Source organism: Pseudomonas sp. 05N431, assembly GCF_056397005.1.
Genome location: NZ_JBFTMN010000024.1, coordinates 1 through 57671, shown reverse-complemented (window position 1 = coordinate 57671; position 57671 = coordinate 1). Strand labels below are relative to the sequence as shown.

General features: G+C 57.5%; 54 protein-coding genes (1 of these 54 running past the window's edge). 12 read left to right on the top strand and 42 right to left on the bottom strand.

Going from position 1 to position 57671, the window contains the following annotated elements:
* The 17 genes from AC1DIG_RS26975 to mtnA form a co-directional block, all read right to left on the bottom strand.
* Positions 1–422, bottom strand: the 5' portion of a protein-coding gene (locus AC1DIG_RS26975) for an O-antigen translocase (protein WP_477769739.1). The gene continues 862 nt to the left of window position 1, outside the view; only the first 422 of its 1284 coding nucleotides appear in the window; the start codon lies at positions 420–422; its stop codon lies beyond the left edge, outside the window.
* A 6-nt stretch (positions 423–428) separates the two neighbouring features.
* On the bottom strand, positions 429–1559 hold the full coding sequence (rffA, locus tag AC1DIG_RS26970) for a dTDP-4-amino-4,6-dideoxygalactose transaminase (RefSeq protein WP_477769738.1): 1131 nt from the start codon (positions 1557–1559) through the stop codon (positions 429–431).
* On the bottom strand, positions 1556–2119 hold the full coding sequence (locus AC1DIG_RS26965; RefSeq protein WP_477769737.1) for an acyltransferase: 564 nt from the start codon (positions 2117–2119) through the stop codon (positions 1556–1558). Before AC1DIG_RS26965 ends, rffA begins: the two co-directional genes overlap by 4 nt.
* A 51-nt stretch (positions 2120–2170) precedes the next feature.
* The gene (gene rfbA / locus AC1DIG_RS26960; protein ID WP_477769736.1) at positions 2171–3052 is read right to left on the bottom strand and encodes a glucose-1-phosphate thymidylyltransferase RfbA; all 882 of its coding nucleotides are present in this window, start codon (positions 3050–3052) and stop codon (positions 2171–2173) included.
* Between the two features lie 390 nt (positions 3053–3442).
* Complete coding sequence (locus tag AC1DIG_RS26955; protein WP_477769735.1) at positions 3443–4588, bottom strand: Wzz/FepE/Etk N-terminal domain-containing protein; 1146 nt, start codon at positions 4586–4588, stop codon at positions 3443–3445.
* A 256-nt stretch (positions 4589–4844) separates the two neighbouring features.
* A complete protein-coding gene (gene rfbB, locus AC1DIG_RS26950) occupies positions 4845–5921 on the bottom strand; it encodes a dTDP-glucose 4,6-dehydratase (protein ID WP_477769734.1) in 1077 nt (358 codons plus the stop codon).
* Positions 5922–6151: 230 nt separating this feature from the next.
* Positions 6152–6391 carry a LapA family protein gene (locus tag AC1DIG_RS26945; protein ID WP_477769733.1) on the bottom strand — a complete coding sequence of 80 codons (240 nt, stop codon included), beginning with the start codon at positions 6389–6391 and terminating at the stop codon, positions 6152–6154.
* A gap of 24 nt (positions 6392–6415) precedes the next feature.
* Positions 6416–6712 (bottom strand): integration host factor subunit beta, encoded by a 297-nt coding sequence (gene ihfB, locus AC1DIG_RS26940; protein WP_003369729.1) that lies wholly within the window; start codon positions 6710–6712, stop codon positions 6416–6418.
* A 173-nt stretch (positions 6713–6885) separates the two neighbouring features.
* Entirely contained in the window at positions 6886–7167 is a 282-nt protein-coding gene (locus AC1DIG_RS26935; protein ID WP_477769732.1) for a hypothetical protein, read from the bottom strand.
* Positions 7168–7364: 197 nt separating this feature from the next.
* Positions 7365–9056 carry a 30S ribosomal protein S1 gene (gene rpsA, locus AC1DIG_RS26930; protein WP_019692981.1) on the bottom strand — a complete coding sequence of 564 codons (1692 nt, stop codon included), beginning with the start codon at positions 9054–9056 and terminating at the stop codon, positions 7365–7367.
* 121 nt (positions 9057–9177) lie between these two features.
* Positions 9178–9867, bottom strand: coding sequence for a (d)CMP kinase (gene cmk, locus AC1DIG_RS26925; RefSeq protein ID WP_019692982.1), 690 nt, complete (start codon positions 9865–9867; stop codon positions 9178–9180).
* Complete coding sequence (locus AC1DIG_RS26920) at positions 9864–12071, bottom strand: bifunctional prephenate dehydrogenase/3-phosphoshikimate 1-carboxyvinyltransferase (RefSeq protein ID WP_477769754.1); 2208 nt, start codon at positions 12069–12071, stop codon at positions 9864–9866. Before AC1DIG_RS26920 ends, cmk begins: the two co-directional genes overlap by 4 nt.
* Before the next feature lie 28 nt (positions 12072–12099).
* Positions 12100–13212: a histidinol-phosphate transaminase gene (hisC, locus tag AC1DIG_RS26915; protein WP_477769731.1), complete on the bottom strand. Its 1113-nt coding sequence runs from the start codon at positions 13210–13212 to the stop codon at positions 12100–12102.
* A gap of 11 nt (positions 13213–13223) precedes the next feature.
* Entirely contained in the window at positions 13224–14318 is a 1095-nt protein-coding gene (gene pheA, locus AC1DIG_RS26910) for a prephenate dehydratase (RefSeq protein ID WP_019692985.1), read from the bottom strand.
* Complete coding sequence (serC, locus tag AC1DIG_RS26905) at positions 14318–15403, bottom strand: 3-phosphoserine/phosphohydroxythreonine transaminase (RefSeq protein ID WP_477769730.1); 1086 nt, start codon at positions 15401–15403, stop codon at positions 14318–14320. Before serC ends, pheA begins: the two co-directional genes overlap by 1 nt.
* Before the next feature lie 64 nt (positions 15404–15467).
* Positions 15468–18137: a DNA gyrase subunit A gene (gene gyrA / locus AC1DIG_RS26900; RefSeq protein WP_477769729.1), complete on the bottom strand. Its 2670-nt coding sequence runs from the start codon at positions 18135–18137 to the stop codon at positions 15468–15470.
* A gap of 422 nt (positions 18138–18559) precedes the next feature.
* Complete coding sequence (gene mtnA, locus AC1DIG_RS26895) at positions 18560–19636, bottom strand: S-methyl-5-thioribose-1-phosphate isomerase (RefSeq protein ID WP_477769728.1); 1077 nt, start codon at positions 19634–19636, stop codon at positions 18560–18562.
* A gap of 108 nt (positions 19637–19744) precedes the next feature.
* On the opposite strand from mtnA, the gene AC1DIG_RS26890 reads away from it, so the two are divergent.
* The 5 genes from AC1DIG_RS26890 (at position 19745) to AC1DIG_RS26870 (ending at position 24605) form a co-directional block, all read left to right on the top strand.
* A complete protein-coding gene (locus AC1DIG_RS26890; RefSeq protein WP_477769727.1) occupies positions 19745–21076 on the top strand; it encodes a TRZ/ATZ family hydrolase in 1332 nt (443 codons plus the stop codon).
* 63 nt (positions 21077–21139) lie between these two features.
* Positions 21140–21838, top strand: coding sequence for a bifunctional 2-polyprenyl-6-hydroxyphenol methylase/3-demethylubiquinol 3-O-methyltransferase UbiG (ubiG, locus tag AC1DIG_RS26885; RefSeq protein ID WP_123426949.1), 699 nt, complete (start codon positions 21140–21142; stop codon positions 21836–21838).
* Between the two features lie 4 nt (positions 21839–21842).
* A complete protein-coding gene (mupP, locus tag AC1DIG_RS26880) occupies positions 21843–22514 on the top strand; it encodes an N-acetylmuramic acid 6-phosphate phosphatase MupP (RefSeq protein WP_477769726.1) in 672 nt (223 codons plus the stop codon).
* 63 nt (positions 22515–22577) lie between these two features.
* On the top strand, positions 22578–23318 hold the full coding sequence (locus tag AC1DIG_RS26875; protein ID WP_054593469.1) for a YciK family oxidoreductase: 741 nt from the start codon (positions 22578–22580) through the stop codon (positions 23316–23318).
* 360 nt (positions 23319–23678) lie between these two features.
* On the top strand, positions 23679–24605 hold the full coding sequence (locus tag AC1DIG_RS26870; protein ID WP_477769725.1) for a GGDEF domain-containing protein: 927 nt from the start codon (positions 23679–23681) through the stop codon (positions 24603–24605).
* A 135-nt stretch (positions 24606–24740) separates the two neighbouring features.
* Here the strand turns inward: AC1DIG_RS26870 and AC1DIG_RS26865 are convergent, their stop codons facing one another.
* The 7 genes from AC1DIG_RS26865 to AC1DIG_RS26835 all read right to left on the bottom strand — a co-directional run bounded on the left by AC1DIG_RS26865 (position 24741) and on the right by AC1DIG_RS26835 (position 32583).
* Positions 24741–25502, bottom strand: a complete 762-nt coding sequence (locus AC1DIG_RS26865) for a TenA family transcriptional regulator (RefSeq protein WP_477769753.1) — start codon at positions 25500–25502, stop codon at positions 24741–24743.
* 78 nt (positions 25503–25580) lie between these two features.
* A complete protein-coding gene (locus tag AC1DIG_RS26860) occupies positions 25581–28040 on the bottom strand; it encodes an EAL domain-containing protein (RefSeq protein WP_477769724.1) in 2460 nt (819 codons plus the stop codon).
* A gap of 212 nt (positions 28041–28252) precedes the next feature.
* Positions 28253–30070, bottom strand: a complete 1818-nt coding sequence (locus tag AC1DIG_RS26855) for an ABC transporter ATP-binding protein (RefSeq protein ID WP_477769723.1) — start codon at positions 30068–30070, stop codon at positions 28253–28255.
* Positions 30063–30665 carry a DsbA family protein gene (locus AC1DIG_RS26850; RefSeq protein ID WP_477769752.1) on the bottom strand — a complete coding sequence of 201 codons (603 nt, stop codon included), beginning with the start codon at positions 30663–30665 and terminating at the stop codon, positions 30063–30065. Before AC1DIG_RS26850 ends, AC1DIG_RS26855 begins: the two co-directional genes overlap by 8 nt.
* Before the next feature lie 36 nt (positions 30666–30701).
* Positions 30702–31643: an oxygen-dependent tRNA uridine(34) hydroxylase TrhO gene (trhO, locus tag AC1DIG_RS26845; protein ID WP_427541450.1), complete on the bottom strand. Its 942-nt coding sequence runs from the start codon at positions 31641–31643 to the stop codon at positions 30702–30704.
* Between the two features lie 102 nt (positions 31644–31745).
* Positions 31746–32045 (bottom strand): BolA family protein, encoded by a 300-nt coding sequence (locus tag AC1DIG_RS26840; RefSeq protein WP_477769722.1) that lies wholly within the window; start codon positions 32043–32045, stop codon positions 31746–31748.
* A gap of 13 nt (positions 32046–32058) precedes the next feature.
* Positions 32059–32583 (bottom strand): DUF2059 domain-containing protein, encoded by a 525-nt coding sequence (locus AC1DIG_RS26835; RefSeq protein ID WP_477769721.1) that lies wholly within the window; start codon positions 32581–32583, stop codon positions 32059–32061.
* A gap of 192 nt (positions 32584–32775) precedes the next feature.
* On the opposite strand from AC1DIG_RS26835, the gene AC1DIG_RS26830 reads away from it, so the two are divergent.
* Positions 32776–34170, top strand: coding sequence for a class II fumarate hydratase (locus AC1DIG_RS26830; protein ID WP_477769720.1), 1395 nt, complete (start codon positions 32776–32778; stop codon positions 34168–34170).
* 122 nt (positions 34171–34292) lie between these two features.
* On the opposite strand, the gene AC1DIG_RS26825 is transcribed toward AC1DIG_RS26830, so the two are convergent.
* Entirely contained in the window at positions 34293–35255 is a 963-nt protein-coding gene (locus AC1DIG_RS26825) for a DMT family transporter (protein WP_477769719.1), read from the bottom strand.
* Positions 35256–35464: 209 nt separating this feature from the next.
* On the opposite strand from AC1DIG_RS26825, the gene AC1DIG_RS26820 reads away from it, so the two are divergent.
* On the top strand, positions 35465–35665 hold the full coding sequence (locus AC1DIG_RS26820; RefSeq protein WP_477769751.1) for a DUF6316 family protein: 201 nt from the start codon (positions 35465–35467) through the stop codon (positions 35663–35665).
* 115 nt (positions 35666–35780) lie between these two features.
* Here the strand turns inward: AC1DIG_RS26820 and AC1DIG_RS26815 are convergent, their stop codons facing one another.
* On the bottom strand, positions 35781–36965 hold the full coding sequence (locus tag AC1DIG_RS26815) for a thiolase family protein (protein ID WP_477769718.1): 1185 nt from the start codon (positions 36963–36965) through the stop codon (positions 35781–35783).
* A gap of 103 nt (positions 36966–37068) precedes the next feature.
* Entirely contained in the window at positions 37069–38592 is a 1524-nt protein-coding gene (gene pap, locus AC1DIG_RS26810) for a polyphosphate:AMP phosphotransferase (protein WP_477769717.1), read from the bottom strand.
* 139 nt (positions 38593–38731) lie between these two features.
* Here pap and mnmC point away from each other — a divergent pair, with 139 nt between their 5' ends.
* Positions 38732–40726 carry a bifunctional tRNA (5-methylaminomethyl-2-thiouridine)(34)-methyltransferase MnmC2/FAD-dependent 5-carboxymethylaminomethyl-2-thiouridine(34) oxidoreductase MnmC1 gene (gene mnmC / locus AC1DIG_RS26805; RefSeq protein WP_477769716.1) on the top strand — a complete coding sequence of 665 codons (1995 nt, stop codon included), beginning with the start codon at positions 38732–38734 and terminating at the stop codon, positions 40724–40726.
* Positions 40727–40804: 78 nt separating this feature from the next.
* Positions 40805–41032: a YheU family protein gene (locus tag AC1DIG_RS26800; protein ID WP_019693006.1), complete on the top strand. Its 228-nt coding sequence runs from the start codon at positions 40805–40807 to the stop codon at positions 41030–41032.
* 21 nt (positions 41033–41053) lie between these two features.
* On the opposite strand, the gene csrA is transcribed toward AC1DIG_RS26800, so the two are convergent.
* From csrA to AC1DIG_RS26755, 9 genes are all read right to left on the bottom strand, one after another.
* A complete protein-coding gene (gene csrA, locus AC1DIG_RS26795; protein WP_477769715.1) occupies positions 41054–41239 on the bottom strand; it encodes a carbon storage regulator CsrA in 186 nt (61 codons plus the stop codon).
* A 141-nt stretch (positions 41240–41380) separates the two neighbouring features.
* Positions 41381–41713 (bottom strand): YnfA family protein, encoded by a 333-nt coding sequence (locus tag AC1DIG_RS26790; RefSeq protein WP_477769714.1) that lies wholly within the window; start codon positions 41711–41713, stop codon positions 41381–41383.
* Between the two features lie 52 nt (positions 41714–41765).
* Positions 41766–42584 (bottom strand): SDR family oxidoreductase, encoded by an 819-nt coding sequence (locus tag AC1DIG_RS26785; RefSeq protein WP_477769713.1) that lies wholly within the window; start codon positions 42582–42584, stop codon positions 41766–41768.
* 224 nt (positions 42585–42808) lie between these two features.
* Positions 42809–44902, bottom strand: a complete 2094-nt coding sequence (locus tag AC1DIG_RS26780; RefSeq protein ID WP_477769750.1) for an LTA synthase family protein — start codon at positions 44900–44902, stop codon at positions 42809–42811.
* Positions 44903–45217: 315 nt separating this feature from the next.
* The gene (speE, locus tag AC1DIG_RS26775; protein ID WP_477769712.1) at positions 45218–46093 is read right to left on the bottom strand and encodes a polyamine aminopropyltransferase; all 876 of its coding nucleotides are present in this window, start codon (positions 46091–46093) and stop codon (positions 45218–45220) included.
* A 288-nt stretch (positions 46094–46381) separates the two neighbouring features.
* Positions 46382–46573 (bottom strand): PLDc N-terminal domain-containing protein, encoded by a 192-nt coding sequence (locus AC1DIG_RS26770; protein ID WP_477769711.1) that lies wholly within the window; start codon positions 46571–46573, stop codon positions 46382–46384.
* An 88-nt stretch (positions 46574–46661) separates the two neighbouring features.
* Positions 46662–47192 (bottom strand): hypothetical protein, encoded by a 531-nt coding sequence (locus AC1DIG_RS26765; RefSeq protein WP_477769710.1) that lies wholly within the window; start codon positions 47190–47192, stop codon positions 46662–46664.
* Positions 47193–47491: 299 nt separating this feature from the next.
* Positions 47492–48010: an ankyrin repeat domain-containing protein gene (locus tag AC1DIG_RS26760; RefSeq protein WP_054593488.1), complete on the bottom strand. Its 519-nt coding sequence runs from the start codon at positions 48008–48010 to the stop codon at positions 47492–47494.
* A gap of 97 nt (positions 48011–48107) precedes the next feature.
* Complete coding sequence (locus AC1DIG_RS26755) at positions 48108–49946, bottom strand: long-chain-acyl-CoA synthetase (RefSeq protein WP_477769709.1); 1839 nt, start codon at positions 49944–49946, stop codon at positions 48108–48110.
* Between the two features lie 406 nt (positions 49947–50352).
* On the opposite strand from AC1DIG_RS26755, the gene AC1DIG_RS26750 reads away from it, so the two are divergent.
* Positions 50353–50631, top strand: coding sequence for a DUF3509 domain-containing protein (locus AC1DIG_RS26750; protein ID WP_024264778.1), 279 nt, complete (start codon positions 50353–50355; stop codon positions 50629–50631).
* Between the two features lie 67 nt (positions 50632–50698).
* Here the strand turns inward: AC1DIG_RS26750 and AC1DIG_RS26745 are convergent, their stop codons facing one another.
* The 6 genes from AC1DIG_RS26745 to aroC all read right to left on the bottom strand — a co-directional run bounded on the left by AC1DIG_RS26745 (position 50699) and on the right by aroC (position 55433).
* A complete protein-coding gene (locus tag AC1DIG_RS26745; protein WP_477769708.1) occupies positions 50699–50965 on the bottom strand; it encodes a helix-turn-helix transcriptional regulator in 267 nt (88 codons plus the stop codon).
* Between the two features lie 246 nt (positions 50966–51211).
* Positions 51212–51895 (bottom strand): acireductone synthase, encoded by a 684-nt coding sequence (gene mtnC, locus AC1DIG_RS26740; RefSeq protein ID WP_477769707.1) that lies wholly within the window; start codon positions 51893–51895, stop codon positions 51212–51214.
* Positions 51896–51899: 4 nt separating this feature from the next.
* Entirely contained in the window at positions 51900–52445 is a 546-nt protein-coding gene (locus AC1DIG_RS26735; RefSeq protein WP_054593491.1) for a 1,2-dihydroxy-3-keto-5-methylthiopentene dioxygenase, read from the bottom strand.
* 99 nt (positions 52446–52544) lie between these two features.
* Positions 52545–53165 (bottom strand): methylthioribulose 1-phosphate dehydratase, encoded by a 621-nt coding sequence (locus AC1DIG_RS26730; RefSeq protein WP_145021731.1) that lies wholly within the window; start codon positions 53163–53165, stop codon positions 52545–52547.
* A complete protein-coding gene (locus AC1DIG_RS26725) occupies positions 53162–54307 on the bottom strand; it encodes an MFS transporter (protein WP_477769706.1) in 1146 nt (381 codons plus the stop codon). The genes AC1DIG_RS26730 and AC1DIG_RS26725 overlap by 4 nt, the downstream gene beginning before the upstream one ends.
* A gap of 34 nt (positions 54308–54341) precedes the next feature.
* Positions 54342–55433, bottom strand: a complete 1092-nt coding sequence (aroC, locus tag AC1DIG_RS26720) for a chorismate synthase (protein WP_019693022.1) — start codon at positions 55431–55433, stop codon at positions 54342–54344.
* Between the two features lie 95 nt (positions 55434–55528).
* On the opposite strand from aroC, the gene AC1DIG_RS26715 reads away from it, so the two are divergent.
* A complete protein-coding gene (locus tag AC1DIG_RS26715) occupies positions 55529–56539 on the top strand; it encodes an alpha/beta hydrolase (protein ID WP_477769749.1) in 1011 nt (336 codons plus the stop codon).
* Positions 56540–56639: 100 nt separating this feature from the next.
* Positions 56640–57431, top strand: coding sequence for a hypothetical protein (locus AC1DIG_RS26710; protein ID WP_477769705.1), 792 nt, complete (start codon positions 56640–56642; stop codon positions 57429–57431).
* Positions 57432–57671 lie beyond the last annotated feature (240 nt).

Sequence of the window (57671 nt, the reverse complement as noted above, 5' to 3'; positions counted from 1 at the left end):
CCATTACTGACACCCACCACCAGATTTACAAATGCAAACAGCACCTGAGCAGCAGCCAGTATTATTATGACCCAATACATACCTGAATTTTTGAAGACCAAACTTGCAATTTCTTTCGAAAATACCACCCCAAAACACATAACGATTAAACAAAATATCGCTGAGTATGTCGCAGACACGGAAATAAATCTCAGCAACTGTCTAGGTTGCCCGGCATATTCCGCAGAGTATTTTATGACTGCATTAATTACCCCTCCTCCTGCAATCATGTAGACCATTGTTGAGACACTCATAAAGTGCCCCAATGCCCCCATACCTTCGGCGCCAAGATAGTAAGCTATTATTTTAATAAGGATGAAGCCCATCACTATTCTGGATAGATGGGCACAGCTGGTTAAAATGGCGCCATTGAGTAAATTCATTTGCTCTTACATTCTTTCCAACACACTTGAAACGGACTCGATCACACGCTGGCGCTCCAGAGCCTGCATGCCATACCAAATAGGCAAGCGAACCAATCGCTCACTTTCCTTGGTAGTGAATTTGTCGGCCGTCGCCATCTCACCAAAAACCTTACCGCAAGGAGAGGAATGTAAAGGCACATAATGAAAGACTGTCATGACATTTTCTTTCTTCATTTCTTCAATGAATTTAGTACGGCACGCCAGGTCATTCAGCTTCAAATAATACATATGGGCATTGTGCTGACAGTCTTGAGGAACGAACGGCAGCACTAACCTATCACTCAAACCAGAGAAACAGCGATTATACTCATTCCAGGTATCTAGACGGTCTTTGTTTATATCTTCTGCAACCGTAAGTTGCCCATACAAATAGGCCGCCTGCAATTCGGACGGGAGGTAACTACTGCCTACATCAACCCACGTATACTTATCGACCATGCCTCGCCAAAACTGGCTTCTATTAGTGCCTTTCTCTCTAATTATCTCAGCCCTGCTTATAAATGATTCATCATTAATCAGTAGCAGACCACCCTCACCACCACTTGTATAATTCTTTGTTTCATGAAAGCTATAAGCACCAAAGTGCCCTATCGTTCCGAGCGCTTTTCCCTTATAGGTGGACATCATGCCCTGCGCGGCGTCCTCAATAACATAAAGCTTATGTCGAGTCGCTATATCCATGATCACATCCATTTCGCATGCAACGCCTGCATAATGGACAGGTACAATAGCTTTAGTATTTTTTGTAATAGCCGCTTCAATAAGCGTTTCATCGATATTCATCGTATCAGGCCGAATATCGACAAATACGATCTTCGCGCCTCTCAGGACGAAAGCATTTGCGGTACTGACAAATGTGTAACTCGGCATGATCACTTCATCGCCGGGCTTGATATCGATCAGTAAAGCAGCCATTTCCAGTGCTTGAGTGCACGACGGCGTTAATAACGCTTTTTTACAGGCCAACTTACTTTCGAACCAAGCCTGACAGCGAATTGTGAAATCACCGTCGCCCGACATTTTGGCGCTACGCATAGCAGCTGTGACGAACTGGTCTTCATGACCTGTATAAGGGGGCTTGTTAAAAGGAATCATGATTTTTGCTCATCCAGAAATTTTTTTTCCAACTCAAGGAGATCTTTCTTTCTATCTTTAACCCGTTTAGCCGGAACCCCGGTGTATATGCCCCATGACTCAGTACTTTTTGTCACCAGTGCCATAGCTCCAATGGAACATCCTTCGGCGATATTGACACCTGGAAATATTATCGACCCCGCCCCGACGATTACATGGCGCTGTAAATACACTGATGCGAATTTTTCATTTTTAAATTTTTTGGGCACCAACGAATTCGTCAATGTTGCGCCACTATAATCGTCGGATTGCGAAAAAACCTTCACTCCATAAGCCAGAGTACAAAAGTCGTCGAAAATAATACCTGGTGATCCTCCGGCAACTAAACACATTGGTGTAATGTGATTATACCGACCAATTGTCACCCGTCCGGATATAACGCAAAAGTCATCAATTCGAGAATAATCACCTATTTCGATTTGATCAGCATTATAAATGCTGGCTTTATCGCTAATCTTTACTTCTTTACCCAACTTTTTGAAACCAGCTTCTTTAAGCTGAAAGTCTGTCAAGTAGGCCATCTACTCACCAAAAAAAATAAGCATTATAATATAAAGTTATTAACCGCCAATCTATGCGGTAGCATTAGACTCTTTAGCGATACTGATTAAGTATTGACCATAACTATTTTTACTCAATTCAGTGCCTATTTGCAGTAGCTGATCTGCTGTTAACCACCCATTATTAAATGCTATTTCTTCGAGACACGCGACCTTATAGCCTTGTCTCTTTTCAATGGTTTCTACGAAATGAGCAGCCTCCAGAAGGCTTTCGTGAGTCCCCGTATCCAGCCAGGCAAAGCCTCGCCGCAATAGCTCAACATGCAGGTCACCACGCTCCAGGTACGCTTGATTAATGCTGGTAATCTCCAGCTCACCGCGCTCGGAAGGTTTTACCTGCTTCGCAATTTCGATGACATCATTGTCGTAAAAATAAAGACCGGTCACCGCGAAGTTGGATTTAGGTTTGATCGGCTTCTCTTCAATAGTAACTGCGCGCTTGTTCTCGTCAAACTGAACCACGCCAAACCGCTCGGGATCCTTGACCTGATAACCGAATACAGTAGCTCCCTGAGCACGATCGACCGCGGCCCGAAGCATTGGAGTGAAGCCCTGACCATAAAAAATATTATCGCCAAGGACCAGACACACGCGATCCTTGCCAATAAATTCTTCGCCAATGAGAAATGCTTGCGCCAAGCCATCCGGCTTTTCCTGAATAGCATAATTCAACGTGACACCAATTTGGCTACCGTCACCGAGCAACCGCTGGAACCCACTAACGTCCTCAGCAGTGGTAATGATCAGAATTTCGCGAATTCCTGCTAGCATCAGCACTGAAAGTGGGTAAAAAATCATCGGTTTATCGTAGACCGGCAACAGTTGCTTCGAGACCCCCTTGGTAATTGGATATAACCGGGTCCCTGAACCACCAGCCAAAATGATGCCCTTCATGTTGTATCCTTATGCCCAAATCTAAGTTTTTTACTCAACTACTCTCAGTTCAGCAAACGGCTGCACCGAAGCAATTGTACATCTGTTTGTAATCGATGTTTACGCTTAGCCTCGCTAAAATCGAGCAGCCCCTACCATCGACTTTTTACTGCAGGAGAGGTACGGAGCTCAGTGTGAACAGCCATACCATTAACGACTTAACAGCCCTCACCAATAGAGCCAGCACCTCAACCCGCAAAACCTAATACATCCACTCTATAACCGGAACACCTGAAGCAACCTTGCATCCTCACGCTTTAGTTCAGACACCACCCAGCCAGAACACTTCACTGAAAAAACCTCGACTCACTGGAGTTAGTCACTTCAGGTTTGGATTTGGCGCAAACCACATTACTGACACTGTACGCCTTGAGATTCTTTCCTTTGATTTGCCAAAAAAATACGAATCAGCGCAATGACTACGCCCAATGCCAGGCCCAACGCCAACCCCAACAATAACATAAGTGCCTTCTGCGGCTTCACAGGACTATCAGGAAGTTCAACTACACCATCCATTCGAAACACAGCAACGTTCAAAATATTCGCTTCAAGTTCTGTATAGAAGCTATATTTAGCTTGCAATATTCGCAGCCTATTTATAAACGGATCTTCCGACTTTCGATTTTCAAGATTAGAAATTTCGGCCTTTAAGGCCTTGGTACCGCGCATATAAGTAGGCAACCCTTCAAGACTTCCGGCGACTTCTTCTGCCGAATTACCGGTGATGATTGGTGGGCTTTCCAAGCCAATAGCCTCTGCTACGACCAACGCCTCGCGCAACCTGGTTATTGTGTCTTCACGCACTTTTAGCCCGACTTCTCGAACCGAGGTAATTTGCTGATAAATATTTCTGGCGAGCACTCCGGATTCGCCGGAGATATCTTTAATCATTTCTTTTTTTGCCAGTTCGCTGGCCCGATTAATGTACTCGTTAATCCACGCCACTGCTTGCTCAGGTTGTTCGCTGTCTACTATCACCGCATAACGATCTGGCGAGTCTTTTCCTACAACAGAAACTGTAAGCTTCTTTGAAAAGTCACTATATAGCGTCCCCTGCATTTTTTTTCGTTCTGCTTCTGGCAAAGCCGGCAGATAAACATCACTGAAAAAGTCGTGCCGAAGTGATTCAGCCTGCAAATTTCGCAAAAAAATACTGTAAACATCCTTAACTGTAAAAGGGGTCAACTCATTATCGGATGTTCGACCGTAATTAAAGTTCGCTATATCATTTTGAGTAGGAGGTATAACAATGGCTTTGGCTTCATATATAGGCGTGCTTAAAAATGCATAGGCTGCTGCAAATATTGTTACCACGACCACGCTTGCTACGATGACAACTCGCTGATGCCAAAGGGCAGATATCAACACCCTCAAGTCGACCTCGGCGGCACTTGGGGAGGTAGTTGAATTATTCTGCATAAGCATTAACCCTCTCAAATCATTAAAAATGATTGCACTATCTCCGCATAACAACTGATAGGCTTTCACAAGATGCATGAGTTTTCTTGTTTGCAATCAACATAGACCTTTCACGCACCTGAAACGAACCTTGCAAAGACTAGCTGATCACGATGAGTTGTAAATTAAGCCTCTTGAAAGAGAGCCAAAATGGCTTGACTCATCAACAACCGCCAAGAGAGCCTCTCCTTTTTTGAACAAGCCCCTGGTTTACTTGAATTGGACGACACACATTGTCCCCAGGTTCCGCTCTAACCAACAATTTTCAGGAGAGGACTCTATTACGTGATTAGCTTCAACCTTTTACCGACATGGAACTGTAGTTCTTATCAATCCACTGTTGATAGCTACCACTTTTCACGTGACCAATCCATTCTGTATTTTCGAGGTACCACTTGACAGTCTTCCGTATCCCGGTATCAAAGGTTTCCTCAGGAAGCCAACCCAATTCGCGCTGAATTTTACTGGCATCAATCGCGTAGCGCTGATCGTGACCTGGACGATCTTGAACATGGGTAATCAAGCTGGCATGAGGGCGATGCGGTGAATCCGGGCACATTTCATCAAGCAAAGTACAGAGGGTATGCACGACTTCGATATTTTTCTTTTCGTTGTGACCGCCAATGTTGTAAGTCTCACCGATGACACCTTCAGTCACGACCTTGTACAGGGCACGGGCATGGTCTTCAACGTAAAGCCAATCACGAACCTGATCACCTTTACCGTAAACCGGCAAAGGCTTTCCTTCCAGTGCGTTGAGAATTATCAGTGGGATCAGCTTCTCGGGGAAGTGGTACGGGCCGTAGTTGTTAGAGCAGTTAGTGACCACAGTTGGTAGGCCGTAAGTACGACCCCAAGCGCGGACCAGATGATCCGAGCTGGCCTTGCTGGCCGAGTACGGCGAGCTTGGCTGGTAAGGCGTGGTTTCGGTGAAGAGATCTTCTGGACCTTCAAGGTCTCCATAGACCTCGTCAGTCGATATATGGTGGAAGCGGAATTTGGTTTTGCGCACATCATCCAAGGCAGCCCAGTAATAGCGTGCTGCCTCCAACAGGGTATAAGTACCGACGATATTGGTCTGGATAAATTCAGATGGGCCAAAAATGGAGCGGTCCACATGAGACTCTGCAGCCAGGTGCATGATGACATCGGGCTGATGATCATGAAGAACGCGGTCGACCTGACCACGGTCACAGATGTCGATGCGCTCGAACACATAGCGTGAGCTCTGGTCCACTTCAGCCAACGACTCAAGGTTGCCAGCGTAGGTCAGCTTGTCCACGTTTACTACGGAGTCTGTAGTATTGGATATGATGTGACGAATGACTGCCGAGCCGATAAATCCGGCACCGCCTGTTACTAAAATTTTCACGCGAAACCATACCCTTGAGCTGCTGACAGGGCTGCCTACCGAGCGCTGTCTAATCCATGAATACAGAAGCCGTCGGTTTAGCGGAGGCTTCTGACAGAGTCAGTCTGAACCGAACGGGGAATGTGCCACCATTCGGACAAGCGGAACATTTTACAGCTTAATGAAGCTTTTACTAATGGATATAGACAAGCTGTGCCGCAAATTCAACGCGCGCCTTGTGTTTGCTGCAATCAGACAAGACGCTTGCGCGAAGCTCTGGACGTACGCCCCAGAAACCAGCCCAGAATCGGGCCGATTACCATGCCAATCAGCAGCGCAATAACCATCAACAGCGATACAGGCAGCTGCGGCCCCACCACCCCCATGAACAACAGGGAAACCGATTGCTGATTCTCAAGAACAAACGTCAGTATCGCCAGAACAATTAACAGGACGAACACAACTAACAGTACGCGCTTGAGATTACGCATGAATCACTCCAAAAATGACGACTGTCAAAGCCCCTCCTCCTCATCCTCATTCACCCGATCCCGGAGCTCTTTGCCCGGCTTGAAATGAGGAACGAACTTGCCGTCGAGGCTAACGGACTGACCGGTCTTTGGATTACGACCGACGCGCGGCGCGCGATAGTGCAAAGAAAAGCTGCCAAAGCCACGGATTTCGATTCGATCACCAGTAGCCAGGCACTGGGACATTTGCTCAAGCATGGTCTTGATGGCCAACTCCACATCCTTGGATGAGAGTAGCCCTTGATGGGTGACAATTCGTTCGATCAACTCCGACTTCGTCATATTTTTCCCTTCTTTTTCAAGCAGCTAGATCAGCGCTTCAAAGGTTTTAGCATGCTCGAAGGGTTTTGAACAGCCTATATATTGGCTTATCTGCATTCCCTGACAGACACCGCGAAGCTCGCCTCCCGGAGAGCCTGTACTCCACCCCTCCACCACAGAAACGCTCCAAACCATCACCTGCAAATGACCAACATGACGCGAGTTAGGTATCCAGCCGGGTTCCATCCAAATGGATAGTCCTCCCCCTCTTCTTTAGCATCACTGGACTTGCCGATGACCTTGTACCCCTGCACCCCACACTCTCTTGCAGCACGCTTGTAACACTTCTCCCAACCTGAACCGAGCCCCGAACAATCGATCTCGATACCACTGACGCCACGCACCACATGAGTTTTGGCGTTTGTTGCACACCCCACCAAGACCAGCGCTGCCAATGTGACAATGAGCTTGTTCATTCCCCTCCTTATGCCAGGCATCGCACCCAATCAATACCTGGCTCAAGCTAAAGCCTAGCTCCGAATAGACAATTGACACGCCTGAACAACAGACCACCTTACGCCCGCATGGTTTCCCCCCCTGCGCCCGACAACCTCAAATTTCAGGCACAAAAAAGGGCGACCGAAGTCGCCCTTTTTCTATGGCCTGACAGAACTTAGTTCTGTTTTTCCATCTGTGCACGCAGCAGAGCACCAAGAGTGGTGTCAACTGGAGCATCCGAAGCAGCTGGCTTGTCGCGCAGGCTCTGGATGGCTTCTTTCTCGTCTTCAACGTCTTTCGACTTGATCGAGAGCTGGATTACACGGCTCTTGCGGTCAACGCTGATGATCTTGGCTTCAACTTCTTCGCCTTCTTTCAGAACGTTGCGCGCATCTTCGATGCGGTCACGGCTGATTTCGGAGGCTTTCAGAGTAGCTTCGATATCGGTAGCCAAAGTGATGATGGCGCCTTTAGCGTCAACTTCTTTCACGATGCCTTTAACGATTGCGCCTTTGTCGTTCTCTTGAACGTACTCGGAGAACGGATCGCTTTCCAGTTGCTTGATACCCAGGGAGATACGCTCGCGCTCTGGGTCAACCGACAGGATAACAGTGTCCAGCTCGTCGCCCTTCTTGAAGCGACGTACGGCTTCTTCGCCCACTTCGTTCCAGGAGATGTCGGACAGGTGAACCAGACCGTCGATGCCGCCGTCCAGACCAATGAAGATACCGAAATCGGTGATCGACTTGATGGTGCCGGAGATTTTATCGCCCTTGTTGAACTGGCCAGAGAAATCTTCCCATGGGTTAGATTTGCACTGCTTGATGCCCAGGGAGATACGACGACGCTCTTCGTCGATGTCCAGAACCATAACTTCCACTTCGTCGCCGACTTGTACGACTTTCGAAGGGTGGATGTTCTTGTTGGTCCAGTCCATTTCGGAAACGTGTACCAGACCTTCAACGCCTTCTTCCAGCTCAGCGAAGCAGCCGTAGTCGGTCAGGTTGGTTACACGAGCGGTTACGCGAGTGCTTTCTGGGTAACGGGCTTTGATAGCAACCCATGGATCTTCGCCCAGTTGCTTGAGGCCCAGGGAAACACGATTGCGCTCGCGATCGTACTTCAGAACCTTGACATCGATCTCGTCGCCAACGTTGACGATTTCGGAAGGATGCTTGATACGCTTCCAAGCCATGTCGGTAATGTGCAGCAGGCCATCGACGCCACCCAGATCGACGAATGCGCCGTAATCGGTGAGGTTTTTGACGATACCTTTGACTTGTTGACCTTCCTGCAGGGATTCCAGCAGAGCTTCACGCTCAGCGGAGTTCTCGGCTTCGAGGACGCTACGACGGGAAACGACAACGTTGTTGCGTTTCTGGTCGAGTTTGATGACCTTGAATTCCAGCTCTTTGCCTTCCAGGTGCGTGGTGTCGCGCACTGGACGGACGTCAACCAGAGAACCTGGCAGGAACGCACGGATGCCGTTAACGTCGACAGTGAAGCCGCCTTTAACCTTACCGTTGATAACGCCCTTGACCACTTCTTCGGCTGCGAAGGCTGCTTCCAGAACGATCCAGCATTCAGCGCGCTTGGCTTTTTCACGGGACAGCTTGGTTTCACCAAAGCCGTCTTCAACCGAATCCAGCGCAACGTGAACTTCGTCACCGACGTTGATATTCAGTTCGCCAGCGTCGTTGTAGAACTGCTCAAGCGGGATGAGTGCTTCAGACTTCAGGCCAGCGTGAACGGTTACCCAGCGAGCTTGGTAATCGATATCAACGATAACACCGGTGATGATGGAGCCTGCCTGAAGGTTCAGGGTTTTTAGGCTTTCTTCAAAGAGTTCCGCAAAGCTTTCGCTCATTTTAATTCCTGTTGATAAGGGCGAAGAATACGCCCATCTGCCACATCCCAGACAATGTGGGTTACGTTTATATAAAAGAAACGCCGCAGGACTATGACTGGTCCCCTGCCGTGTTTCTTGGTCACCCGGCGATATCGCGAATGGCGATCTCGCTCATGATGCGTTCCAGCACCTGCTCGATGGACAACTCCGTGGAATCCAGCTGTATGGCATCGACCGCCGGCTTGAGCGGGGCTACCGCTCGCTGGGTGTCGCGCTCATCGCGCACACGGATCTCATCTAGCAGACTCGACAGACTAACACCCTCGACTTTGCCCTTCAACTGCAAATAACGACGGCGCGCCCGTTCCTCGGCGCTGGCGGTCAGAAAAATCTTCAGCGGCGCATCGGGAAATACAACGGTACCCATGTCGCGACCATCGGCCACCAACCCCGGCGCCTCCTGAAACGCCCGCTGGCGCTGCAGCAAAGCGTCACGTACCGCAGGCAGTGCCGCCACTTGCGAGGCCCAGGCACCGACTTGTTCATTGCGCAAATCATCAGTGACATCATCACCTTCAAGGATGATGCGCTGCGGATGACCTTCGGTCGCTCCGACGAACTGCACATCGAGGTGAGCGGCCAACAGCTTCAGCGACTCTTCATTGGTCAGGTCGACACCATGATTGCGCGCAGCAAATGCCAGCAAACGGTACAACGCACCGGAATCCAGCAAGCACCAACCCAGGCGCTTGGCGAGGATCCCGGCGATAGTGCCCTTGCCCGAGCCACTCGGCCCATCGATGGTGATTACCGGAGCATGGCTGGTCACGACTGAGCCTCTTGAGCAACACGAATACCGACTTGCGCGCACAAGGCGAGGAAGTTCGGGAACGAGGTCGCAACGTTGGCGCAGTCATGGATGCGGATCGGCGCATTGGCGCGCAATGACGCAACGCTGAACGCCATGGCAATCCGGTGATCGCCGTGGCCATGCACTTCGCCGCCGCCAATCTGGCTGCCGTCGATGATGATGCCGTCCGGGGTTGGCTCGCACTTGACGCCCAGCGCCAGCAAACCATCCGCCATCACCTGGATACGATCCGATTCCTTGACCCGCAACTCTTCCGCACCACGCAGAATGGTCCGACCTTCTGCACAGGCCGCAGCCACGAACAGTACCGGGAACTCGTCAATGGCCAGCGGAACCAGCGCCTCAGGAATTTCGATACCCTTAAGCTTAGCTGCCCGCACGCGCAAATCAGCCACTGGCTCGCCACCGACTTCACGCTGGTTTTCCAGAGTGATATCAGCGCCCATCAGACGCAGGATGTCGATCACACCGGTACGGGTCGGGTTGATACCCACGTGCTCGAGCACCAGCTCCGAACCTTCGGCAATCGACGCCGCCACCAGGAAGAATGCCGACGAGGAGATATCGCCCGGCACTTCAATGTGCGTCGCGGTCAACTTGTGGCCGGATTCAACCGAAGCGGTGGCGCCGTTGACAGTAACCGGGTAGCCGAAGCCACGCAGCATACGCTCGGTATGGTCGCGGGTTGGCGCAGGTTCAGTGACGGTAGTCTTGCCTTCGGCGTACATCCCCGCCAACAACAGGCAGGATTTAACCTGGGCGCTGGCCATCGGCATGGTGTAAGTCAGGCCCTTGAGCTTGTTGCCGCCACGAATGGTCATCGGCGGACGACCTTCGGCAGCCGTCTCGATCACCGCACCCATTTCGCGCAGCGGGCTGGCCACACGATTCATCGGACGCTTGGACAGCGACGCATCGCCCGTCAAGGTACTGTCGAAGTCCTGCGCGGCCAGCAAGCCGGACAGCAGGCGCATCGACGTACCCGAGTTGCCCAGATAAATCGGGCCAGGAGCCGGTTTCAAGCCATGCAGGCCGACACCGTGAATGGTCACGCGACCATGGTGCGGACCTTCGATCACGACGCCCATGTCACGGAAGGCCTGCAAGGTCGCCAGGGCGTCTTCACCCTCAAGGAAACCTTCGACTTCGGTAACGCCTTCCGCGAGGGAGCCGAGCATGATCGAACGGTGGGAAATCGATTTGTCGCCTGGTACACGAATCCGCCCACTCAGGCGGCCACCAGGATTTGCCAGGAAAATCAGATCGTTGGAGTTCATAGCGTCCACATAGGCCCGACGGGCCAGGATTTTACTGAAATGCTCGCGGGCAACCCGGGCGCGCGTAAAGACGCCCAACAGTTGGTGCCCGTCCCCTGCATCGACCGCGTCGCGCAAGGCGTCGAGATCGCTGCGAAATGTATCGAGTGTGCGCAGGACAGCTTCGCGATTGGCGAGGAAGATGTCGTGCCACATGACCGGGTCACTGCCGGCGATTCTCGTGAAATCGCGGAAACCGCCCGCAGCGTAACGGAAGATTTCCAGATTTTCACTGCGTTTGGCCAATGAATCGACCAATCCGAACGCCAGCAAGTGCGGCAAATGGCTGGTTGCCGCCAACACTTCGTCGTGACGCTCGACCTGCATGTGCTCGACAGAGGCACCCAACTCGCGCCAAAGCCGATCGACAACTGCCAAGGCAGCCGGATCGGTTTGTTCAAGCGGCGTCAGAATCACTTTGTGTCGACGGAACAGCTGAGCATTGGAAGCCTCGACCCCGCTCTGCTCGGAACCGGCAATCGGATGCCCTGGAACGAAGCGCGCCGGCATGCCACCAAAGGCTTCGGTCGCTGCACGGACCACATTGCCTTTGGCACTGCCGACATCGGTCAGAATCGCCGCACCCAGGTCCATGCCGGCCAACAACGCCAGCAGTTTTTCCATTGCAAGGATCGGCACCGCCAACTGAATCACGTCCGCACCGCGGCACGCGACAGCGAGGTCGTCTTCGCAACGATCCACCACCCCCAGCTCGACCGCCAGCTTTCGCGATTGCGGATCTAGATCAACGCCGACCACTTCGCGGCACAACCCGCTTTCCCGCAGCCCCTTGGCGAACGAACCTCCGATCAGCCCCAGACCGACCACCACCAGGCGACCGATCATAGGCACAGCAGGTTGCACGGCGATGACATCAACCACGGGCCAGAACCTTGGCCAGCGCCTCGAGGAAGCGACTGTTTTCAGCCGGCAGACCGATGGTGATGCGCAAGTGATTCGGCATACCGTAATTGGCCACCGGACGCACGATCACGCCTTCATGCAGCAAGCCCTGGAAAACCGGCGCCGCAACACGCCCCAGATCCACGCAGATGAAGTTGCCTTTAGAAGGAATCCAGCTCAGCCCCAACTCACGGAAACCCGCTTCGAGCTGCTGCATGCCGGACTCGTTCAGGCGACGGCTTTCAGCCAGGTATTCATCGTCCTGCAACGCCGCACAGGCCGCAGCCAGGGCCAGGCTGTTGACGTTGAATGGCTGACGCACACGGTTCAACACATCGGCGACCACCGCGGTCGACAAGCCATAACCCACGCGCAACGCGGCCAGACCGTAGGCCTTGGAGAAGGTCCGGGAAACCAGCAGGTTCGGGTACGCCGCAAGGAAATCCAGGCCATCCGGCAGATCGCAGCCTTCGGCGTACTCGATGTACGCCTCATCCAGCACTACCAGCACGTGCGCAGGCACGTCCTGCAGGAACTCATCCAGCGCCTCGGCACCGAACCAGGTCCCGGTCGGGTTGTTCGGATTGGCGATGAACACCACACGGGTATTGCTGTCGATGGCTTCGAGCATGGCCGGCAGGTCATGACCCCAGTCTTTGGCTGGAATCACTCGCGCCTCGGCACCCACAGCCTGAGTGACGATCGGATAGACCGCAAACGCATGCTCACTGAACACCGCATTCAGACCTGGCGCCAGATAGGCACGCGCGACCAGCTCAAGGATGTCGTTGGAGCCGTTGCCCAACGTCACCTGATTGAGTTCGACCCGGCACTGCTCAGCCAGCAGGGTTTTCAGCGCAAAACCGTTGCCGTCCGGATAACGGGTCAGCTCGGCCAGCTCTTCGCGAATCGCCGCCAGCGCCTTGGGGCTGGCACCCAGCGGGTTTTCGTTGCTCGCCAGCTTGACGATTTTTGCCGGATCGATGTCCAGCTCGCGAGCCAGTTCGTCCACGGGCTTTCCCGGAACGTAAGGCGAAAGTTGTTGCACGCCCGGCTGTGCCAGAGCGAGGAAGTCGCCACTCATTATCAATGCCTTTAGAGAACTGCTTTCGGGTAGGAACCCAACACTTTAAGTGCTACCGCTTCCTGACTGATTTTCTCCAGCACAGCTTTTATCAGCGGGTCGCGGTGGTGGCCGACGAAATCGATGAAGAACACGTAGGTCCACTTGCCGCTGCGCGATGGACGGGTTTCGATTCGCGTCAGGTCGATGCCATTGTCATGGAACGGCACCAGCAACTCGTGAAGCGCGCCGGGCTTGTTGCTCATCGAGACGATGATCGACGTTTTGTCGTCGCCGGTCGGTGGCACTTCCTGGCTGCCGATCATCAGGAATCGCGTGGAGTTGTCCGGGCGATCCTCGATTTTTTCGGCCAGACGGGTCAACCCGTACAAGCCTGCCGCCATGTCGCCGGCAATCGCTGCCGAGTTCCACTCACCCTTGACCCGCTTGGCCGCTTCGGCATTGCTCGATACCGCCACGCGCTCGACGTTCGGGTAGTGAGCGTCCAGCCATTTACGGCACTGCGCCAGAGATTGGGCATGGGAATAAATGCGGCTGATGCTGTCGGTCTTGGTGTTTTCACCCACCAGCAAGTGGTGGTGAATGCGCAGCTCGACTTCGCCACAGATAACCATGTCGTGCTCGAGGAAGCTGTCGAGGGTGTGGTTGACCGCGCCCTCGGTGGAGTTTTCCACAGGCACCACGCCAAAGTTCACCGCACCGGCAGCCACTTCACGGAACACTTCGTCGATCGCCGCCATTGGCTTGCTGATCACCGCATGGCCAAAGTGCTTCATGGCCGCCGCTTGAGTGAAGGTGCCCTCAGGGCCGAGGTAGGCCACTTTCAGCGGCTGCTCGAGCGCCAGGCACGAGGACATGATTTCACGGAACAACCGCGCCATCTCTTCGTTACCCAGCGGCCCTTGGTTGCGCTCCATTACGCGCTTGAGCACCTGAGCTTCACGCTCAGGACGATAGAACACCGGCACTTCGCCTTCGGCCAGCGTGGCCATCTTTACTCGCGCGACTTCCTGGGCGCAGCGCGCACGCTCACTGATCAGCTCGAGGATCTTTTCGTCCAGAGCATCAATGCGCAGGCGCAGTGCCTTGAGTTCTTGCTCAGACATTAGCCGTGTTCCTTCTCGAACTCTGCCATGTACGCCACCAGCGCATTGACTGCGTTGATGTCGACGGCGTTGTAGATAGAGGCACGCATGCCGCCTACCGAACGGTGACCCTTGAGGTTCAGCAGGCCGCGCGCCTCGGCACCGACCAGGAACGGCTTGTCGAGGCGATCGTCAGCCAGACGGAACGGCACGTTCATCCACGAGCGGTCAGCCTTGTTGATCGGGTTGCTGTACAAGCCGCTAGCATCGATGAAGTTGTACAGCGTGCGCTGCTTGACTTCATTGAGCTTGCCAATGGCCTCAACACCACCCTGCTCTTTCAGCCATTCGAACACAAGACCGGACAAGTACCAGGCCAGGGTCGGCGGGGTGTTGTACATCGAGCCATTGTCGGCCGCGATCTTGTAGTCGAGCATGGTCGGGCAGAACGAACGGGCACGCCCCAGCAGGTCTTCACGCACGATATTGACGACGATACCGCTTGGGCCGATGTTTTTCTGGGCGCCGGCGTAGATCATGCCGAAACGCGAGATATCCACAGGGCGCGAAAGAATGTCCGACGACATGTCGGCGACCAGCGGAACATCACCGGTTTCCGGGATCCACTGGAATTCCAGACCACCGATGGTTTCGTTCGGCGCGTAGTGCACGTAGGCCGCGTCTTGCGACAGCTTCCATTCGTTCTGGCCGGGAATTGCGAAATAGTCGTAAGGCTTGGCGGTAGCGGCAACATTGACGTGGCCGTAGCGCTGCGCTTCTTCAATGGCTTTCTGCGACCAGATACCGGTATCGATATAGTCGGCCTTGCCATTTTCCGGCAACAGGTTCAGAGGAATCTGAGCAAATTGCTGGCTGGCGCCGCCTTGCAGAAACAGTACTTTATAGTTCGAGGGGATATTCAGCAGATCACGCAGATCCTGCTCGGCCTTGGTCGCAATGGACACGAACTCATCGCTGCGATGGCTCATTTCCATGACCGAGAGACCCTTGCCATGCCAGTCGAGCAACTCCGACTGGGCACGCAACAGGACAGCTTCAGGCAGCGCAGCAGGACCTGCGCAGAAGTTATAGGCTCGTTTGCTCACATCCACTCTCGCTATGCATTCACGGTAGCGGACAGAGCAAACACTCTGCCCTGCTACGATTTGGTTAGTCTTGCGGCTCTTCTTCGTCAGCGGATTCAGCCTGCTGACTTTCGACAGTATCGTCCGGCTCGATGCCGGCCTCTAGCACGACGCCTTCAAGCTCGGCACCCTCTTCGCCTTCCAGCTCTTCGCCTTCGACTTCCGATGGCTCCTGAACCCGCTCCAGACCGACCAGCGTTTCATCGTTGGCCAGCTTGATCAGGGTCACGCCCTGGGTGTTACGACCCAGACTGGATACTTCATCAACACGAGTACGCACCAGGGTGCCCTGGTCGGAAATCAGCATGATTTCCTCGCCGTCGAGCACCTGGACTGCACCGACCAAACGGCCGTTACGCTCGTTGCTGACCATGGCGATAACGCCCTGACCGCCACGCTTGTACTCAGGGAACTCGGTGATGGCGGTACGCTTGCCGAAACCACGCGCCGAAGCGGTGAGGATCTGGCTGCCTTCTTCCGGGATCAGCATGGAAATCAGCTTCTGACCTTCCGGCAGACGCATGCCACGGACACCGCGAGCGGTACGGCCCATGGCGCGAACGTCGGACTCTTTGAAGCGGGTAACCTTGCCGCCATCGGAGAACAGCATGACTTCACGCTCGCCATCGGTGATGGCAGCGGAGATCAATACATCGCCTTCGTCCAGCTCCAGCGCGATCAAGCCAACACTGCGCTGACGGCTGAAGGATTCCAGCGGGGTCTTCTTCACGGTGCCGTTGGCGGTAGCCATGAAGATGTAGTGACCTTCGGTGTATTCCTCGACCGGCAGCATGGTGGTGATGTATTCACCATCGTCCAGCGGCAACAGGTTGACCAGCGGACGACCACGGGCGGCGCGGGACGCTTCAGGAATTTCGTAGGTTTTCAGCCAGTAAACCTTGCCCTTGCTGGAGAACAGCAACAGCGTGGTGTGGCTGTTGGCGACCAGCAGGTGAGCGATGTAGTCCTCATCCTTGACGCCGGTCGCCGATTTGCCTTTACCGCCACGACGCTGGGCCTGGTACGCAGCCAATGGCTGGGTCTTGGCGTAGCCACCGTGGGAAATAGTCACGACGCGCTCTTCTTCCGGGATCATGTCACCCAGGGTCAGGTCCAGACGCGCATCGAGAATTTCGGTGCGACGCACATCGCCGTACTCGGCACGAATCACTTCCAGCTCTTCGCGGATCACTTCCATCAGGCGCGTGGCGCTGTTGAGGATGCGGATCAGCTCGCCGATCTGGTTGAGGATCTCTTGATACTCGGCCAGCAGTTTTTCGTGTTCCAGGCCGGTCAGACGGTGCAGACGCAGCTCCAGAATGGCTTGCGCCTGCTCTGGCGACAGGAAGTACTTGCCGTCGCGCAGACCGTATTGCGGATCGAGGTTTTCCGGACGGCAGGAATCTGCACCGGCACGCTCGACCATCGCCACCACCGCGGTGGATTCCCAAGGTGTGCTGATCAGCGCTTCCTTGGCTTCCGACGGCGTTGGCGAGGCTTTGATCAGCGCGATGACCGGGTCGATGTTCGACAGCGCAACTGCCTGACCTTCAAGGATGTGACCACGCTCGCGGGCTTTACGCAGCTCGAACACGGTACGGCGGGTTACCACTTCGCGGCGGTGACGCACGAAGGCTTCCAGCAGGTCCTTGAGGTTCAGGATCCGCGGACGGCCGTCGATCAACGCAACGATGTTGATACCGAACACCGCTTGCAACTGGGTCTGGGCGTAGAGGTTGTTGAGGATCACCTCAGGCACTTCACCGCGACGCAGCTCGATCACCACGCGCATACCGTCTTTGTCGGACTCGTCTCGCAGCTCGGTGATGCCTTCCAGCTTCTTCTCTTTGACCAGCTCGGCGATCTTCTCGATCAGACGCGCCTTGTTCAACTGGTAAGGCAGTTCGGTGATGACGATCTGCTGACGGCCACCGACCTTGTCGATGTCTTCGATGATCGAGCGGGCACGCATGTAAATACGGCCGCGACCGGTACGGTAGGCTTCGATGATGCCGGCGCGACCGTTGATGATCGCAGCGGTCGGGAAGTCCGGACCGGGGATATATTGCATCAGCTCATCGACGGTCAACTCAGGGTTGTCGATGAGTGCCAGGCAACCGTCGATGACTTCACCGAGGTTGTGCGGCGGAATGTTGGTCGCCATGCCCACGGCGATACCGCTGGAGCCGTTGACCAGCAGGTTGGGAATGCGGGTCGGCATGACCGCCGGGATCATTTCGGTGCCGTCGTAGTTCGGCACCCAGTCCACGGTTTCTTTATGCAGGTCAGCCAGCAGCTCGTGTGCCAGCTTGGTCATGCGCACTTCGGTGTATCGCATCGCAGCGGCGTTGTCGCCGTCGACCGAACCGAAGTTGCCCTGACCGTCTACCAGCAGGTAACGCAGCGAGAATGGCTGCGCCATACGAACGATGGTGTCGTACACCGCGGTATCACCGTGCGGGTGATACTTACCGATCACGTCACCGACAACACGGGCAGATTTCTTGTACGGCTTGTTGAAGTCGTTACCCAGCTCGCTCATCGCGAACAGCACACGCCGATGCACGGGCTTCAAGCCATCGCGCGCATCAGGCAGTGCCCGCCCGACAATTACGCTCATTGCGTAGTCGAGGTAGGACTGTTTCAGCTCGTCTTCGATATTGACCGGGAGGATTTCTTTGGCCAGTTCGCCCATGAGAAGCCTGATTCCTTTTTCTGGTGAAACTTCGTCACATCCATATGGGACGAACGAAGCTCGCCGCTGCAGGCTGAGTGCCAGCACCGACTTACGACAAATCAACGAGTTATGCCATGGATCTGCGCAGTAAAGGCAACCACATCGGGCTGCCTTGGAAACCGCCGGATGTTATCACAAGAGCCGCCACGCACCTATCCCCCAGATGCGCATGGAGCATAGTTAGTTGACCGGTGACAGGCGTAAAGGCGACGAGAGAGGCTCTGAGGCAAATCACAGGTCCGACTCAGGCTGATTTGTTGGCCTTGAGGCCCCATCGCGAGCAAGCTCGCTCCCACATTTGTCCGTGTTCTTCAGTTAGATACGGTCGAGTGTGGGAGCGAGCTTGCTCGCGATGGGGATATATCAGACGCCCGAGATCGTCAATGCAACCGCTTGCGGCACATGAGTTGCGCCATCTTCGCGGTATCCGGCCGCTCGACGATGCCTTTTTCGGTGACGATGACGTCGATCAGGTCCGCCGGCGTAACGTCGAACACCGGATTAAAGGCATCAACATCGGCCCCCACCCGCTTGCCGCCGACGTCCAGCAACTCGCTGCCATCACGCTCTTCGATCGGGATGTCGTCGCCGCTGGCCAGATTCATGTCGATGGTCGAACTCGGCGCCACCACCATGAAGCGCACGCCGTGGTGCATGGCGTTGACCGCCAACTGGTAAGTGCCGATCTTGTTCGCCACGTCACCGTTGGCGGTAATTCGGTCAGCGCCGACGATCACCCAGGTCACGCCCTTGGTCTTCATGATGTGCGCTGCGGCCGAGTCGGCATTCAGGGTCACCGGAATGCCTTCGTTGGCCAGTTCCCAGGCGGTCAAGCGCGAGCCTTGCAGCCAAGGCCGGGTTTCGTCGGCGTAAACCCGCTCGATCATGCCCTCCAGGAACGCGCCACGAATCACTCCGAGCGCAGTACCGAAACCGCCAGTCGCCAACGCCCCCGTATTACAGTGGGTCAAAACAGCCTGGGCATTGCCCTGATGCTTGCGAATCAGGTCGACCCCCAATTGCGCCATGGTCAGGTTGGCTTCGCGATCACTTTCATGGATTGCCAAGGCCTCGGCCTCAAGCACTTCCAATAGATTGGGGTGATCTTTGAGCCGCTCCAGTCGTTCGCGCATGCGACCCAGCGCCCAGAACAGGTTGACGGCGGTCGGCCGTGAATCCGCGAGCAGGGCAAAATCCTCTTCCAGCGCCGCCTGCCAGTCGCCACCCGCAGCAAACCGCGCACGCGCCGCCAGCACCACGCCATAGGCGGCGCTGATACCGATTGCCGGCGCACCACGCACCACCATCGAGCGAATAGCCTCAGCCACACCCGCTGCACTGGTATAGGCAATCCAGGTTTCTTCGAATGGCAGAATGCGCTGATCCAGCAGGTACAGGGCGCCGTCCCGCCAATCGATGGCCTTCACCTTCTCCGCAGCCAACAGTCGATCGCGCATCCCTCACCCCGCACTCATGAACAAAAGCCGCCGATTATAGCGATCCCCCCGCGAAGACGCTCGGGTATACTTCGCCATCCTTTATAAAAGCACTGGACCGAACCCTCGATGCCGAATCCTGCCGCTGCGCTCGACTTACTCTTGCTGCCGACCTGGTTAGTACCTGTCGAACCCGCTGGCGTAGTCCTCAAGGAGCATGGCCTGGGCATCCGCGACGGGCGCATTGCCTTTATCGGCCCGTGCAGCGAAGCCTTGAAGCTCAAGGCCAACGAGGTCCGCGAACTGCCGGGCATGCTGCTCAGCCCCGGGCTGATCAACGCCCACGGACATGCAGCGATGACACTCTTTCGTGGCCTGGCCGATGATTTGCCGCTGATGACCTGGCTCGAACAGCACATCTGGCCAGCCGAGGCCAAATGGGTCGATGAGGCCTTCGTTCGCGACGGCACCGACCTGGCCATTGCCGAGCAGATCAAAGGTGGCATCACCTGCTTCTCGGACATGTATTTTTACCCGAAAGTTGCCAGCGAACGCGTGCACAACAGCGGTATTCGCGCGCAAATCGCCATCCCGATCCTCGATTTCCCGACTCCTGGCGCCAGCGATGCAGATGAAGCCATCCGCCAGGGCGTCGAGCTGTTCAGCGACCTCAAGCATCACCCGCGCATCAAAATCACCTTCGGCCCTCATGCACCCTACACCGTCGGCGACGAAAACCTCGAAAAAATCCGAGTAATCGCCGAGGAACTGGACGCAGCGATTCACATGCACGTCCATGAAACAGCCTTCGAAGTCCAGCAGTCGGTCGAACAGCGCGGCGAGCGGCCATTGGCCCGCCTCGGTCGCCTGGGCTTGCTCGGACCGCGCTTCCAGGCCGTTCACATGACGCAAATCAGCGATGAAGACCTGGCGTTACTGGTAGAAAGCAATACCAGCGTGATTCATTGCCCGGAATCGAACCTGAAACTGGCCAGCGGCTTTTGCCCGGTGGAGCGCTTGTGGCAGGCTGGAGTCAATGTCGCAGTCGGCACCGATGGCTCAGCCAGCAATAATGACCTCGACCTGTTGGGTGAAACCCGCACCGCCGCCCTGCTGGCCAAGGCTGTTGCCGGCTCGGCCACGGCACTGGACGCTCATCGCGCCTTGCGCATGGCGACCCTCAACGGTGCCCGTGCGCTGGGGCTGGAAGCCGAAGTGGGCTCGCTGGAAGTCGGCAAGGCCGCGGACCTGGTGGCCTTCGACCTGTCCGGCCTGGCCCAGCAGCCGGTTTATGACCCGGTTTCGCAGCTGATCTATGCCACCGGCCGGGACTGTGTGAAACACCTTTGGGTTGCCGGCAAGCAATTGCTCGACGACCGGCGCCTGACGCGCCTTGATGAACAACAGCTATGCGCCACGGCTACCGCTTGGGGCCAGCGCATCAGCGGACACACCGAATAGAACGAACCCTTGAACCGAACTTCAAGGCTGACAGCAGAATTTTTCAGATTTAGAGGACTACCCATGAGCAACGTCGACCACGCTGAAATCGCCAAATTCGAAGCCCTGGCTCATCGCTGGTGGGACCGCGAAAGCGAGTTCAAGCCGCTGCACGACATCAACCCGCTACGGGTCAACTGGATTGACGAACGCGTCAAACTGGCCGGCAAGAAGGTGCTGGACGTCGGTTGCGGTGGCGGCATCCTCAGCGAATCCATGGCACAACGCGGCGCCACTGTGATGGGCATCGACATGGGCGAAGCGCCGTTGGCGGTCGCACAACTGCATCAACTGGAATCCGGCGTCAGCGTCGAGTACCGGCAGATCACCGCCGAAGCCCTGGCGGAAGAAATGCCCGAGCAATTCGACGTGGTCACCTGCCTGGAAATGCTCGAGCACGTGCCCGACCCATCGTCGGTCATTCGTGCCTGCTTCCGTATGGTAAAACCGGGTGGCCAAGTGTTCTTCTCGACCATCAACCGCAACCCGAAGGCTTACCTGTTCGCCATCGTCGGCGCCGAATACATCATGAAGCTGCTGCCGCGCGGCACGCATGACTTCAAGAAATTCATCCGCCCTTCCGAACTGGGTGCCTGGAGCCGCCAGGCCGGCCTGAGCGTCAAGGACATCATCGGTCTGACGTACAACCCGCTGACCAAGCACTACAAGCTGGCCTCCGACGTTGACGTCAACTACATGATTCAGACCCTGCGCGAGGAATAAGTCGATGGCCATCAGAGCAGTTCTTTTTGACATGGACGGCACCCTGCTCGACACCGCGCCGGACTTCATCGCGATCTGCCAGAGCATGCGCGCCGATCGCGGCTTGCCACCCATGCCGGACAAACACATCCGCGACGAGATCTCCGGCGGGGCGAAAGCCATGGTGGCGGTAACCTTCTCGATGGACCCGGAATCGCCGGGCTTCGAGGCGTTGCGACTGGAGTTCCTGGAGCGCTATCTCAAGGGTTGCGCGGTCCACAGCAAACTCTTCGATGGCATGGCGGAGCTGTTGGCCGACATCGAGAAATCCAATCTGATCTGGGGTGTGGTGACCAACAAACCGCTGCGCTTCGCCGAGCCGATCATGCAACAACTGGGACTGGCCGAACGCTCGGCGCTGCTGATTTGTCCAGACCACGTGACCAACAGCAAGCCGGACCCGGAGCCGTTGATCCTCGCGTGCAAAATGCTCGACCTGGACCCGGCCAGCGTGCTGTTTGTAGGCGATGACCTGCGCGATATCGAGTCGGGTCGCGATGCCGGCACCCGAACCGCCGCGGTGACCTTCGGCTACATTCACCCCGATGACAATCCACGTAACTGGGGGGCCGACGTGGTGGTGGACCACCCTTCGGAGTTGCGCAAGGTTCTGGATGGCGCATTGTGCAGCTGCTGAGCAGCCTCCCTGGAGGCTGCTGTGGCGGCCGGCATTGTTTGTTGAATTGTGTAGAGGTTTTTTATGTTTGATTATTCCGCCCGCCCTGAACTGCTCAAAGATCGGGTCATCCTGGTCACCGGCGCCGGTCGTGGTATCGGTGCTGCCGCGGCAAAAACCTATGCCGCTCACGGCGCTACCGTACTGCTGCTGGGCAAGACCGAGGCCAATCTGACTCAGGTTTACGACGAAATCGAAGCGGCCGGTTATCCACAGCCTGCAGTGATTCCATTCAACCTGGAAACCGCCCTGCCGCACCAGTACGACGAACTGGCGGCCATGATCGAAACCGAATTCGGCCACCTTGATGGCTTGCTGCACAACGCCTCGATCATTGGCCCGCGCACACCACTGGAGCAACTCTCCGGCGAAAACTTCATGCGCGTAATGCACGTCAACGTCAACGCCATGTTCATGCTGACCAGCACCCTGCTGCCACTGCTCAAGCTGTCTCAGGACGCCTCGGTGATCTTCACCTCCAGCAGCGTCGGCCGCAAAGGTCGCGCGTACTGGGGCGCTTATGGTGTGTCGAAGTTCGCCACCGAAGGCCTGATGCAAACCCTGGCTGACGAAGTCGACAACGTCGCGCCGGTTCGCTCCAACAGCATCAACCCAGGCGCTACCCGCACCAGCATGCGCGCTCAAGCGTACCCGGGCGAAAATCCGGCCAACAATCCTACGCCCGAAGAGATCATGCCGGTTTACCTGTACCTGATGGGGCCGGACAGCACCGGCATCAACGGTCAGGCGTTCAACGCTCAGTAAGCCCTCGCTGCCGCGACGGCATACTGTCGCGGCACGCGCCGCCCCCCCCTTCAAGCGCCTGCTTGAAGTCAAACAAATGCCGCCGAATCGGCTAACAGAAACCGATACACAAGCCAACAATCTGATTTAAAACGAGTTTTATTCATTTGAACCGAATGGCATGACTTTCGCTCTAACCCTGTTGAAACACGCAGCGTGTTAGCGATCGGGCAGCGCCATGCCGAGCTTACTTTTGCTCGACAAAGCGGACTAAAATCTGGCCACATGTCCTACGGGACTGATGGACCAGTATGACGCGCAGCCCAAAGCCGCTCTCACCCAGCCTGTAAGACAGCATTCCTGCTTAGGGGCTCACGCCATATGAAATCTCCAACCCAGACCAACGCAATTGACTTCGATAGCGCCAAAATGCAGCGACTGGGCTTTGGCCAGTTGCCACCCCTTCTGGAGCGTCCTGCCAGCCTCGGTCAATTGCGCCAGCAAATGGGCCTGCAACTGCAAACCAGCCTTGAGCCGCAGCGCATTCTGGGACTGTTTTTCCGCGAAGTTCAGCGCCTTGTGCCACTGGACGCCTTGAACTATCAGCACAAGACCAGCGATCTGCGCCTGGAATTCGGTCAGCGCGGGCATCACTCGGTGAGCTATAGCCTGAGCCACGAAGGCACACACCTGGGCGATCTGGTGTTCCGTCGCAATCAGCGCTTCAGTGAAAAAGATCAGGGCAACCTTGAATCCCTGCTTTCCACCTTGCTCTTCCCGATGCGTAACGCCCTGCTCTATCGAGCGGCCACCCAAAGTGCACTGCGCGACCCACTGACAGGTACCGGCAACCGAATTGCCATGGATCAGACCCTGCAACGGGAGATCGACATGGCCCGGCGGCACATGCAGCCGCTGTCGTTGTTGATGCTCGATATCGATCACTTCAAACAGATCAATGACAACTACGGTCACAGTGCCGGCGATGACGTGCTGAAGGCTGTCGCAACCTCGATCAAAGATCAGTTGCGCAACGTCGACATGGTCTTTCGCTTTGGCGGAGAAGAGTTTCTGATTCTGCTGTCCAACACCAGCCGCGAAGCCGCAGCGATGGTAGGCGAACGCCTGCGCTATGCCGCGCAAGCCGGGGAGTATTCGGCGGATGGGACACTGATTGGTTTAACCGTCAGCCTCGGCTGCTCGACGCTGCTACCGGGCGAGTCCGCAGACAGCTTGTTGCGACGCGCCGACAGTGCGCTGTATGTGGCCAAACGCGAGGGGCGTAACCGGTTGGCGATGGCGGGCTAAATAGCCAGCAACAACACTAACAAAATGTGGGAGCGAGCTTGCTCGCGATGAACGATAACTCGGCTGTCCTGTTAAACCGGGTTGCCTGCATCGCGAGCAAGCTCGCTCCCACAATGGTTTTGTGTTGCCTTCGGATCAGCTTTCGACCAGCGCCATCCGTTCACGGGCGACCGGAACCCTTTCCGAGTGTTCCAGTTGCATGCAACGTTCCAGGAACAGGTACATGTAGTCGTAGCTCTTGCAGATCGCCTGACGCAGTTCGGCTTGCAAGGATCTGGTGGGGTTCAGGCCCGCCAGCGTGCAGATGATTTCCAGGGCTTCCCACGGATGGGCATCATCGTATTGAGCATGCATTTTCAGCCACTTCATCGCGCGCTTGCGGTCGTCCTCAGGGAACGCTGACGCGTAGACCCCACTGGAACACACCAGCGCCGACCATTCCCCGGTCGCCCCTTCAATGGCATAGTTGGTCGCTGCAATGGCCACGATCAGCGAATCCGCCGAGCTGGTATGCCAGCACCAATGACTCAATGCATGAAGTTCAGGTGCAACCTGCTGTGCCTGCAGATCCTCCAGACTCACGCCATGTGCGCGACTCCAGTGCACCCAATAATCGGCATGATTGAGCTCAACCCGAATGTTGCGCATCAACCAGCGACGCGCCATGTCCTCGCCGGGATGGCGGGCAAAGCGAGTCTTCGTCAGGTTTTGCGCCATATACAACGCGAACTGCTCAACGACCGGCCAGCCACCTATCAGGTACTGACGCATGGTCCTTGCACTGAGTTTGTTGTCACGCATCCGCTGATACAGTTCATGTTCGACAACCCGACGCTTGCTCTCGCTGCAATCCCGGATCAGTTGCTGAGCCCAGGCAGGGTAACTTGCGGCTTCCATAAGCGGGCCGGATCTGTTGAATGTATCGATCACTGTCGCACTCCTTTTGATTGTGATTGTACGGATCAGCAAGAGACTTCAACGGAACGTGCCAGGCGCCTTGAATAACAGAGGCTGCGGCCTGGTGGGCCGACAATGCAGGCTGTCACAGGTAAACATTTGCGGGCGTTCGATAACATACCCTTGAGCATAATCCACCCCGATCTCCAGCAATGCCTGCTCGATCTGGGGCGTTTCAACAAACTCGGCAATGGTGCGCTTACCCATGACATGACCGATGTGATTGATCACTTCGACCATTGCACGGTTAATCGGGTCGTCCAGCATATCCTTTACGAAACTCCCGTCGATCTTCAAGAAGTCTACAGGTAAATGTTTCAGATACGCGAATGAGGACATACCGGCGCAAAAGTCATCCAGCGAAAAATGGCATCCTAACCCTTTGAGTTCATTAATAAATCTGATTGCGCTACCCAAATTGGAAATCGCGCTGGTTTCAGTGATTTCAAAACAAATCATTTCAGGCGGGATGGCATAGGCAATGAACTTTTCACGCAGGAAGTGCAGAAAAGCCTCATCCCCGATGGTAATGCCTGACAGATTTATCGCACACATGGCCAACGGCCCATTACGCTCTTGCGCGATGCCCTGCGCAATAATCCTGAAAACATTCTCGACCACCCAACGATCCAGGGACGTCATCAGTCCGTAACGCTCGGCAGCAGGAATAAAGCTGTCCGGCAGAATCATCCGCCCGGCTTCGTCGTGCAGACGCAGCAGGATTTCGATATGCCCACCGCCCCGTTCCGTATGCCCCAGCGCAGCGATTTCCTGTGAGTACAGGCAGAAGCGGTTCTCCTCGAGCGCCATGTGCAGGCGCTGGACCCAGGCCATCTCGCCAAAGCGCAGGGACAACTCGGAGTCGTCAGCATGATAGACCTGCACCCGATTGCGCCCCTTCTCCTTGGCCATGTAGCAGGCCATGTCGGCAGCACGCAATGAAGCCTCAAGAGTGGCCGGAGCTTGAATGATGTGCACCAGACCGACGCTGACGGTGGTCACGAATGGCCGGCCTTTCCAGACGAAGTGCAGGTTTTGCACCGTCTGGCGCAGGCCCTCGGCGATTTTTTCCGAGGCTTCCGGCGAGCAGTTTTCCAACAGAATGCCGAACTCGTCACCACCCAATCGGGCCAGGGTGTCACCTTCGCGCAAACCCGACTGCAACAGCGCGCAGATATGCCGCAGCAACTCATCACCCGCCGCATGCCCGCAGGTGTCGTTGACCAGTTTGAATTGATCCAGATCGAGGAACATCAAGGCATGCCGGGCCGGCTGGCGCGTCAGGTTGTGCAACGCCTGCTCCAGGCGATATTCGAATTCGCGGCGGTTGGCCAGCCCGGTTAGCGCGTCGTGAGTGGCCTGCCAGGAAAGATTGGCGATGTACTGCCGCTCTTGGGTCATGTCATGCAGAACCAGCACCGTGCCACTGACTTTACCCGCATTGCGAATCGGCGAACCCACCAGCGTGACTGAAACCGTGCTGCCATCCAGCCTCTGGATCAGCTTGGAGTGTTCACTGCCGCCGCTGAGCTGACCGCTGAGAATATGCTCGATCAGCGTGAAGCCATCCGCCTGGGCATTTTCATCCAGCAGATTGAACAAGGCTGCCAGCGGCAGCCCGATTGCCTGCTCAGCCTTCCAGTGGGTCAACTCCTCGGCTGCCGGGTTCATGTAAGCAATGGCGCCGTCAACGTCGGTGGTGATCACGCCATCGCCAATGGACTGCAAGGTGATTTGCGCGCGTTCCTTTTCCAGCTGCAAGGCATTGGCAAACGCGTGGCGCTGAGCCAGTAGCTTATGAGTGCGCAAGAGTGCCAGGGCAATCAACCCCAACGCCGTGGCCAGGTTAGTGAACAGCAACAACCGCAGAATCAGCCGCGAGCCCTCGCCCAATGCATCACTGAATGCTTTGGCAGCGGGTGTCACCGCTTCGTTGATGGCAAATATCCGGGCTTTCCAGCGCTGAATGTCGGCGTCGCTCGCCTGGTCGTTGGCAATGCGCTGATGCATTTCAAGGGCGACGTTATCGAGCTGCATCAGGTAGGCATCACCCACGGTCCAGCGATCGATAGCGGTTTCCAGGTAACTGAAATGCCGGAAGTTCAGGTACAGCCAAATCAGGCTTGAAACATCATCGGGATGGTTACCACCCTTGAGGATACCCCGCTTCGCGGCCTCGAGATCAGGCGGTTGATTATCCAGCGCGACCCGCAGCTCATGCCCGCCCTGGGGCACTGAAATCGCCGTCTGATACTTGAGGAAAATCGACTCGTCGCGACTGTCAGCGTACAGATTGAGGTAATAGATAGCGTCTTTCTGGCCCTTGGACCACAGGCTTTCTCCGGCAACGTAGCCGCGAACCGCCGACAAAACGTACAGGCTGACGCCACCCAACAAGGCCTGAAACAACACGACGGCGATAAATGGCCAGACGATGCCCAACAACCGTGGCGTTCCGAGAGTCCGCTTTTGCTTCATGAGGTCCCTTGCACAAGCGCTGCCTGATGAACACCCGAGAGAATTCCGCTCCTAGAAGCACAGACTAGGCTAATTTTCGATTTTTCGAAGACATCTGGCTTCGATCAAGCTCGATTTAGGGACAACGCAACAATCAAAGGTTCCACAAGGCCGATTCCCAAAAAAGGATGGCTGATCAATAAGTACAGAAATCCGGGCAAAACTCAAGATTGCTAATGCTGCTGCAAATGCCCATACAACTTGGCATACAACCCACCCTCAGCAATCAGCTGCTGGTGGTCGCCATCCTCGGCAATTTGCCCGCCATCGAACACCAGCACACGGTCCGCCTGTTTTACCGCCGACAACCGGTGAGCAATGATCAGTGTTGTGCGACCGCTGAGAAACCGCGCGAGCGCCTGATGGAGGTTGTATTCGGTGGCGGCGTCCAGCGCCGAAGTCGCCTCATCGAGGACCACGACCTTGGGTTCGGCCAGCACCATGCGCGCAATCGCCAGGCGCTGGCGCTGCCCGCCGGACAAGCGCACACCGGAACGGCCAACCACACTATCCAGGCCTTGTGGCAACGCCTTGACTGTCGCCTCGAGCTGGGCGATTGCCAGTGCCTGCCAGCAGGCTTCGTCACTGCGCTCGCGGCCCATGGCGAGGTTAGCCCGTATGGTGTCGTTGAACAGTGCCGGATGCTGCAACACCACGGCGACATTCTCGCGCACGGTTTCCAGGCCGATGTCCTGTTGAGTGACGCCACCAAAACGGATGCTGCCCGATTGCGGCGTATAGAGCCCCAACAGCAATTGCACCAGCGTGCTTTTACCGCCACCGCTGGCGCCCACGATTGCGACTTTTTCGCCGGGTGCGATGGACAGGTTCATCTGATCCAGCACCAGCTCACCGCCGTAGCCGAAACTCAAGCCCTGGACCTCGATGCCTACCGTCTCACGCCCCTTGAACGGATCGACGCCACCTGGGTACTGCGGCTCGTCGGCACGCGATAACAGCTCGTTGATTCGCGTCAGTGCACCACCCGCCGCGTAATAGGCATATTGCAGGTTCAGCAGTTGCTCGACCGGCCCGATCATGAACCAGAGGTAGCTGAACACCGCCAGCATCTGTCCGATGGACAGGTCAGAAAACAACACAGTGAGCATGGCGGCGGCGCGAAAAATATCGATGCCGAACTGGAACAGCAATCCGCTGGCACGGCTCGAGGCATCGCTTTTCCACTGTGAGTTGACGGCATAGTTGCGCACTTCCTGCGCCCGCAATCCGAGCCGCCCGAGGAAAAAACCCTGACGATTGCCAGCGCGGATTTCCTGTATCGCATCCAGGGTTTCGGTCAGCGCCTGGGTGAACCGGGAAGTGCTGTCGTTCTCGAGTTTTTTCAGGTGTTTGACCCGTTTACCCAACTGCACGGTGGCGTAGATCACCAGCGGGTTGAACAACAGGATCAGCAGCGCCAGCTTCCAGTGCATCCACACCAGAATTCCCGCCGTACCGACCAGCGTGAGCATCGCCACCAGAAAACGGCTAAGGGTTTCGCCGACGAATTTGTCGACAGTGTCCAGGTCCGTGACCAGGTGCGTGGTCACCGTGCCGCTGCCCAGGCTTTCGTATTCGCCAAGGGAAATACGCTTGAGCCGCTCGATCAGCCGGATGCGGATACGATAGACGATGTCCTTGGCCAGACCTGCAAACAGACGCGCCTGCAAGACGTTGAACATCAATGCACCGCAACGCAGGGTCAAGGTCACCAGCAACATCAAGCCAATGTAACCGGCAGCACGTTGCCAACCGGAGGGCAGCACGTGGTTCATGACTTTCAGTGCAGCGTCGCCATGCCCCAGCAGCACTTCGTCTACCAGCAATGGCAGCAGTAAAGGGATCGGCACACTGCACAGGGTTGCCAATACGGCGACGCCGTTGGCGATCCACAAGGATTTTTTATGCTGAAGCGCCAGACGACGGATTTCCGCCCAACTCAGCCGATCGACCCGCGTGGGTTGTGGTGCATCATCGGGTTGCTCATACACAGGCAGCGCGCTCCAGCCAACGGCCGAGCAACGGTGACAGTGCGCTGAGCGGTTGGTAGCCATTGGTCAACAACGCCAATTGACCATTGCGTTCGGCCAGCATGGTCGGGAAACCGGCGATGCCCAGATCCTGAACCCAGGTGAAGTCGGCCGCTGTCGCCGCGTGCTGATCGGCACGGTCGAACGCTGCCGCGAACTCGATACGTGGCAAACCGGCTTGTTCGGCCAACTCCACCAACACGCTCGCGCGGGTAACGTCACGACCCTCGGCATAAAAAGCCTGCTGGATAAGCTTCAGCAGTTTCCAGGCGCAATCCGGTGCCAGACTGCGCGCCGTCACCAGCGCGCGGCAAGCCGGTTCAGTGTCGTAGACAAAACCGTCGGGCAGCGCGCCTTCGAACTTGAACGGCTGGCCGGTGGCTTCAGCGACCGCCTGCCAGTGTTCGAGAATGTAGCGCCGCGTGGTGGGCTCCAGTGCCGCACCACTGCCGGTGCGCAAACCGCCGACAACCAAATGCACGTCAACGCCCGTGGCCTGCGCCTGCTCGACCAGGGCCTCGGCCACCGGAGCAAAGCCCCAGCACCAGGAGCACATCGGGTCCATTACATAGAGCAGGCGTGCGGACATGGTTCAGGCCTCGGTGTTGGATTGCTTGTAGTTGTAACCAATCGGGTGCGGCTGATTACGGGCCTTGGCCAGTTCGATCTGTTTCTGCCGGTCGATCGCACTGCGACGGGTCTTCTCACTCAGCTTATCCCAGCAATGCGGGCAGCTGATGCCGGCGACGTAGTGCTCGGATGCGCGGTCTTCCACGCTCACCGGCGTACGACAGGCATGACATTGATCGTAGTCGCCTTCGCTCAAGTCGTGGCGAACGGTGACGCGGTTATCGAACACAAAGCAGTCGCCCTGCCATTTGGTTTCTTCCTGCGGCACCTCTTCGAGGTACTTGAGGATTCCACCCTTGAGGTGGAAGACTTCATCGAAGCCCTGGCCGAGCATGTAGCTCGAAGCCTTTTCACAGCGAATGCCGCCGGTGCAGAACATCGCGACTTTCTTGTGCTTGGCCGGGTCGAAGTTGGCTTTGATGTAGTCGGGGAATTCGCGAAAACTGGTGGTTTTCGGATCGATCGCGCCTTCGAAGGTGCCGATCGACACTTCGTAGTCGTTGCGGGTATCGATCAGCAGCACTTCAGGGTCGCTGATCAACGCGTTCCAGTCCTGCGGATCAACGTAGGTGCCGACCTTCTTGTTCGGGTCAACGCCTTCAACACCCAGGGTGACGATCTCTTTCTTGAGCTTGACCTTGGTGCGATAGAACGGCTGCTCGTCGCAGTACGACTCTTTGTGGTCGATGTCGTCCATGCGCGGATCGTTCTTGAGCCAGGCCATCAGCCCGTCGATGCCTTCGCGGCTACCGGAAACCGTGCCGTTGATGCCTTCTTCGGCAATCAGCAAAGTGCCTTTGATGCCGTTGTCGACCATCGCCTGCAACAGTGGCTCGCGCAGGGCGACGTAATCTTCGAGGGTGACGAACTTATACAGTGCCGCCACGACAATCTGTTGTGTCATGGGTGATTCTCCAGGTGGCTACCCGCGTAAGGGGTGAACCGGATGCGAAAAAAAACGCGCCGGCTAAGCGGCGCGTTGCGGATTCTAACAAAAAACCGAAGCTTAATGCTTGCTGCCGCCAGCACAGGTCGGCGAGGCAGGTGCCGCACCGGTCTTTGCCCATTCCTCTGGCGTATAGGTATGCAGCGCCAACGCATGGAATTCGCCCATCAGCTCACCCAGCGTGGCGTAGACCTTCTGGTGACGCTTGACGCTGTTGAGCCCGGCAAATTGCTCGCTGACCACCACGGCCTTGAAGTGGGTTTGCAGCCCACGGCTGTGCATATGACTTTCGTCCAGCACATCCAGATGCGCAGGTTGCAACGCGCTCAGTGCCGATTCAATACGTTGTTGCATGGTCATTGCGGGGCTCCGCTCAAGGCTTTTTCTTGGCTGGAGCGGCAGCGTCTTTCGGCGTCAGCTCGGCAGTCATGTCAGACAGCAGCTTGTTGACCACAGGCACCGCGCTTTCCAGTTTGGCTTGAGTCATCTGGGCCGATTGCTGAGTCAGCTGAGGCATTTTCTCCAGGACTTTCTTGCCCAGTGGCGACTGGTAGAACGCAACCAGGTCCTTGAGCTCGGATTCACTGAAGTTGGTGGTGTAGAGCTTGACCATGTCCGGCTTCAGCTTGTCCCAACCAATGGCCGCATTCAGAGCCGCGTTGGCCTTGGCCTGGTAGGTTTCCAGCAGGGCTTTTTTCGATTCCGGCGCTTTAGTTTGCTCGAAGCGCTGGGCGAACATTTGCTGCACTTGCATGTACACCGGTGTGCCCAGTTTGTCAGCATGCGCCAGGGTCAGGAAAGCTTCGGCACTGGCGTTGTGGCTGGCGGTATCGGCGAAAACCTGGCCGCTGGCACAGACCAGAGCAACCGCGGTACAGATGGCACGAAGACGAGTCATCGAGTTTCCTTTTCTAGCAGGCGAGGTAAAACCCCAAGGGGGGCCATTCTGCGCCTAAAAAACTCATGCGCTCAACCCCTCCCCCTTGCCAGGCCTGATTTTCAGGACCGAACGGTTAAAAAATCGACTGATGGAACCCCAAGCGCCAATCACGACCTAAACTTCGCTATCAGACCTACAGGAATGTAACCGATGAGCCGTATCGAAACCGACAGCCTTGGCCCAGTGGAAGTCCCGGATGAAGCCTACTGGGGCGCTCAGACGCAGCGCTCGCTGATTAACTTTGCCATTGGCAACGAACGCATGCCGCTGGCCGTACTGCATGCCCTGGCCCTGATCAAGAAAGCCGCGGCACGGGTCAATAGTCGCAACGGCGATCTGCCGGCCGACATCGCCCGGCTGATCGAACAGGCCGCCGACGAAGTGCTCGACGGCCAGCATGACGACCAGTTTCCACTGGTGGTCTGGCAGACCGGCAGTGGCACCCAAAGCAACATGAACGTCAACGAAGTAATCGCCGGCCGCGCCAATGAACTGGCCGGCAACCCCCGTGGCGGCAAGGTCCCGGTGCACCCCAACGACCACGTCAACCGCTCGCAAAGCTCCAACGACAGCTTCCCCACCGCCATGCATATCGCCACGGTGCAGGCCGTGCAACAGCATCTGTTGCCGGCCATCGCTGAACTCTCCGCCGGTCTGGCCGAGCAGGCCGCACGGCACATGAAACTGGTGAAGACCGGTCGCACGCACATGATGGATGCCACGCCGATCACCTTCGGCCAGGAGCTTTCGGCGTTCATCGCACAGCTCGATTACGCCGAACGTGCGATCCGCAGCGCCTTGCCGGCCGTCTGCGAGCTGGCTCAGGGCGGTACTGCGGTCGGGACCGGTCTCAATTCGCCCCATGGCTTTGGCGAAGCGATTGCCTCCGAGCTCGCGGCTCTTTCCGGCCTGCCGTTTATCACCGCGCCGAACAAGTTTGCCGCGCTGGCCGGGCATGAGCCGTTAACTACCCTGTCTGGCGCGTTGAAAACCCTCGCCGTGACCCTGATGAAAATCGCCAACGACCTGCGCTTGCTGGGTTCCGGGCCGCGGGCCGGTTTCGCCGAGGTCAAGCTGCCCGCCAACGAGCCCGGCAGTTCGATCATGCCCGGCAAGGTCAACCCGACTCAGTGCGAAGCGCTGTCGATGCTCGCCTGCCAGGTGCTGGGCAACGACGTAGCGATTGGCTTCGCCGCCAGCCAGGGCCACCTGCAACTGAACGTGTTCAAGCCGGTGATCATTCACAACCTGCTGCAATCGATCCGCTTGCTCGGCGATGGCTGCAGTAACTTCCAGCAGCATTGCATTGCAGGCCTTGAGCCGGATGCCGAACAGATGGCCGCTCACCTGGAACGCGGCTTGATGCTGGTGACGGCGCTGAACCCGCACATCGGCTACGACAAGTCCGCCGAAATCGCCAAGAAAGCCTATGCCGAAGGACTGACCCTGCGCGAGGCGGCGTTGCAGCTCGGTTATCTGACGGATGAGCAGTTCGATGCCTGGGTGCGGCCGGAGAACATGCTGGAGGCTGGGAAGCAGGGGTGAATCTGAACGTTATTTAGCGCCTGGCAGTCAGTCATCGCGAGCAAGCTCGCTCCCACATTGGATTTGTGGTGTATGCAAAACCACTGTGGGAGCGAGCTTGCTCGCGATGAACGATGACGCAGTTATCGAGTGACCGCTGCCCGCATCCGCCGGGCCTTGAGCCCGGCGATCAGCGACGGCCCCAACGCGACCAGTGCCGACCCCAGCACCACCAGCACCGCACCGCCGTACGCCAGACGGTTGATCTGTTCAGCCTGTACATAATCGGGCCATAACCAGGCGGCCAGCGCCACGGCCGCGAACGTCACCAACGGTGTGATAGCGAGCGTCGCACTGACCCTCGACGCCTCCCAATGGGCCAGCGCCTCGGCAAAAGCACCGTAAGCGATCAGCGTGTTCAGGCAGCATCCAAGCAGCAACCAGCCTTGCAGCGGGCTCAGTTGCAAGGCTTCCAGCGGATGCACCCACGGCGTCAGCAACAAGGCGCAAAACAGGTAGATCACCATCATCACCTGCAACGAATTCCACACCGTCAGCAGTTGTTTCTGGCCCAGCGCATAGAAGGTCCAGACGGTCGACGCTGCCAGTACCAGCAACACGCCTGCGGTGTAATCACTCAAAGACGTCAGCAACTCGCTCAGCCGCTGATTGAAAAACAAACCGAAGCCCAACAACAGCACCAGCAGGCCAATCCCCTGCCCCACGCTGAAACGCTCCTTGAACACAAACAGGCTGGCGATCAGCAACAGGATCGGCCCCATCTGTACAACCAGTTGCGCGGTCCCCGGGCTCAGCAGGTTCAGGCCCATCAGGTACAACACGTAATTGCCCACCAGCCCAAGTACCGCCATCAGCACCAGCCAGCCACCTTTGGGCCCGAGCACTCGTCGGCTCGGCAGACGCTTGGTCGCCGCCAGATAAAGGAACAGAAAGCTGCCCGACACAATCAGTCGAAACCAGGTCACCGTGACCGGGTCCATCACCAGCAGCACTTGCTTGAGCTTGATCGGCAGGATTCCCCACAAAAACGCGGTCAGCAGGGCGAGGAACAGACCATAAACCCAGCGACCGGACGAAATGTGCATGGAAACCCCAAAAGCTAACGACGAGAAAAGCCATTCTAGGCTGCCCTCGAGGCATCACACAGGGACAGTTGGCGACAAGCCGTAAATGAGACTGTATCGGTCGCACCGATAAATTGACGGTTGACCGCTGATCAGTTGACCAGGCGCGCCATGTCATTCAGACATAAGCTGATTTTGTCCTCCCCCCGGATCCGCTCATGGAGACCGTCATGTACGGCATGCGCGCCCACGACACTGCCCCTGCCACGCACTTTCGCAGTGAACGGTTGTGTCGGGTGAACGGTGATTTGTATTTCAATACCCGGGAGAACACCCAGGAAGGACCGTTCAGCAACCATGAAGCGGCCGAGCGGGAGATTCGCGCGTACATCGAGCGGATGAAGTTTTTGAGCCGCGAACGTATCAGCTGAATATCTGCGGTGCCTTCATCGCGAGCAAGCTCGCTCCCACAGGTTTTGTGCGGTCCTTGTGGGAGCGAGCTTGCTCGCGATGGCGATTTAACAAGCGCTACACATTCCGGGCTTATTACCGCACCGCCTCAAACAACCCCGTAGCGCCCATCCCGCCGCCCACGCACATGGTCACGATGCCGTAACGCAAGTTGCGCCGTTGCAGCTCACGTACCAGATGACCGACCTGACGCGAGCCGGTCATGCCGAACGGGTGGCCGATGGAGATCGAACCGCCGTTGACGTTGTATTTTTCATTGTCGATTTCCAGGCGATTGCGGCTGTACAGGCACTGCGAAGCAAAGGCTTCGTTGAGCTCCCACAGGTCGATATCCGCCACCTGCAAGCCCTTGGCCTTGAGCAGTTTTGGCACCGAGAACACCGGACCGATGCCCATTTCGTCCGGCGCGCAACCGGCAACGGTGAAACCACGGAAGAAGGCCTTCGGCTTGAGACCGAGCTGTAGTGCTTTTTCCAGGCTCATCACCAGGGTCATCGAAGCGCCGTCAGACAGTTGCGAGGAGTTGCCAGCAGTGACCGAACCGTCTTCGGCAAACACCGGTTTCAATCCCGCCAGGCTTTCGTAAGTGGTGTCCGGGCGATTGCAGTCATCGCGATCGACAATGCCTTCCAGGATCTGCACCTGGCCGGTGTTTTTGTCCTCGACCCTGTACTTCACCGCCATCGGCACGATTTCATCGTTGAACAATCCGCCAGCCTGCGCCTGAGCGGTACGCAGCTGGCTTTGCAGGGCGTAGCGGTCCTGCTCTTCGCGGCTGACGTTGTAGCGACGGGCAACGATTTCTGCAGTCTGGCCCATCGGGAAGTAGATGCCCGGCACCTGCTCCTTGAGCAACGGGTTGATCAGGTTGTCGGTGTTGACGCTTTTCATGGTCAGGCTGATCGACTCGACGCCACCCGCAACAATGATCTCGCTGCAACCCGAAGCAATCTGGTTGGCCGCGATGGCAATCGCCTGTAAACCCGAAGAGCAGAAGCGGTTGAGGGTCATGCCGCCAGTGCCGATGCCCAGATGCGAAAGCACCGCCACGTTGCGACCGATATTGAAACCCTGAGCGCCTTCGTTGGAGCCGGCGCCAACGATGCAATCCTCGACGCTGGCCGGGTCGATGTTATTGCGCTCCAGCAGCGCGTTGACGCAATGGGCTGCCATGTCGTCCGGACGCGTCTGGTTGAACTTGCCGCGAAAGGATTTGGCCAGGCCGGTTCGCACGCTATCGACGATCACTACTTCACGCATGGCATACCTCATTATTGTTGTCGTTCAGGAAGTGGATCGAGCATAAATCCAGCTCCCGGCCGACCGCGACAATCATTCACCCTGCGTATGCAAACCCATCGGGTTACTTCTTGTCCTGCTTCAGCTTCTTCTCGCGCTTGTCAGATTTCTCGAAGGCGTCTTCCAGCGCGCGGTTGAGGGTGCGCAATACTTTGACCCGGGCCCAGCGCTTGTCGTTGGCCTCCACCAGGGTCCAGGGCGAAACCTCGGTGCTGGTGCGGTCGACCATATCGCCGACAGCCGTCCGGTAGTCGTCCCACTTCTCGCGGTTGCGCCAGTCGTCTTCGGTGATCTTGAAGCGCTTGAAGGGAATTGTTTCGCGCTCCTGGAAACGCTCCAGCTGAGTCTGTTTGTCGATGGCCAGCCAGAACTTCACAACAATCACCCCGGAGGCGCTGATCTGCTCTTCGAAGTCGTTGATTTCGCCATAGGCGCGCAGCCAGTCGGCCTGGCTGCAAAAGCCTTCGACGCGTTCCACCAGCACCCGGCCATACCAGGAACGGTCGAAGATGGTGAATTTCCCCCGTGCCGGGATCTGTCGCCAGAAGCGCCACAAATACGGTTGGGCGCGCTCGTCCTCGGTCGGCGCGGCAATCGGCACGATGCTGTACTGGCGCGGGTCGAGTGCGGCGGCCACACGACGAATCGCCCCACCCTTGCCTGCCGCGTCATTGCCCTCGAATACTGCGATCAGTGCGTGTCGACGCATGCGTTTGTCACGCATCAGGCCGGATAACCGTGCCTGCTCGGTAATCAGTTGCTCCTCGTAATCGTCCTTCTCCAGCCGCTGGCTCATGTCCAGGCTACCGAGCAGACTCAACTGATCGACACTGGCCGACAGCGGCGCAGCGCTGACTTTGTCCGGGTTGATCCTGGGCCGCTTGAGGGCGTTTTGCAGACCGTCGAGCAGGATCTTGCCCACGGTCAGACTGCGATAATGGGCATCCACACCTTCGATCACATGCCAGGGTGCGTAGTCACGGCTGGTGCGGCGAATCACGCGCTCACCGTACTGCACGAACTTGTCGTAGGTTTTCGATTGCTGCCAGTCCAGCGGGCTGATGCGCCAACTGTGCAACGGGTCATCCCGCAAGGCCTTGAGGCGTGCCTTCATTTGTTCCTTGGACAGGTGAAACCAGAACTTGAAGATCAATGCGCCTTCATCGCAGAGCATTTTCTCCAGGCGCTCGGTCTGGTTGATCGCTTGATCGAGCACCGCATCCTTGAACAAACCATGGACCCGTCCTTGCAGCATCTGGCTGTACCAGTTGCCGAAAAACACCCCCATCCGCCCCTTGGCCGGGAGCATCCGCCAATAGCGCCAGGCCGGTGGTCGCGCCAGCTCTTCATCGGTTTGCTGATCGAAGGTGCGCACTTCGATCAGTCGCGGGTCCATCCATTCGTTGAGCAACTTGACCGTCTCGCCCTTGCCCGCGCCTTCAATCCCGTTGATCAGCACGATCACCGGAAATCGCGCCTGCTGCTGGAGGTCGAACTGAGCTTCAAGCAAAGCCTCACGCAGCGCCGGCACTTCAGCTTCGTAGGTTTCTTTATCAATCGCATGACCGATTTCGGCAGATTCGAACATGAGCAGCTCCCTTCCCGGATTGAGCAAGACTAGCGGATTGATTGAGCACTTGTCTGTGCAATGCCATTCGGGTTGCCATGGATCAATCGGCTTTGTCGCGATCGGCTAGAATGGCCACCTAGCCTCGCCTGAGCCGACCATGAATCCTGAAACACTGCCGAACCCCGTACCGCATGCCCAGCTCGACTGGGACGACCAAGGTCGCCCGCGCTCGCGGGTGTTTGACGACGTGTATTTCTCCGACCAGTCGGGCCTTGATGAAACCCGTTATGTGTTCATCGAGCAAAACCGCCTGAGCGAACGTTTTGCCGAACTGCCGGCCGGTGGAAGGCTGGTGATTGGCGAGACCGGTTTCGGCACCGGACTGAATTTTCTCTGCGCCTGGCAGCTGTTCGAGCAACAGGCTGTGGCTGGCGCACGGCTGCATTTCATCAGCGTCGAGAAATACCCGCTGAGCCCGGCAGATATGCGCCGGGCCCTGACACTCTGGCCTGACCTCAAACCATTTGCCGATCAGTTGTTGGCGCAGTACGTCGCCATCCACCAGGGCTTTCAGCGGCTGGTGCTGGACAATGGCCGCGTGACCCTGACGCTGTTGATCGGTGACGTGCTGGAACAACTGCCACAGCTGGACGCGCAGATCGACGCGTGGTTTCTCGACGGTTTCGCTCCGTCGAAAAACCCCGACATGTGGACCGCCGAACTGTTTGCCGAACTGGCGCGTCTGTCGGCGCCCGGTTCGACCATCAGCACCTTCACCAGCACCGGCTGGGTCCGCCGCCTGCTCAATGCGGCGGGTTTCAAAATGCGCCGCACACCGGGCATCGGCCACAAATGGGAAATCCTGCGGGGAGAGTTCGTCGGCTGGCCGCAGGAAACACCGACGCCGGCAACCGCCAAACCCTGGTTTGCTCGCCCGAATCAGCTGAGCGGCGAACGCCGTGCGCTGGTGATCGGCGCCGGGCTGGCCGGTTGCGCCAGCGCCGCCAGCCTCGCCGCGCGCGGTTGGCAGGTCAGCCTGCTGGAACGGCATGCCGACCTGGCGCAAGAAGCCTCGGGTAACCCGCAAGGCGTGCTGTACCTGAAACTCTCGGCCCACGGCACCGCACTTTCGCAATTGATCATCAGCGGTTTCGGGCACACCCGGCGCCTGCTTGAACACTTGCAGCGCGGCGTCGACTGGGACGATTGCGGAGTGCTGCAACTGGCATTCAATGCCAAGGAAGCCGAGCGTCAGGCGCAACTGGCGGCGGCCTTCCCCGCCGATCTGTTGCACCCGCTGGACCTGCCGCACGCGCAGGCCCAGGCCGGAATCGAACTGGCCCATGGCGGGCTGTTCTATCCAGAAGGTGGTTGGGTTCATCCGCCGGCCTTGTGCCAGTGGCAAGCATCGCCCCCCAATGTCCAACTGCTGACGCACTGCGATGTGCTGGAACTGCGCAAAGTCGATGATCAGTGGCAAGCCTGGGACGGCGAAACCCTGCTTGCCAGTGCGCCTGTGGTGGTACTGGCCGGCGCGGCGGAAATCAAACGCTTCGCGCACAGTGCCGAGCTGCCGCTCAAACGCATTCGCGGGCAAATCACCCGCTTGGCGCAAACCGCGGAGAGCCAGTGTCTGGCGACGGTGGTTTGCGCTGAAGGTTACGTCGCACCCGCACGCTTGGGTGAACACACCCTGGGCGCCAGCTTCGACTTCAAGAGCGACGACCTGACCCCGACGACTGCCGAACACCTCGGCAACCTGGAGCTGCTCGAGGAAATCTCCAGTGATCTGGTCACTCGACTGCACGCCAGACAGCTGGACCCGGAACACCTGCAAGGTCGCGCCGCATTCCGCTGCACCAGCCCCGACTACCTGCCAATCGTCGGCCCATTGGCTGACAGCCAGGCGTTCGCCCAGGCCTACACCGCGCTGAGCAAGGATGCCCGACAAGTGCCGGACATCGCATGCCCATGGCTCGACGGGTTGTACGTCAACAGCGGGCACGGCTCACGCGGACTGATCACCGCGCCGCTGTCCGGCGAGTTGTTGGCGGCGTGGCTGGACAACGAACCGCTGCCACTGCCCAGAAGCGTTGCCGAGGCCTGCCATCCCAACCGGTTTGCCTTGCGCAAGCTGATTCGCGGTTCGTGATGATGGGATCAAGGCGAGCAGGCTGGTCCTGCGGCGTGAAGCGCCGTAGGATCGCCGGATTGATGACCCGAGGTGCCTATGCTGATTCCCCACGACCAACTTGAAGTCGACACCCTGACCCGCCTGATCGAAGACTTCGTCACCCGTGACGGTACCGACAATGGTGACGAAACCCCGCTGGAAACCCGCGTGTTGCGGGTCCGCCATGCGTTGAGCAAAGGTCAGGCGCTGATTGTGTTCGATCCTGAAAGCCAGCAATGCCAACTGATGCTCAAGCACGATGTGCCCAAGCACCTGTTTGATTGAGCAGCCATTTGACCGAGGGCTTCAGCTGCGTTTGCCGTGTACCCGTTTGGCCTGAATGCGCTCGTAGACTTCGGCGCGATGCACATTGATGTTTTGCGGGGCTTCGACACCGAAGCGAACGTTGCTTCCGTTCACGGCGAGGATACGCACAGTGATGTTGTCGCCAATGGAGATCAATTCGCCCACAACGCGGCTGAGTACGAGCATGGCTCTAGTCCTTGAGGTTACCGGGCCTTGAAGATGACCGGCTGACGCCGGGTCTACAATGCAACGGCGGCAAAACAGTCCCTCCCTACACGGCAAAGCGACTCCTCTTACAGACTTCCCTTTCACGGCAACATCAATGACTCAAGGTGTAGTGAAGCGTGGGCCAAACAGAATGATGCTCGCGCCTAATACGCACAACGCAACGCCCAGCCAATCCGAGCCCAGCGGTCGAATCCGCTCGACCACGCCAAGCCAGCCGATGGACGCAATGATGTAGATGCCGCCGTAGGCTGCATAAGCGCGGCCGGCGTAGGCCGATTCGACTTTGGTCAGCACAAGGGCGAACAGCGTCAGGCTGAGCAGCGCCGGTACCACCCACCAGGCGCTTTTACCCTGCCGCAACCACATCCAGAAAGCGAAACAGCCGGCGATTTCGAACAGCGCCGCGAGGAAAAACCACAGGTAATTGAGCATGCACACATCTCGTCAGGGCGGCCAGAAGCGGCAACCCTAACGACGCAGCCCGCTACTCGCAAGTTCTGCTGGTGGCCTTGGCGCGCATCTTGTCGGCCATCACGGTCATCTCGTTGTAGAGCAACTGCGGGTTCTTCTGTTTGAGTGCCCAGGCCATACGGCCCTGCTCATGGGGCAGGATCATGAACTCACCGGCGGCAACATGCTGGTAGATATAGTCAGCGATATCAGCAGCGGTAATCGGCGAGCTTTCCAGCAACTTGCCGACCTGGGCTTTCATGGCCGGGGTCGGGCCACGGAAGGAGTCCAGCAGGTTGGTCTGGAAGAACGACGGGCAGACCACATGCACAGCGATTTCCTGCTGTGCCAGTTCAATCAGCAAGCTCTCGGACAGCGCCACCACACCGGCCTTGGCCACGTTGTAGTTGCTCATGGCCGGACCTTGCATCAATGCAGCCATCGAGGCGATGTTGATGATCGTGCCTTTGCTCTTTTCCAGTAGCGGCAAGAACGCCTTGCAGCCTTTGACCACCCCCATCAGGTTGATCGCAATCTGCCAATCCCAGTCTTCCAGCGACAGCTCACTGAAGAAACCGCCTGAGGCGACGCCAGCGTTATTGACGATCACATCGATGCCGCCCAGCTTCTGTTCACAGGCTTGTGCGAAGGCGGTCAGCTGGCTGTAGTCGCGTACATCGCAACGCTGAATGAAACCGTCACCACCCACCTCGCGGACCTGTTTCAGGGTTTCTTGCAAGCCCGGCTCGCTGACATCGGACAAGGCCAACTGCCAACCTTCACGAGCCCAGCGCAGAGCGATTTCGCGACCCAGGCCGGACCCGGCACCAGTGATCATCATGCGATTTTGCATAGGGAGTTGCCTTGATGTTCCGGGGAAGATGCTCGCAGTGTAGCGAAGGATTTTCCTACACCCATGACCATCAAACTGCTGAATACCCCAGGCAAACCGCAGCGGCTGCATGGCACGGAATTGCGTCGAGCCGGCCGGGTTTTCGGCAGGGTTGAACCGCCCGCCGACAGGTTTGGCAGACAAAAAAAAAGAGGCCCTCGCGGGCCTCTTTTTTTATTGGCGTATTACTTGGTCTGCATACTTTCGGTTACACCTGCGGTGTTATCCAGCAAGCTCTTGGTCGCGGTTTGCAGAAACGCTTCCAGCTTGAGCTTCAGCTCAGCGGTGCGCGGTGCATTCGGGATGACTTCGGCATGCGGGTTGGCACCCAACTGGTACTGGTACATCTTCGGGTCCATTTCCTTTTCCTTGGGCAGAATCAGGATCTGGTCAGCCGTGACGATGGCCGTGGTCTGCTCAGTACCCGATGGCTTGATCACGCCAAAACCGGTGTCGCCTTGCGGCAGGTTGAGCAGGTCTCGTCCCCAGCACTGTTGACGCACTTCACCACCGAGGCGACCCATGATGGTCGGCACGATATCGATCTGAGTGCCCACGGTGTGGTCACGCTGACCGAACTTTTCCTGGATACCCGGTGCAATCATCAGCATCGGCACGTTGAAGCGGCCCAGGTCCATTTCGGTGATTTGACGCTCGTTGCCAAAACCATGGTCGCCCACGATGACAAACAGGGTTTCCTTGAAGTACGGCTCTTTACGCGCCTTTTCAAAGAACTGCCCCAACGCCCAGTCGGCATAGCGCATGGCGGTCAAATGCTCGTTCAGGCTGCCACGATCAGTGACTTTTTCGACCGGCAATGGCGTCGGCAAGGCATAGGGGGTGTGGTTGGACAGTGTTTGCAGCAGTGCGTAGAACGGCTTGCCTTCGCGTGCCTTGAGTTCCTGCAAACCACGGTCGAACATGTCCTGGTCGGACACGCCCCACGTCGGGTCGGAGAACACCGGGTTGACGTAGTCGTTACGCCCGATGAAGTTGGTCATGCCCTGGTTGCTGAAGAAGCCCGACTGGTTGTCCCAGGCAAAATCGCCGTTGTAGACATACACGTCGTCATAGTTACGGGCGCTGAGCAACTGTGGCAGGCCGGACAGCTTATGGCTGCCTTCCGGGGTCTGCATCAGGTATTCGAAACCCGGCAGGTTCGGGAAGCAGGCCATGGTGGCGAACATGCCCTGGTGGGTATGAGTACCGTTAGAGAAGAAGCGGTCGAACAACAGGCCTTCTTTCGACAATTTGTCGAGGTTGGGCGTGATGTTGCCAGGCGCGCCCAAGGCACCTACCGAGTGACCGGCCATGCTTTCCATCAGGATCACAACGACGTTCTTGATCGGCAGGGTCTTGTCGGCCGGTGGCGTGTAATCGCGGCGTACCGCAGCGATATCGGCATCAACCAGCTTGTCGTCCGGCATCACCAGCATATCGCGGACAATTTTCTGGGCCTCAGACTGCTCCATGGTCGGCTTCCAGATATTGTCGCGCTCTTCGGACATGCGGCTCTTCGCGGCAGCAACCAGCTGCAGCGTGCCGTTCAGGCCCAGCTGGTTGGCGAAGTTCGAGTCGGTGGTGTAAACGTCACCCCAACGCAGCGGTGGTCCCTGACGCAGCGTGCCACGGGCAGCCACGACGCAGATCAGCAGGCAAACCACGAACACTACAATGCGCGCGTACCACGGGGCGACTTGACGGGTGCCGATGGCGCCACCGCTGAACGGGCCGCGTGGGCGGGTTGCACGGTCAGCGCCCTTGAACGCCAGGCTCAGCAACCAGGTGCCAACGGCCCAGGCCAACAGATAACGGACGACCGGGAAGCCGTACCAGAGCATGCTCATGACGGTTTTCGGGTCTTCCTTCACATACTGGAAGACCAGGCCGTTGAGGCGCTGGTGGAACTCACGGTAGAAGTCCATTTCCATCAGGCCAAGGAACAGCGCGATACTCGAGGCAATGGTCAGCCAGAACCGGAACAGACCACGGGCCGCCATCGCCCGGACACTGAACAGCGCCAGCAATAGCGGAATGCTGAAGTAGACCACCAGGCGCAGGTCGAAACGCAAGCCGTTGGCGAAAGCTTCGAGGAAGGTCGAGGCTGGGGTGTTAAGGATCATCTCTCGGTTGTAAACCAGCAGCGCAAGACGCAGCAGGGAAAGCATCACCATCATGACCAGGGCGCAGAGCAGCGTATACGCCATATGCGATTTGACGGTCGGTTGCAGCAAGCGATTCGAAGCTCGCTGCTGACTCAGGGCGTCCGGGTTAGCCATGTCGTTTATAGGACTCATTGGAAGTTGAAGTTTCAAAGATGTTGGAGCGCTCCGCCCTCTCATTGCGGTTACTTGCAGGAAGTGGCCGGGAGCTTGCGCGATGCGCAAATGTTGCACGATCACTCACAGCATTGCCATTCATAACTGGCAAGCAACCCCCAAAGCCTGGCTTCCAGGGCTCTGGATCAAGAGTCACAGTAGGGTGAGTGTTAAATCGGCATGGGTGAATTGTCTTGGAGCGTTTGTGAAAATTTCGTACAACGCATATCTGGAAACACAAAAAAGGGCCTCGCGGCCCTTTTCAGTCAATACCGCTTAATCATTACCTGGCTTGTTCACCGCTTGCAGCACGTACTGCGGAAGAGCGAATGCGCCAATATGGATTTCCGGATTGTAGTAGCGCGTGATAATGCCGCTGCCGGCAAAACGCTGACTCAGGGTTTCGCGCGACAGCTTGCGGTACGCCGTGTTGGTCGCGCCCCAGGCAAACGTCATGGCACCGCCGATGTAAGTCGGCACCGCGGCCTGATAGAAGTGCCAGTCAGGGAACAGACTGCGCAAGCGGCCAGCGGTGGTCTTCACTTCTTCGATCTGCATGAACGGCGTGCCGTTCTGGGTCACCAGAATGCCGCCTTCGTTCAAGCAACGGCGACAGGCCTGATAGAAGTTCTCCGAGAACAGCACTTCACCCGGACCGATCGGGTCGGTGGAGTCCGAGATGATCACGTCGAATTTTTCCTGGGTGGTGGCGACGAAACGCATGCCGTCGTCGATCACCAGGTTCAGGCGTGGGTCATCGAACGCGCCCTTGGAGTGGTTCGGCAGGAACTCCTTGCACATGTCGACCACGGTGCCGTCGATTTCGACCATGGTGATGTGTTCGACGCTGCGGTGCTTGGCCACTTCACGCAGCATGCCGCCGTCGCCACCGCCGATGATCAATACGCGCTTGGCGGAGCCGTGAGCCAGGATCGGCACGTGAGTGAGCATCTCGTGGTAGATGAACTCGTCGGCTTCGGTGGTCTGGATCACACCGTCCAGCGCCATGACCCGGCCCATGCGCGGGTTCTCGAAAATCACCAGGTGCTGGTGCTCGGTGCGCACTTCGTGCAGCAGTTTTTCCATGCGAAAACGCTGGCCGTAGCCTTCGTAGAGGGTTTCCAGGTATTCGCAGGTGTTGGTGGTGCTCATGGGAAGTCCCCCGGTGAATGCTGGTGGCAACGGACGGTTACCCGCCCATGATGGACAATCGCAGACGCTGGGCAGGCGATTGTCCAAGGAAAGGCGCGCATTCTACGTCGCCGAACATGACAGGTCGAACCTTCGTCGAACCAAAGATCATTCGAGTACACAGTGAACCCCTGTGGGAGCGAGCTTGCTCGCGATGACGGCGGCCCATCCAGCACCAATGTGGCAGACAGACCGCAATCGCGAGCAAGCTCGCTCCCACAGGGTGATGTGTTGGTATTGAGGGCAGTGTCAGAACCGCACGTTGCCCCGGGGCCCCGCAATTGCCCAAATAACCAGGCCCAGCACCGGAAGCAGGAGAATCAGCAGCACCCAGATGATTTTCATCCCGGTTTCTGCACCGCTTTTAAGCACGTTGATGATCGCCCAGATATCCAGCGCGAGGATGATCAGGCCAACCAGGCCATTGAAGGTGGCACCCATGGTGTCGCTCCCAGAAGAAGAAATTCCCCCTTAGGATAGTCGGGCCTGATGATGGCTCCGTTTTATTACGGTTAGCGCCGTAATAGCCTTAAACGTGAATCGCCACTTTCAGCGCTTCCAGGGACGGCGCCGCGGCAATCCCGATGTGCGCACACAACTCCAGCACCCGTGGAACATCGTTGCCATAGACCAGCACAGTCTGAATCTCGTCATCGAGCAGTTGGCTGAAGTTCATCAGCGTGTAACCGCCGTTTTCCGGGTTCATGCTGCCCATCTGGACTTGGATGCGGTTGAGTGCAGTCAACGCTTCGGTCTTGGCCAGTTGCTTGGGCTTGATGTTGAACGCCACGCCCGGGCCGAAAGACGCAACGATCTGCGCGAACAGGTCCATGTAGGTGTCGGCCTGGAACAGCACGGTTTCCGGCAGGCTGCCGACCACCACCCACTCACCCAGCGGGATCGGGAAAGTGTCGTCGTAGTTGATGTCCGGGTTGGCCGCCAGGAACGCCTCGGGATCGGCATAGGCCTGGGCGGCTTCATCGGCGATCTGCACAATTTCCGCCTCGCTCATGCAGCCGGAGCTGATTTTGCTGATGAGTTCGATGAGTGCGGCTTTCATGGGCAGATCCTGTAGCGAGGGGTTTTGAGGGCGCGAAGGATAGCGCATTCGCGAATGGATACCGAGCCCAGGAGTCGGAACGCAGACTTGTGACAAGGAAGCGCAATCACGCTCGTACGTCATCCGTAGCAGCTGCCGAGCCTGCGAGGCTGCGTTCGAGCGCGCAGCGGTCGTAAAGTCATGCAATGCGGTCTGCCTGGAGGAACGCGTTACCTGATTTCACGACCGCTACGCGGCCGAACGCAGCCTCGCAGGCTCGGCAGCTGCTACAGGTCATGCGGCGCGCTCCTCGCCACGGATCAGCCGAGCAGCTTCTGCAACTGTGCCGTGGTGTCTGCCGCACCCATGGTCCTGGCCGCGTCAAGAGCGTTGATACCGTTGGCATCCTTGGCCTTGGGATCAGCGCCTTTGCTGATCAGGTAGTCGACGATTGCGCTGCGATTGAACATCGCAGCCATCATCAATGCAGTGCGTCCATCAAAGGACGAACCTTCAACCTCGGCGCCACCTTCAACCAGGGCGGTCACTACTGCCAGATCGCCTTTGAACGCCGCGCCAGCAATCGGGCTTTGGCCATTTTCGTTGCGAATCTCTGGATCAGCCTTGTGCTCAAGCAGCACTTTCACTGCATCGACGTGGCCGTGATAGGCGGCCAGCATCAGCAAGGTGTCGCCCTTATGGTTACGCAGGTTCGGCGGCAGGCCTTTGCTCAGCAGTGCGGCGAGCATCGCCGCGTCGCCATCGCGAGCCTTGTTGAACACCTGCTCGGCAAACTCCGCGGCTTCTTCCGGGGTCATCTGGCGGGATTTGTCTGTCATTGGGGACTCCACATTCGGTCAATCGCAAAGCCGTTAGTTTCCTTAAGCGCCCTTACCCCTGTCACTCCTTTTTTCTCTCGTCCGGCCATAGCCAGAATCAATAACGGAACTTACCAGCGTGGATATCCGCCAGTACCTGTTCGGTGACCTGCACGTAAGTGTCCGAGCCCGGTAGCCAGGCGTAGACCGGATCGTTGCCGGTTTTGCGCGGATCGAAGGCTTCATCCTTGAGGCGGGTCTTCTGGTACTTGAAGGTCCCGGTGGTCTCCATTTTCACTTTCACCCGCAAAAACAACGGCACCGCATAGGCCGGCAGGTGTTGGCGAGCGAAGCTCAGCAACTCACGGAAGTCCAGGGTCGCCAGGGATTCAGCCGGGGTAATCGCAGCCATGCCAGCGCGGCCATTGGTGTTGTTGATCTCGACGCCATAGGCCACCGCCTCGGCAATATGGGGGTGCTTCAAGAGGATGTTCTCGACCTCGGTGGTCGACACGTTCTCGCCCTTCCAGCGGTAAGTATCGCCAAGGCGATCGACGAACTGAGCGTGACCAAAACCGATGCTGCGCAACAAGTCGCCAGTATTGAAGTAGCGATCGCCCTTCTCGAAGACGTCGTGGAGCACGACTTGTTCGGTCTTCTGCGGGTCGGTGTAGCCATCGAGCGGCGCCTTGTCATCGATCTTTGCCAGCAACAGGCCTTGCCGGCCTTTGCCGACTTTCTGCATGAAACCCTTGCTGTTGCGGATCGGCGTACAGCTGTCGTGGGCGTACTCGACCAACGCCCAGGACATCAGCGAGAAGCCGATGGTGTTGTCAAAGTTGAGGATGTTGCTGAAACCGATATTGCCGTCACTGGCGGCGTACAGCTCACAGATATGCTTGACCCCGAAGCGCCGTTTGAACTCGCTCCAGACGCCGGGGCGCAAGCCGTTGCCGATCATCTTCACCACCGCGTTATCACGGTCGGCGGCGCTCGGCGGTTGATCGATCAGGTAACGGCACAACTCACCGACGTAGCCGATGGTGGTCGCCTGGTATTTGCGTGCGTCGTTCCAGAACTGGCTGGCGCTGAATTTGCGCCGAATGGCAAAGCCCGACGCCCCACAAATTGCCGAGCCCCAGCACACGCATAATCCCGTGGCGTGGTACAGCGGCAAGGTGCAATAGACGACATCGTCGGGGCGCATATCCAGGGCGACCAAGCCAAAAACAGTGGATGTCTTCATCCAGCGGCCATGCTTGAACACTCCGGCCTTGGGCAATCCGGTCGTGCCGGAGGTGTAGATATAGAAGCAAGGGTCGTTGAGGTACACCTGCTGGCTGCTGAGCGGGTTGTCGCTCGGGCAATCGGTGCTGGCGTGCATCAGATTGATGAAGCCTGCGGGCACCGAGCCGGGATCACGGGAGGTGTCCTGATCGGCCACCCACCAGGTTCTCGCGGTATCGATGGCAACCTGTTCGCGGATCGTCGAATACGCCTCGACCAACTCCTCGCCCACCACGATTGCCGCCGGAGCCACCAGATTCACGCTGTGCACCAGCGCCTGTTGGGTTTGCGAGGTATTGAGCATGGCGCTGATCGCGCCAACCTTGGCCACTGCCAGCACGGTGACCAGCAGTTCCGGACGGTTTTCGATGAAGATCCCGACCACATCACCTTTGCCAATACCCTGGGCAATCAGGTAGTGAGCAATGCGGTTGGCCCACTGATTGACCTGTGCATAACTGAGTTTGACCTCACCTTGCAGCAGCGCCGGGCCATTGGGATTGCGATGCGTCGCTTGCTCGAAGCTCCAACCAAGGCCGCAAGGTTGATCCGGCTGTTTGACATTGGCGACTTTAAGCCCCCTGACCACCCGTGGCAGGGCTTTGGCAATAGACGGCAACTTACGGAGCATCATGCCCCAGGTGATCATGTCGTTTGACGCGAGACTCATGGTTGCTCCCGTTCGGTCCTTGATGTCAGGCCTGTTTTGTTATTGTCGGGCGAACATTTGGTCGCAGGTGTTCAGGCAACTTCATTCCTGAATGAGGGACGGCAGATAACCTCTCGCTAGAGATTCAATAAAAGAGCCAGAAGAGTTGATGCAGGCCAAAAAGTACGCCCGCACTTGTGTCGCTGTACACGCGGTTTTTGAAATGTTTTGTATCCGGGTCGATACTGCCGCGAGCGCGCAAAATGCAGGATGCACGATGGCCATTCATGCAGAATGCACGATGCCGAAAAAATTCACGCTTTATATAATATTGATTTATAAGGATTTTTTTAAACACTCATACTGGCACAATCAGTGCACCTATCACTCCATGCTTGCCATTCAAGTGCATACGGAGCTGATCGACATGAGCCTGATCCAGGAAAAATTTTCGTCCCTGTTCTCCAACTTCGACGTCACCACGCAAGCACGCCCTGACGGCGGTATTCTGCTGACGCTCAATAGCAGCGATGGCCGAGTGTTCAAACGCTCGATTTCATACGCTCAATTGCATGCCGGCGATCAACTGTCCTGGGTAATCAGTGCCATTCGCCGTGACTTGGCCGAACAGGCCAGCGAACTGCCGCAGATTTCGATGCTGCAAAGCCAGCAGCGTTTCGCCTTGCCGACCTATCACTCGAGATAAGTACCAACCGCTCACACCTTTCAGGTCGTGCAAGCCTTGCGCTGCACGGCCTGAGTGCGTTTTGAGCTCAGCTCAACAAGCCACGATTAACCGCCTCGCCGACTGCTTGGGCACGGTTGGTGACTTCGAGCTTGGAGTAGATATTGCTCAGGTGATACTTCACCGTCGCCTCGGAAATATCCCGAATCACGCTGATTTCCCACACCGTTTTCCCGGCCTTGGCCCAATACAGAATCTCCAGTTCCTTTTTGCTCAGCGGTTTGCCTGCCGGATCCGGACGCTGTCGCTTTGGTGTTTTCAACACGGGAGTGCCGGCCCGCTTTGGTGTTTTCATCCTTAGCCCTCTCACCAGGAGTCCGCACCATTGCCAAGCGCAAAATAGTGCCTGGATAAGCGAACAAACTTAAGGGCCGAAGAGTTACACAAGGAAAAGATTAAACAAGTAAGGAAAACCACAAACAGGCATGGCCGACTTATCAACAGGCAACTTCCTACACGTCCTACAGACGTGCGTTGGCCGTGATGTTAGTCCGTGATGGAAAGCCGGCTGACCACGTGAGTTGCAGTCAGCCGTAGCCACTCAGAACGTGGCTGGATCGATCTTTGAAAAACTGCTGACGTTCAGATGCCCGGCGAGTTCGCCGCCTTCGCGTACCAGTCCGCAAGTAGCCATACCGGCCTCACGGGCGGCATCCAGTTCCTGAACGATGTCGGAGAGAAACAGGATCTGCGCAGACTCGCAACCAATGGCTTGAGTAATGCGCTGATAGGACTGCGCCTCACGCTTGGGCCCTGACGTGGTGTCGAAGTAGCCACTGAACAGCCGCGTCAAATCACCGGCCTCGGAACAACCGAAGATCAGCTTCTGGGCCTGGATCGAACCGGACGAGTAAACGAACAGTTGATAACCGGCCTGATGCCAGCGTTTCAGCGCATCGACCGCGTCCGGGTAAACATGCCCCTTCAACTGCCCGGCCTGATAACCCTGCTCCCAGACCATCCCTTGCAACGCCTTGAGTGGCGTGGCCTTGCGGTCTTCGGCAATCCAGCCCAGCAGGATTTCAATCACCCGTTCAACGTCGGCGCCAGGTTCGGCGCTGTCCTGGCGAACCGCGTCGATCTGCCGGGCAACGTCGGCCCGTTGCGCCTGCTGACGGACAAAGTCCGGCAAATGTCTGGCGGCGTAGGGGAACAGCACCTCGAACACAAAACTCACCGCGCTGGTGGTGCCTTCGATGTCGGTGAGAATGGCTTTGATCGTCATGCCATCAGTCCTCGAGACGCGGGAAGCGACTGGCGATATCGTCGCCGGTGAAGTTGGCCACCCAGCCTTCGGGGTTGTTGAACAGCCGGATCGCCACGAAGTGCGGGTGCTCGCCCATGTCGAACCAGTGTGCAGTGCCGGCGGGTACCGAAATCAGGTCGTTTTTCTCGCAGAGCACGGCGTACACGTAGTCGTCGATATGCAAAGTAAACAGGCCACGGCCCGCGACGAAAAATCGTACTTCGTCTTCTCCATGGCGATGCTCTTCCAGAAACTTGGCGCGCAATTCGGCTTTTTGCGGGTGATCGCTGTTGAGGCTGACCACGTCGACAGTGATGTAACCGCGCTCGGTCATCAACTGGTCGATCTGCACCTGATAAGCGGCAATCACTTCTTCCTGACTGGCACCTGGCTGGATCTTCGCCGCGGCTTGCCAACGGTCGAAGCGCACACCTTTTTCGGCCAGGGTCGAGGCGATATCGTCGAAGTGGGTCAGGACCTTGTTCGGCAGGTCCGGGCTTGAAACGTGGTAAACGGACAGGCTGCTCATGTTGGCAATTCCTCGTTAGCGGCGCTGCCGTCCGGCTTTTACAGGCCGGTCAGGCAACGCGTTTCATCAGACGGTTGGCGACTTCAGGTGAAGTAAGCCTTAGCGGTTAATCAACGCGCGCATTTTCAGCTCGCATTCAAACAGGAACTCAAACGCTTCGATCTGCCGCAACGCATCGCTCATCTTCGGGCCCCACGTGTAGAGGCCATGACCGCGAATCAGGTAACCGACACACTCGGGATGGTCGTCGAGCCATGGCTGGACTTTGGACGCCAGGCGCCCGATGTCCTGATCGTTGTCGAAGATCGGTACCCGCACCCTGGATTCATGGGTCGAGATCCCGCTGAAGGCTTTTTGCAGCTCGTAGTCTTCAAACGTAATGACCGGACTCTGCAGCAGCCGCGACAACACCGTGGCATTGACCGAATGGGTGTGCAACACCGCACCGATGTCGGCCCGCCAATTATATAGCTGGGTGTGCAGCAGGGTTTCAGCGGACGGCTTCTTGCCAGGCTCCAGGCTGTTGCCCGACATATCCGTGGCCAGCACGTCATCAATTCCCAACTGCCCTTTGTGTTTACCGGAAACGGTCAACAGGGCTTCGGTGGCCGACAGTCGTGTCGAATAGTTGCTGCTGGTAGCGGGCGACCAGCCTCGGCCATACAAAAAACGCCCGGCGTCGATGATTTGCTGGGCGAGCTGTTCACGGGTAAGGCTCATGGCCTGTCCTCTTGCATACGTGTGGCAATGATAACGGCTGCAGCGAACGCTGCGAGGCTGGCAATACTAAAGGTCAATGTAGCGCCCAGGGCATTCCAGCTGTAACCGGAATACAACGCGCCCAACGCACCGCCGGTGCCGGCCAGTGCTGCGTACAACGCCTGCCCCTGCCCTTGCTGGCGTGCGCCGAAGCTACGTTGCACGAAATGGATGGCAGCGGCGTGAAAGCTGCCGAAAGTTGCTGCATGCAGAATCTGCGCAAACAGCAGCACCCACAGGAATTCGGCGAACGAGCCGAGCAGCAGCCAGCGTAACGCCGCCAGCAGGAAACTCGCCATCAGCACCCGGCGCACCGAGAGGCGCGCAAGGATCTTGCTCATGAACAAAAACATCAGGACTTCGGCCACTACTCCCAACGCCCAGAGCATGCCGATCACACCGCGGCTATAACCCAGCCGCTCAAGGTGCAGGGTCAGAAAAGTGTAATACGGCCCATGGCTCATCTGCATCAGTGCCACACAGGCGTAAAACGCCAACACACCGGGGCTGCGCAGTTGATTGAGAAAGCCCTCGCCCGTCAGCCGATTGCCTTGCGCCGGCTGGGCGTTCGGCACCCAGAGGCTGCTGATGACTATTCCGCCCATGATCACCACCAGCGTCACCGGGTAGATGTCCAGGCTCAACCATTCGAACAACCGCCCCAAGGCGACCACGGTGATGATGAAGCCGATCGACCCCCACAAGCGGATCTGGCTGTAGCGCGAAGCCTGGCCCTGCAAATGTGCGAGGGTGATGACCTCGAACTGCGGCAATACCGCGTGCCAGAAGAACGCATGCAACGCCATGACCATCGCCAGCCAGGCGTAGCTTTTGCTGACGAAGATCAGCGAAAAGGTCAGCAGCGTACAGATCGCGCCGAAGCGCACGATGGCCAGGCGCCGGCCGGTGTAGTCACCCAGCCAGCCCCAGATATTCGGCGCGACGCAGCGCATCAGCATCGGGATCGCCACCAGTTCGCCAATGCGCGCGCTGGAAAACCCCAGGTGATCGAAGTACAGCGCCAGGAATGGCGCGGTCGAACCGAGCAAGGCGAAATAGAACAGATAGAAGCTGGACAACCGCCAGTATGGAAGCGCCGCCACGGCCGTCAGACCGCGGCGACGTCAGGGCACGGCTTCACAGCTGGCCCAGCACCGGGGTGCTGACGCGTACGTCGGCGTTTTGCCCGCGATTGCGCAGCAGGTGATCCATCAACACGATGGCCATCATCGCTTCGGCAATCGGCGTGGCACGGATGCCAACGCACGGGTCATGACGGCCCTTGGTAACGACGTCCACCGGGTTGCCGTGGATATCGATCGAACGGCCCGGCGTGGTGATGCTCGACGTTGGCTTGAGTGCCAGGTGCGCAACGATTGGTTGCCCCGAAGAGATGCCGCCCAGAATCCCGCCCGCGTTGTTGCTGAGGAAACCTTCGGGGGTCATTTCGTCACGGTGCTCGGTGCCGCGCTGGGCGACACTGGCGAAACCGGCACCGATTTCCACGCCTTTGACCGCGTTGATGCTCATCAGCGCATGGGCCAGCTCGGCGTCGAGGCGGTCGAAGATCGGCTCGCCGAGACCCGGTTTCACACCTTCGGCGACCACGGTGATCTTCGCGCCGACCGAATCCTGGTCACGGCGCAACTGATCCATGTAGGCCTCAAGCTCTGGCACTTTGTCCGGGTCGGGGCTGAAGAAGGCGTTTTGCTCGACCGAGTCCCAGGTCTTGAACGGGATTTCGATAGGGCCAAGCTGGCTCATGTAGCCGCGAATGACGATGCCCTGGGTGGCCAGGTACTTTTTCGCGATCGCCCCCGCGGCCACACGCATGGCGGTTTCCCGCGCCGAGCTGCGGCCACCGCCACGGTAATCGCGCTCGCCGTATTTGTGGTGATAGGTGTAGTCGGCATGGGCCGGGCGGAACAGGTCCTTGATCGCCGAGTAGTCCTTGGACTTCTGGTCGGTATTGCGGATCAGCAGACCAATCGCGCAACCGGTGGTGCGGCCCTCGAACACGCCGGAGAGGATTTCGACTTCGTCGGCTTCCTGGCGCTGGGTGGTGTGGCGGCTGGTACCGGGCTTGCGGCGATCCAGATCACGCTGCAAGTCTTCCAGGGACAGCTCAAGGCCCGGCGGGCAGCCGTCGACAATGGCGACCAACGCCGGACCATGGCTTTCGCCCGCGGTGGTGACAGTGAACAGCTTGCCGTAGGTATTGCCGGACATGCAGGACGCTCCGTGAATTCGCTGAGTGACTCAACCTGAAAATGTAATGTCGGCGAGTATACGCAGGCTATCCAACTAGTTCATCCTCGAACCTTATTGGTGCCTTCGAGTCCAACCGACACCTTCTGAATGATGGCGTGATGATGCTGCGAGTTATTGCCTTGAGCCTTACCCTGTTTACCGGCCTGCTTGCCAATATGGTTCAGGCCTCCGTTCTGCAACGTCCGGTCAGTCTGGATACCGGCAGCGGCGAGCTTTTCGGCTCGATGTTGCTGCCAAAGTCCGAGAGCCCGGTGCCGGTTGTGCTGATCATTTCAGGCTCGGGTCCCACGGATCGCAACGGCAATAACCCGGAGGGCGGCAACAACGACAGCCTCAAGCGCCTGGCCTGGGTGTTGGCCAAACACAACATCGCCAGCGTGCGTTACGACAAGCGCGGCGTAGCAGCCAGCCTCGCGGCGACCCCGGATGAACGCAATCTGACCCTTGAAGCGTACGTTGCCGACGCGGTGGCCTGGGGGCAAAAGCTCAAGTCCGACCCGCGTATGGGGCCGCTGATTCTGCTCGGGCACAGTGAAGGTGCGCTGGTGGCCACGCTCGCCGCCCCGCAAGTCGATGCCGCCGCAGTGATTTCCGTGTCCGGCAGCGCCCGACCGGTAGACCAGGTCTTGCGTCAACAATTGAGCAATCGAATGCCACCCGATCTGCTGCTGCGCAGCAATGAGCTGCTGGACAGCCTCAAGGCCGGGCATGTCGATGAACATGTTCCGACGCCGTTGCAGGTGATCTTCCGTCCCAGCGTGCAACCATACCTGATCACCCTGTTTCGCCAGGACCCGGCAGCGGCCTTCGCCAAGTTGAAAATGCCGGCGCTGATCATCCAGGGCAGTAACGACATGCAGGTCGGCGTCGGTGACGCACGGATGCTCAAAGCGGCGAAACCGGATGCCCAACTGGCGCTGATCGAAGGCATGAACCACGTGATGCGCATCGTACCCAATGACATCAAGCGTCAATTGGCCTCCTACAAAGACCCGCAACTGCCCCTCGCCGTCGAGCTCGGGACTCAGATCTTGAGCTTTATTGACGGACTTCGCCCCAGTTAAGCCGATTTTACCCTCCAGTCCTGGAAAAAACGGCCGATAAGCCTGTGTCGGCAGCCCATTTGGCTACCGCCAAGCAGGGCTTGGACAGGATCTCGCCGTTATGACTGATACCCAGAATTCACCCGACACCGCGCCAGAAGCCGCCGCCACTGAAGTGGTCGACCTGCCGTGGTCGGACGTCCAGGCCGAGCACCACAAGATGCTTCGCCTGGCGCCGCTGAAAACCGATCGAGCGACCGGTGGCCGGCCATTGCGCTTTGTCGAGTTTGGCTATGCCGAGCGCAACAGCAAAGAACGCAGCCTGCTGCGCATGAGCATTTCGCTACCTGGCCAACGGGTGCGCAAAGAACAGAACCACCTGGATGTCTGGGTCGATCACGAGACCCGTCGCGTGCACTTCGGCCCCGACAGCGGTCTGCAGATTGAACCGCTGAACCGTGGCATTGGCCGTTTTCTGGCGGCTCAAGGCATTACGTGGGCGAAGAAAAAGTGGTCGAGCTACACCGTCGACGGTGCGGACCTGAACAACAAGGACGCCCTCAACGAAGACACCCGCCTGCGCCGCGACCACTTCCTGCGCGTGCACGGCTTTGACGTGGTCTACGCCGACGCCCAGCATTTGAAGGGCAGCGTCAAAGAGGTAAAAGTCGGCGATCTGCTCGGCGACTGGAACTCCGAAAAACTGCAGTTCGTGGAAATCCTCGAAGCCGCGCAGATGCTGCAGCAAGCCGAGCAGAATCTGGCGGAGCAGGAAGTCAAACTGCAAAAGCAGGAAGAGAAAGTCAGCAAATACAAACGCGAGGACACCGGGCTACGCTTCACCATCACCTGTCTGGTGGCGTTTTCGGTGTTCCAGGCGGGACTGCTGATCTGGATTGCTACGCACCGCTGAACAAAAAGATCGCAGCCTGCGGCAGCTCCGAAGAAGATCACCAGCGGCGCCCTAACCACTCAACAGGCCGAGCGTTAGCTCGCCTGCCGCTGTTGATCTTGATCCACCCGCCCCTTCGGGAGGCCGAGTGGAGGTGTTCATCAGGGGGTGGGCGCGCAGCGCCGTACGGCGCAGCCGGACACATCGAGAGGAGGTCGTCGCGCAGCAGACCGTAGGCGATGCCCCCTGATGGACACCGGA

What these genes read in the sequence shown, in the direction of transcription:
- rffA (WP_477769738.1), bottom strand. Translation starts at nt 1,559, where the DNA reads ATGATTCCTTTTAACAAGCCCCCTTATACAGGTCATGAAGACCAGTTC.
- AC1DIG_RS26965 (WP_477769737.1), bottom strand. Translation starts at nt 2,119, where the DNA reads ATGGCCTACTTGACAGACTTTCAGCTTAAAGAAGCTGGTTTCAAAAAG.
- rfbA (WP_477769736.1), bottom strand. Translation starts at nt 3,052, where the DNA reads ATGAAGGGCATCATTTTGGCTGGTGGTTCAGGGACCCGGTTATATCCA.
- AC1DIG_RS26955 (WP_477769735.1), bottom strand. Translation starts at nt 4,588, where the DNA reads ATGCATCTTGTGAAAGCCTATCAGTTGTTATGCGGAGATAGTGCAATC.
- AC1DIG_RS26945 (WP_477769733.1), bottom strand. Translation starts at nt 6,391, where the DNA reads ATGCGTAATCTCAAGCGCGTACTGTTAGTTGTGTTCGTCCTGTTAATT.
- ihfB (WP_003369729.1), bottom strand. Translation starts at nt 6,712, where the DNA reads ATGACGAAGTCGGAGTTGATCGAACGAATTGTCACCCATCAAGGGCTA.
- AC1DIG_RS26935 (WP_477769732.1), bottom strand. Translation starts at nt 7,167, where the DNA reads ATGAACAAGCTCATTGTCACATTGGCAGCGCTGGTCTTGGTGGGGTGT.
- rpsA (WP_019692981.1), bottom strand. Translation starts at nt 9,056, where the DNA reads ATGAGCGAAAGCTTTGCGGAACTCTTTGAAGAAAGCCTAAAAACCCTG.
- AC1DIG_RS26920 (WP_477769754.1), bottom strand. Translation starts at nt 12,071, where the DNA reads ATGATCGGTCGCCTGGTGGTGGTCGGTCTGGGGCTGATCGGAGGTTCG.
- hisC (WP_477769731.1), bottom strand. Translation starts at nt 13,212, where the DNA reads ATGAGTGGCGACTTCCTCGCTCTGGCACAGCCGGGCGTGCAACAACTT.
- pheA (WP_019692985.1), bottom strand. Translation starts at nt 14,318, where the DNA reads ATGTCTGAGCAAGAACTCAAGGCACTGCGCCTGCGCATTGATGCTCTG.
- gyrA (WP_477769729.1), bottom strand. Translation starts at nt 18,137, where the DNA reads ATGGGCGAACTGGCCAAAGAAATCCTCCCGGTCAATATCGAAGACGAG.
- mtnA (WP_477769728.1), bottom strand. Translation starts at nt 19,636, where the DNA reads ATGCGCGATCGACTGTTGGCTGCGGAGAAGGTGAAGGCCATCGATTGG.
- AC1DIG_RS26890 (WP_477769727.1), top strand. Translation starts at nt 19,745, where the DNA reads ATGCCGAATCCTGCCGCTGCGCTCGACTTACTCTTGCTGCCGACCTGG.
- ubiG (WP_123426949.1), top strand. Translation starts at nt 21,140, where the DNA reads ATGAGCAACGTCGACCACGCTGAAATCGCCAAATTCGAAGCCCTGGCT.
- mupP (WP_477769726.1), top strand. Translation starts at nt 21,843, where the DNA reads ATGGCCATCAGAGCAGTTCTTTTTGACATGGACGGCACCCTGCTCGAC.
- AC1DIG_RS26875 (WP_054593469.1), top strand. Translation starts at nt 22,578, where the DNA reads ATGTTTGATTATTCCGCCCGCCCTGAACTGCTCAAAGATCGGGTCATC.
- AC1DIG_RS26870 (WP_477769725.1), top strand. Translation starts at nt 23,679, where the DNA reads ATGAAATCTCCAACCCAGACCAACGCAATTGACTTCGATAGCGCCAAA.
- AC1DIG_RS26865 (WP_477769753.1), bottom strand. Translation starts at nt 25,502, where the DNA reads ATGGAAGCCGCAAGTTACCCTGCCTGGGCTCAGCAACTGATCCGGGAT.
- AC1DIG_RS26860 (WP_477769724.1), bottom strand. Translation starts at nt 28,040, where the DNA reads ATGAAGCAAAAGCGGACTCTCGGAACGCCACGGTTGTTGGGCATCGTC.
- AC1DIG_RS26850 (WP_477769752.1), bottom strand. Translation starts at nt 30,665, where the DNA reads ATGTGCTCCTGGTGCTGGGGCTTTGCTCCGGTGGCCGAGGCCCTGGTC.
- trhO (WP_427541450.1), bottom strand. Translation starts at nt 31,643, where the DNA reads ATGACACAACAGATTGTCGTGGCGGCACTGTATAAGTTCGTCACCCTC.
- AC1DIG_RS26840 (WP_477769722.1), bottom strand. Translation starts at nt 32,045, where the DNA reads ATGACCATGCAACAACGTATTGAATCGGCACTGAGCGCGTTGCAACCT.
- AC1DIG_RS26835 (WP_477769721.1), bottom strand. Translation starts at nt 32,583, where the DNA reads ATGACTCGTCTTCGTGCCATCTGTACCGCGGTTGCTCTGGTCTGTGCC.
- AC1DIG_RS26830 (WP_477769720.1), top strand. Translation starts at nt 32,776, where the DNA reads ATGAGCCGTATCGAAACCGACAGCCTTGGCCCAGTGGAAGTCCCGGAT.
- AC1DIG_RS26825 (WP_477769719.1), bottom strand. Translation starts at nt 35,255, where the DNA reads ATGCACATTTCGTCCGGTCGCTGGGTTTATGGTCTGTTCCTCGCCCTG.
- AC1DIG_RS26820 (WP_477769751.1), top strand. Translation starts at nt 35,465, where the DNA reads ATGTACGGCATGCGCGCCCACGACACTGCCCCTGCCACGCACTTTCGC.
- AC1DIG_RS26815 (WP_477769718.1), bottom strand. Translation starts at nt 36,965, where the DNA reads ATGCGTGAAGTAGTGATCGTCGATAGCGTGCGAACCGGCCTGGCCAAA.
- pap (WP_477769717.1), bottom strand. Translation starts at nt 38,592, where the DNA reads ATGTTCGAATCTGCCGAAATCGGTCATGCGATTGATAAAGAAACCTAC.
- mnmC (WP_477769716.1), top strand. Translation starts at nt 38,732, where the DNA reads ATGAATCCTGAAACACTGCCGAACCCCGTACCGCATGCCCAGCTCGAC.
- AC1DIG_RS26800 (WP_019693006.1), top strand. Translation starts at nt 40,805, where the DNA reads ATGCTGATTCCCCACGACCAACTTGAAGTCGACACCCTGACCCGCCTG.
- csrA (WP_477769715.1), bottom strand. Translation starts at nt 41,239, where the DNA reads ATGCTCGTACTCAGCCGCGTTGTGGGCGAATTGATCTCCATTGGCGAC.
- AC1DIG_RS26790 (WP_477769714.1), bottom strand. Translation starts at nt 41,713, where the DNA reads ATGCTCAATTACCTGTGGTTTTTCCTCGCGGCGCTGTTCGAAATCGCC.
- AC1DIG_RS26785 (WP_477769713.1), bottom strand. Translation starts at nt 42,584, where the DNA reads ATGCAAAATCGCATGATGATCACTGGTGCCGGGTCCGGCCTGGGTCGC.
- AC1DIG_RS26780 (WP_477769750.1), bottom strand. Translation starts at nt 44,902, where the DNA reads ATGGCTAACCCGGACGCCCTGAGTCAGCAGCGAGCTTCGAATCGCTTG.
- speE (WP_477769712.1), bottom strand. Translation starts at nt 46,093, where the DNA reads ATGAGCACCACCAACACCTGCGAATACCTGGAAACCCTCTACGAAGGC.
- AC1DIG_RS26770 (WP_477769711.1), bottom strand. Translation starts at nt 46,573, where the DNA reads ATGGGTGCCACCTTCAATGGCCTGGTTGGCCTGATCATCCTCGCGCTG.
- AC1DIG_RS26765 (WP_477769710.1), bottom strand. Translation starts at nt 47,192, where the DNA reads ATGAAAGCCGCACTCATCGAACTCATCAGCAAAATCAGCTCCGGCTGC.
- AC1DIG_RS26760 (WP_054593488.1), bottom strand. Translation starts at nt 48,010, where the DNA reads ATGACAGACAAATCCCGCCAGATGACCCCGGAAGAAGCCGCGGAGTTT.
- AC1DIG_RS26755 (WP_477769709.1), bottom strand. Translation starts at nt 49,946, where the DNA reads ATGAGTCTCGCGTCAAACGACATGATCACCTGGGGCATGATGCTCCGT.
- AC1DIG_RS26750 (WP_024264778.1), top strand. Translation starts at nt 50,353, where the DNA reads ATGAGCCTGATCCAGGAAAAATTTTCGTCCCTGTTCTCCAACTTCGAC.
- AC1DIG_RS26745 (WP_477769708.1), bottom strand. Translation starts at nt 50,965, where the DNA reads ATGAAAACACCAAAGCGGGCCGGCACTCCCGTGTTGAAAACACCAAAG.
- mtnC (WP_477769707.1), bottom strand. Translation starts at nt 51,895, where the DNA reads ATGACGATCAAAGCCATTCTCACCGACATCGAAGGCACCACCAGCGCG.
- AC1DIG_RS26735 (WP_054593491.1), bottom strand. Translation starts at nt 52,445, where the DNA reads ATGAGCAGCCTGTCCGTTTACCACGTTTCAAGCCCGGACCTGCCGAAC.
- AC1DIG_RS26730 (WP_145021731.1), bottom strand. Translation starts at nt 53,165, where the DNA reads ATGAGCCTTACCCGTGAACAGCTCGCCCAGCAAATCATCGACGCCGGG.
- aroC (WP_019693022.1), bottom strand. Translation starts at nt 55,433, where the DNA reads ATGTCCGGCAATACCTACGGCAAGCTGTTCACTGTCACCACCGCGGGC.
- AC1DIG_RS26710 (WP_477769705.1), top strand. Translation starts at nt 56,640, where the DNA reads ATGACTGATACCCAGAATTCACCCGACACCGCGCCAGAAGCCGCCGCC.